This window comes from Burkholderia sp. MSMB1498, from assembly GCF_001526245.1.
Lineage (GTDB): Bacteria > Pseudomonadota > Gammaproteobacteria > Burkholderiales > Burkholderiaceae > Burkholderia > Burkholderia savannae.
In genome coordinates, this window is the sequence record NZ_LOYJ01000071.1 from 1 (window position 1) to 49,855 (window position 49,855).

The 49,855-nt window shown below is 70.3% G+C and carries 43 protein-coding genes and 2 pseudogenes; 23 read left to right on the plus strand and 22 right to left on the minus strand.

Translation table 11 applies throughout. From position 1 onward, the window contains the following. A pseudogene (locus tag WS91_RS15705) lies at window positions 1-183 on the plus strand (multidrug transporter); the annotation flags it as partial. Between the two features lie 513 nt (window positions 184-696). Here WS91_RS15705 and WS91_RS15715 read toward each other — a convergent pair. Then, window positions 697-2,070, minus strand: a complete 1,374-nt coding sequence (locus WS91_RS15715; protein WP_059670571.1) for a nucleobase:cation symporter-2 family protein — start codon at window positions 2,068-2,070, stop codon at window positions 697-699. Between the two features lie 409 nt (window positions 2,071-2,479). On the opposite strand from WS91_RS15715, the gene WS91_RS15720 reads away from it, so the two are divergent. Further along, window positions 2,480-3,904, plus strand: coding sequence for a xylulokinase (locus tag WS91_RS15720; RefSeq protein ID WP_059670572.1), 1,425 nt, complete (start codon window positions 2,480-2,482; stop codon window positions 3,902-3,904). A gap of 429 nt (window positions 3,905-4,333) precedes the next feature. Here WS91_RS15720 and WS91_RS15725 read toward each other — a convergent pair whose 3' ends face one another. Further along, window positions 4,334-5,377 (minus strand): GlxA family transcriptional regulator, encoded by a 1,044-nt coding sequence (locus WS91_RS15725; protein WP_038750863.1) that lies wholly within the window; start codon window positions 5,375-5,377, stop codon window positions 4,334-4,336. A gap of 582 nt (window positions 5,378-5,959) precedes the next feature. On the opposite strand from WS91_RS15725, the gene WS91_RS15730 reads away from it, so the two are divergent. Both WS91_RS15730 and fghA read left to right on the plus strand, forming a co-directional pair. Beyond that, window positions 5,960-7,066: an S-(hydroxymethyl)glutathione dehydrogenase/class III alcohol dehydrogenase gene (locus WS91_RS15730; protein ID WP_038750861.1), complete on the plus strand. Its 1,107-nt coding sequence runs from the start codon at window positions 5,960-5,962 to the stop codon at window positions 7,064-7,066. A gap of 284 nt (window positions 7,067-7,350) precedes the next feature. Then, complete coding sequence (fghA, locus tag WS91_RS15735) at window positions 7,351-8,199, plus strand: S-formylglutathione hydrolase (protein WP_059670573.1); 849 nt, start codon at window positions 7,351-7,353, stop codon at window positions 8,197-8,199. Window positions 8,200-8,395: 196 nt separating this feature from the next. Here fghA and WS91_RS15740 read toward each other — a convergent pair whose 3' ends face one another. The 4 genes from WS91_RS15740 to WS91_RS15755 all read right to left on the minus strand — a co-directional run bounded on the left by WS91_RS15740 (window position 8,396) and on the right by WS91_RS15755 (window position 11,619). Continuing rightward, window positions 8,396-9,187, minus strand: coding sequence for a metal ABC transporter permease (locus WS91_RS15740; RefSeq protein ID WP_038750884.1), 792 nt, complete (start codon window positions 9,185-9,187; stop codon window positions 8,396-8,398). Beyond that, window positions 9,180-10,076, minus strand: coding sequence for an ABC transporter ATP-binding protein (locus tag WS91_RS15745; protein WP_038750858.1), 897 nt, complete (start codon window positions 10,074-10,076; stop codon window positions 9,180-9,182). Before WS91_RS15745 ends, WS91_RS15740 begins: the two co-directional genes overlap by 8 nt. 24 nt (window positions 10,077-10,100) lie before the next feature. Continuing rightward, on the minus strand, window positions 10,101-11,072 hold the full coding sequence (locus WS91_RS15750) for a metal ABC transporter solute-binding protein, Zn/Mn family (protein WP_038750856.1): 972 nt from the start codon (window positions 11,070-11,072) through the stop codon (window positions 10,101-10,103). A gap of 82 nt (window positions 11,073-11,154) precedes the next feature. After that, window positions 11,155-11,619 (minus strand): Fur family transcriptional regulator, encoded by a 465-nt coding sequence (locus WS91_RS15755; protein WP_038750855.1) that lies wholly within the window; start codon window positions 11,617-11,619, stop codon window positions 11,155-11,157. 286 nt (window positions 11,620-11,905) lie between these two features. On the opposite strand from WS91_RS15755, the gene WS91_RS15760 reads away from it, so the two are divergent. The 8 genes from WS91_RS15760 to WS91_RS15795 all read left to right on the plus strand — a co-directional run bounded on the left by WS91_RS15760 (window position 11,906) and on the right by WS91_RS15795 (window position 20,234). After that, entirely contained in the window at window positions 11,906-12,682 is a 777-nt protein-coding gene (locus WS91_RS15760) for an L-iditol 2-dehydrogenase (RefSeq protein ID WP_059670574.1), read from the plus strand. 4 nt (window positions 12,683-12,686) lie between these two features. Continuing rightward, complete coding sequence (locus WS91_RS15765) at window positions 12,687-13,643, plus strand: sugar kinase (RefSeq protein ID WP_038750851.1); 957 nt, start codon at window positions 12,687-12,689, stop codon at window positions 13,641-13,643. Further along, the gene (locus tag WS91_RS15770) at window positions 13,631-15,055 is read left to right on the plus strand and encodes a D-tagatose-bisphosphate aldolase, class II, non-catalytic subunit (RefSeq protein WP_059670575.1); all 1,425 of its coding nucleotides are present in this window, start codon (window positions 13,631-13,633) and stop codon (window positions 15,053-15,055) included. The genes WS91_RS15765 and WS91_RS15770 overlap by 13 nt, the downstream gene beginning before the upstream one ends. 50 nt (window positions 15,056-15,105) lie before the next feature. After that, window positions 15,106-16,434 (plus strand): ABC transporter substrate-binding protein, encoded by a 1,329-nt coding sequence (locus tag WS91_RS15775; protein WP_059581344.1) that lies wholly within the window; start codon window positions 15,106-15,108, stop codon window positions 16,432-16,434. Between the two features lie 112 nt (window positions 16,435-16,546). Beyond that, window positions 16,547-17,491: a carbohydrate ABC transporter permease gene (locus WS91_RS15780; protein ID WP_038750846.1), complete on the plus strand. Its 945-nt coding sequence runs from the start codon at window positions 16,547-16,549 to the stop codon at window positions 17,489-17,491. After that, window positions 17,488-18,366: a carbohydrate ABC transporter permease gene (locus WS91_RS15785; protein ID WP_059581348.1), complete on the plus strand. Its 879-nt coding sequence runs from the start codon at window positions 17,488-17,490 to the stop codon at window positions 18,364-18,366. Before WS91_RS15780 ends, WS91_RS15785 begins: the two co-directional genes overlap by 4 nt. Next, window positions 18,363-19,061, plus strand: a complete 699-nt coding sequence (locus WS91_RS15790; protein WP_038750842.1) for an HAD family hydrolase — start codon at window positions 18,363-18,365, stop codon at window positions 19,059-19,061. Before WS91_RS15785 ends, WS91_RS15790 begins: the two co-directional genes overlap by 4 nt. 60 nt (window positions 19,062-19,121) lie before the next feature. Continuing rightward, the gene (locus WS91_RS15795) at window positions 19,122-20,234 is read left to right on the plus strand and encodes an ABC transporter ATP-binding protein (RefSeq protein ID WP_038750840.1); all 1,113 of its coding nucleotides are present in this window, start codon (window positions 19,122-19,124) and stop codon (window positions 20,232-20,234) included. 173 nt (window positions 20,235-20,407) lie between these two features. Here the strand turns inward: WS91_RS15795 and WS91_RS15800 are convergent, their stop codons facing one another. Then, complete coding sequence (locus WS91_RS15800; protein WP_059581356.1) at window positions 20,408-21,700, minus strand: haloacid dehalogenase-like hydrolase; 1,293 nt, start codon at window positions 21,698-21,700, stop codon at window positions 20,408-20,410. Between the two features lie 204 nt (window positions 21,701-21,904). On the opposite strand from WS91_RS15800, the gene WS91_RS36865 reads away from it, so the two are divergent. Beyond that, a complete protein-coding gene (locus WS91_RS36865; protein ID WP_059670576.1) occupies window positions 21,905-22,234 on the plus strand; it encodes a hypothetical protein in 330 nt (109 codons plus the stop codon). On the opposite strand, the gene WS91_RS15810 is transcribed toward WS91_RS36865, so the two are convergent. Beyond that, window positions 22,209-23,093 (minus strand): LysR family transcriptional regulator, encoded by an 885-nt coding sequence (locus tag WS91_RS15810; protein ID WP_038750831.1) that lies wholly within the window; start codon window positions 23,091-23,093, stop codon window positions 22,209-22,211. The genes WS91_RS36865 and WS91_RS15810 overlap by 26 nt on opposite strands. 116 nt (window positions 23,094-23,209) lie before the next feature. Between WS91_RS15810 and WS91_RS15815 the strand changes: the two genes are divergently transcribed. Together WS91_RS15815 and WS91_RS15820 are read left to right on the plus strand one after the other, a co-directional pair. Continuing rightward, complete coding sequence (locus WS91_RS15815) at window positions 23,210-24,421, plus strand: serine hydrolase domain-containing protein (RefSeq protein WP_059581366.1); 1,212 nt, start codon at window positions 23,210-23,212, stop codon at window positions 24,419-24,421. After that, entirely contained in the window at window positions 24,418-25,629 is a 1,212-nt protein-coding gene (locus WS91_RS15820; protein WP_059670582.1) for an MFS transporter, read from the plus strand. Before WS91_RS15815 ends, WS91_RS15820 begins: the two co-directional genes overlap by 4 nt. Before the next feature lie 40 nt (window positions 25,630-25,669). Here WS91_RS15820 and WS91_RS15825 read toward each other — a convergent pair whose 3' ends face one another. The 4 genes from WS91_RS15825 to WS91_RS15840 all read right to left on the minus strand — a co-directional run bounded on the left by WS91_RS15825 (window position 25,670) and on the right by WS91_RS15840 (window position 30,774). Further along, on the minus strand, window positions 25,670-26,617 hold the full coding sequence (locus WS91_RS15825) for a sugar-binding transcriptional regulator (protein ID WP_059670577.1): 948 nt from the start codon (window positions 26,615-26,617) through the stop codon (window positions 25,670-25,672). An 87-nt stretch (window positions 26,618-26,704) separates the two neighbouring features. After that, entirely contained in the window at window positions 26,705-28,186 is a 1,482-nt protein-coding gene (gene xylB / locus WS91_RS15830; protein WP_059581368.1) for a xylulokinase, read from the minus strand. A gap of 95 nt (window positions 28,187-28,281) precedes the next feature. Beyond that, complete coding sequence (gene dalD / locus WS91_RS15835; RefSeq protein WP_082758213.1) at window positions 28,282-29,724, minus strand: D-arabinitol 4-dehydrogenase; 1,443 nt, start codon at window positions 29,722-29,724, stop codon at window positions 28,282-28,284. Between the two features lie 138 nt (window positions 29,725-29,862). After that, complete coding sequence (locus WS91_RS15840) at window positions 29,863-30,774, minus strand: LysR family transcriptional regulator (RefSeq protein WP_059670579.1); 912 nt, start codon at window positions 30,772-30,774, stop codon at window positions 29,863-29,865. A 103-nt stretch (window positions 30,775-30,877) separates the two neighbouring features. On the opposite strand from WS91_RS15840, the gene mdlC reads away from it, so the two are divergent. The 3 genes from mdlC to WS91_RS15855 all read left to right on the plus strand — a co-directional run bounded on the left by mdlC (window position 30,878) and on the right by WS91_RS15855 (window position 34,970). Then, window positions 30,878-32,497 carry a benzoylformate decarboxylase gene (gene mdlC, locus WS91_RS15845; RefSeq protein ID WP_059670583.1) on the plus strand — a complete coding sequence of 540 codons (1,620 nt, stop codon included), beginning with the start codon at window positions 30,878-30,880 and terminating at the stop codon, window positions 32,495-32,497. Between the two features lie 76 nt (window positions 32,498-32,573). Continuing rightward, window positions 32,574-34,025, plus strand: a complete 1,452-nt coding sequence (locus WS91_RS15850; RefSeq protein WP_038750879.1) for an aldehyde dehydrogenase — start codon at window positions 32,574-32,576, stop codon at window positions 34,023-34,025. A gap of 12 nt (window positions 34,026-34,037) precedes the next feature. Further along, window positions 34,038-34,970 carry a ketopantoate reductase family protein gene (locus WS91_RS15855; protein WP_038750877.1) on the plus strand — a complete coding sequence of 311 codons (933 nt, stop codon included), beginning with the start codon at window positions 34,038-34,040 and terminating at the stop codon, window positions 34,968-34,970. Window positions 34,971-35,363: 393 nt separating this feature from the next. On the opposite strand, the pseudogene WS91_RS37945 reads toward WS91_RS15855, so the two are convergent. After that, window positions 35,364-35,545: pseudogene (locus WS91_RS37945) on the minus strand (hypothetical protein). A gap of 9 nt (window positions 35,546-35,554) precedes the next feature. Between WS91_RS37945 and WS91_RS15860 the strand changes: the two are divergent. Then, window positions 35,555-37,009: an MFS transporter gene (locus WS91_RS15860; protein WP_059643503.1), complete on the plus strand. Its 1,455-nt coding sequence runs from the start codon at window positions 35,555-35,557 to the stop codon at window positions 37,007-37,009. 29 nt (window positions 37,010-37,038) lie between these two features. Here the strand turns inward: WS91_RS15860 and kynA are convergent, their stop codons facing one another. The 3 genes from kynA to kynB all read right to left on the minus strand — a co-directional run bounded on the left by kynA (window position 37,039) and on the right by kynB (window position 39,979). Continuing rightward, a complete protein-coding gene (gene kynA, locus WS91_RS15865) occupies window positions 37,039-37,959 on the minus strand; it encodes a tryptophan 2,3-dioxygenase (RefSeq protein ID WP_059643506.1) in 921 nt (306 codons plus the stop codon). A gap of 87 nt (window positions 37,960-38,046) precedes the next feature. Further along, on the minus strand, window positions 38,047-39,297 hold the full coding sequence (gene kynU, locus WS91_RS15870; RefSeq protein ID WP_059581380.1) for a kynureninase: 1,251 nt from the start codon (window positions 39,295-39,297) through the stop codon (window positions 38,047-38,049). A gap of 40 nt (window positions 39,298-39,337) precedes the next feature. Beyond that, window positions 39,338-39,979, minus strand: a complete 642-nt coding sequence (gene kynB, locus WS91_RS15875; RefSeq protein ID WP_059581385.1) for an arylformamidase — start codon at window positions 39,977-39,979, stop codon at window positions 39,338-39,340. A gap of 128 nt (window positions 39,980-40,107) precedes the next feature. On the opposite strand from kynB, the gene WS91_RS15880 reads away from it, so the two are divergent. Next, complete coding sequence (locus WS91_RS15880; RefSeq protein WP_038750805.1) at window positions 40,108-40,608, plus strand: Lrp/AsnC family transcriptional regulator; 501 nt, start codon at window positions 40,108-40,110, stop codon at window positions 40,606-40,608. Here WS91_RS15880 and WS91_RS15885 read toward each other — a convergent pair. Continuing rightward, window positions 40,595-41,110: a flavin reductase family protein gene (locus WS91_RS15885; protein WP_038750802.1), complete on the minus strand. Its 516-nt coding sequence runs from the start codon at window positions 41,108-41,110 to the stop codon at window positions 40,595-40,597. The two genes, WS91_RS15880 and WS91_RS15885, sit on opposite strands and share 14 nt — an antisense overlap. A 363-nt stretch (window positions 41,111-41,473) precedes the next feature. On the opposite strand from WS91_RS15885, the gene msrA reads away from it, so the two are divergent. After that, a complete protein-coding gene (gene msrA, locus WS91_RS15890) occupies window positions 41,474-42,031 on the plus strand; it encodes a peptide-methionine (S)-S-oxide reductase MsrA (RefSeq protein WP_059581389.1) in 558 nt (185 codons plus the stop codon). A 24-nt stretch (window positions 42,032-42,055) separates the two neighbouring features. On the opposite strand, the gene WS91_RS15895 is transcribed toward msrA, so the two are convergent. The 3 genes from WS91_RS15895 to pdxH form a co-directional block, all read right to left on the minus strand. Beyond that, window positions 42,056-43,444, minus strand: a complete 1,389-nt coding sequence (locus WS91_RS15895; protein WP_059670580.1) for a DUF72 domain-containing protein — start codon at window positions 43,442-43,444, stop codon at window positions 42,056-42,058. Window positions 43,445-43,471: 27 nt separating this feature from the next. Continuing rightward, window positions 43,472-44,692 carry an SAM-dependent methyltransferase gene (locus WS91_RS15900; protein ID WP_038750794.1) on the minus strand — a complete coding sequence of 407 codons (1,221 nt, stop codon included), beginning with the start codon at window positions 44,690-44,692 and terminating at the stop codon, window positions 43,472-43,474. Between the two features lie 133 nt (window positions 44,693-44,825). Beyond that, window positions 44,826-45,470, minus strand: a complete 645-nt coding sequence (gene pdxH, locus WS91_RS15905) for a pyridoxamine 5'-phosphate oxidase (protein WP_038750791.1) — start codon at window positions 45,468-45,470, stop codon at window positions 44,826-44,828. Between the two features lie 133 nt (window positions 45,471-45,603). On the opposite strand from pdxH, the gene tcdA reads away from it, so the two are divergent. Further along, entirely contained in the window at window positions 45,604-46,479 is an 876-nt protein-coding gene (gene tcdA / locus WS91_RS15910; RefSeq protein WP_059670581.1) for a tRNA cyclic N6-threonylcarbamoyladenosine(37) synthase TcdA, read from the plus strand. Between the two features lie 303 nt (window positions 46,480-46,782). On the opposite strand, the gene trxA is transcribed toward tcdA, so the two are convergent. Together trxA and WS91_RS15920 are read right to left on the minus strand one after the other, a co-directional pair. Beyond that, window positions 46,783-47,631, minus strand: coding sequence for a thioredoxin (trxA, locus tag WS91_RS15915; RefSeq protein WP_038750786.1), 849 nt, complete (start codon window positions 47,629-47,631; stop codon window positions 46,783-46,785). Window positions 47,632-47,683: 52 nt separating this feature from the next. Then, window positions 47,684-48,565, minus strand: coding sequence for a pirin family protein (locus tag WS91_RS15920; RefSeq protein WP_038750783.1), 882 nt, complete (start codon window positions 48,563-48,565; stop codon window positions 47,684-47,686). 194 nt (window positions 48,566-48,759) lie between these two features. On the opposite strand from WS91_RS15920, the gene WS91_RS15925 reads away from it, so the two are divergent. After that, entirely contained in the window at window positions 48,760-49,644 is an 885-nt protein-coding gene (locus tag WS91_RS15925; RefSeq protein WP_059670584.1) for an EamA family transporter, read from the plus strand. The last annotated feature ends 211 nt before the right edge of the window (window positions 49,645-49,855 follow it).

Here is a 49,855-nt window from a genome sequence, read left to right on the forward strand (position 1 = left end):
GCGCGGCTCGCGCGCTGGACGAACCTCGTCGATCTGTACCGCGCGCTGGGCGGCGGCTGGATCGAGCGCGCGGGCGACACGCCGCGCCCAGCGGATGCGCCCGTCGACTACGGACGTGCGGCGGCGCCCGCGGCGGCGTCGGCCGTGCCCGCCGCGTCCGCCGGCGCGACGACGGCCGGCTAAGCGGTCGCCCGCGCCGCTCGGCGAGCGAACGCGGTTGGTTCGCCCGTCGCGCGGTGCGTGAGCGGCGACGGATGCGTCGCCGCGTGAATGAAAAAACCCCGCGTTCTTCGGAACGCGGGGTTTTTGTTTGGCGGTCGCGATCCGATTCCCGCCGCCGTCGCGCCGCGTCGTCGATGCAACGTCGGCGCGGCCGCTGCGCGCGCAAGCGGCACGCCCGTATGTTCGGTCGGCGCTTCGACTGCCGCATGGGGCGAAAACGAGAAACGCCGCGAAACGAGCCGCGCCATGAAGACCGGATTGCTCGCGGGCTTTTCGCCGCGCGCTTCACGAAGCAGGGTAGTCGTTCGATTCGCGGCGCGCGGCGCCGTACGCCGTGCAATCGCCACGCGATGATCGGATCGAGGCCCGACTTCGGCGAGGCGATTCAACGCGCGGCGTTCGTGTTCGATTGCCTGCACGGCGGCACGGCGGCACGGCGGCACGGCGGCACGCCGCGCGCCGCGCGCCGTCGATTCAATGCAGATCGGCGGGCCTTCCGTCGAAGTCGCGGCCTGCGCGGCGGATGTCGCAGCGCGCGTCCTGTTCGCCCTTCATCCCGTTGAACACGAGATTGAGCACGACGGCCGACACCGACGCGAGCAGGATTCCGCTGTGAAGGATCGGCGCGAGCGCGGCGGGCAGCTTCGAGAAGAAGTTCGGCGACACGACGGGCACGAGGCCGAGGCCGATGCTCACCGCGACGATGAACAGATTGTGATGGTTGCGCACGAAATCGACTTTCGACAGCACCTTCACGCCGTTCGCGGCCACCATCCCGAACATCACGATGCCCGCGCCGCCGAGCACGAAGGGCGGCACCGACGCGACGAGCTGCGCCATCTTCGGAAAGAGGCCGAGCAGCACGAGGATCATGCCGCCCGTCGCGCAGACGAAGCGGCTCTTCACGCCGGTCACGCCGATCAGCCCGACGTTCTGCGAGAACGACGTGTGCGGAAACGAATTGAAGATGCCGCCGATCAGCGTGCCGAGCCCGTCGACGCGCAGGCCGCGCACGAGCGTGTCCTGATCGACGGGCCGCTCGACCATGTCGCCGACCGCGAGGAACATCCCGGTCGATTCGATGAACGTGACGAACATCACGATCACCATCGTCGCGATCGCCAACGGATCGAAATGCGGGAGTCCGAAATGGAACGGCGCGACGAAGCCGACCCACGGCGCCGCCGCGACGCCGTCGGTGTTCACGCGGCCCGCGGCGAACGCGATCGCGAAGCCGGCGACCATGCCGAGCAGCACCGAGATGTTCGCGACGAAGCCCCGGCCGAACTTGTTGATGAGGAGAATCAGCGCGAGCACGAGGAGCGACAGGCCGAGGTAGACGGGGTCGCCGTAGTTCGGATTGCCGACGCCGCCCGCCGCCCAGTTGATCCCGACTTCCATCAGCGACAGCCCGATCACCGAAATCACGGTGCCGACGACGACGGGCGGGAAGAATCGCAACAGCTTGCCGATCATCGGCGCGAGCACGATGCCGATCGCGCCCGCGGCGATCGTCGAGCCGAAGATGTCGAGGATGCCGAGGCCGGGGTTCGTGCCGATCGCGATCATCGGGCCGACGGCCGCGAACGTGCAGCCCATGATGACGGGCAGGCGGATGCCGAAGATACACACGCCGAGCGTCTGGATCAGCGTCGCGATCCCGCACGCGAACAGGTCCGCGCTGATCAGGAATGCGATCTGGTCTTTCGGCAGCTTGAGCGCGCCGCCGACGATGAGCGGCACCGCGACGGCGCCCGCGTACATGACGAGAACGTGCTGTAGCCCGAGCGTCAGCAGCTTGCCGGAAGGCAGCAGCTCATCGCACGGATGGACCGTGTTCGATTGCATCTGTCTCACTCCATGATCTTGTTTTGAAGATGGTTCAACGTTATGCGCATTGACGAATCGCAACAAGAGCGCTGGTTTCTATTCCGTGCTTTGCTGCGTCGATATGCGCGCCGTGCGTCGGACAGCGGTGCGTTCATCACGGGGGCCTGCGGCTGGAGTGGGTGTCCCGGTTTTATCGCCGTTCAATATTGATCGGTCGACGTCGCCAAATATCGTCTGGTTTATGGTCTGTATCGGCTGGCCGGCATAGTGGCCGCGCGCGATGCGCGAAAGCCGCACTGGGTTAACCCGCGACGAGCCGCTTCCAGCCGGCTTGAACGCGCATCCGGGCCGCGGATGCCGATCGTGCGGGCGCGGCCGGGCAGGGCGGTTATCATCGGCGTCGGCTCATTCGAATCCATGTTCCGTTATGCGATTTCTCGGCATCGATCTGGGGACCGGTTCTCTCAAGCTCGCGATCGTCGACGGCGACGGCCGCGTGCGCGCGTCGTCGGGCGCCGCGTATGCGGTCGCGACGCCGCAGCCCGGCTGGGCGGAGATCGACGTCGCCGCGTGGTGGCGCGCGCTCGTCGACGCGGCCAGGCGGCTGCCCGAGCACGAGCGCGCGCAGGTGCGGGCGATCGGCTTGTCGGGGCAGATGCACGGCGTCGTGCTGGCCGACGCGTGCGGCCGCGCGCTGCGGCCCGCGATGCTGTGGCCGGACGCGCGCGCGACCGCGCTCGTCGCGCGCTGGCCCGCGTCGCCGAATCCCGTGTCGCCGGGCATGGCGGGGCCGCTTCTCGCGTGGCTCGCCGCGCACGAGCCGGATGTGCCGCGCGCCGCGCGCTGGGCGCTGCAGCCGAAGGACTGGCTGCGCGTCGCGCTGGGCGGCGACGTCGCGAGCGATCCGTCCGACGCGTGCGCGACCGCGCTCGCCGGCCCGGACGGAGACTGGGACGATGCGCTGATCGCATCGCTCGGCCTGCCGCGCGCGCTGTTCGCCGCGCCGCGTGCATCGGATGCGCGGTGCGGCGCGTTGTCGGCCGACGCGGCGCGCGCGCTCGGGCTGCCGGCAGACGTCGCGCTCGCGACGGGCGCGGGCGATACGCCGTGCGCGGCGCTCGGCAGCGGCCTCGCGCGCGACGGCGACGCGCTGCTGACGACCGGCACGGGCGGCCAGATTGTCGTGCTGACCGCGCAGGGCGCCGCGCCGCGCGCGGGCCTGCACCGTTATCGTGCGGCGGGCGGCGCGCGCTATTACACGATGGCCGCGATGCAGAACGTCGGGATCGCGCTCGAATCGGCGCGCGGCTGGCTCGTCTATCCGGATTGGCGCGCCGCGTACGACGATGCGTTCGGCGCTCACGCGGCCGCGCAGATCAGCTTCCTGCCGTACCTGACGGGCGAACGCTCGCCGTGGATGAATCCCGCCGCGCGCGGCGGCTGGCTCGGCCTGTCGCTCGGCGATTCGCGCGGCGCTTTGATGCGCGCTGCGTTCGAGGGCGTCGCGTTCGCGCTGCGCGCGGGGCTCGATGCGATCCGCGCGGACGGCTCGCCCGTGCGCGCGCTGCGGCTTGCGGGCGGCGGCTCGGTCGATCCGCGCTGGCGGCAACTGCTGGCCGACGCGCTCGACGTCGAACTGCACGCAGTCGACGGCGCGGACGCCGCCGCGCGCGGTGCGGCGCTGCTCGGCGGCGTCGCCGCGGAACACTGGCGCGCGACGGAGCTCGTCGCGCTCGGGCCGGGCGCGACATGCGTCGCCAAGCCCGGGCACGATGCCGCGCTCGCCGCACGCCATGCGCGCTTCGTCGATCTGTATCGGCGGACCGAAGCGTGGTTCGACACGGGCATTTGAATATGGCCGCCGCTGCGGCGGGCGGCGATGCCGATTCGGCCCGTGCGATGTGATCATTGTCGTGAACGCGATGCGTGCGCCGCGTGCGCCGCGTCGACGCGGTGCCGCGGGGAAGGCCGGGGTACCGCGGCGGCGCAGGCGTTTTTGCCGGCAGCATGCTCGGAGATCGGTGGTTCGGCACGGGCGCGCAAGCGTTGCCGGGGTGTTGCCGGTGCGTTGCGGTTGCGTTGCGGTTGCGTTGGCGGGGCGGCGACGGTGATGCCGGTCGGCGCGACACGCGCGTCGTCGTCGAATCGACGTATGCGCCGCGCGAATTGCATCGCCGCCGCGCCGCCGGCAAGACCGGACGGCGGCGGCGCGGGGCGCGCCGCCGGGAGCGGTCCGTCCGGGATTCCGGGAACCGTCGCCGCGCTCGCCGCGGCCCGCGCTTCAGTCCGTGAAGTCCGCGCCTTCGCTCGCGGCCGCGTCGCGTACGCCGGTGCCCGAGAAACGTTCGCGGTAAGCGCCGGGCGTCACGCCGAGGCGGCGCACGAACACGCGCCGCAGTTGATCGTCGGAATGGAACCCGCTGCGCACGGCGACCGTCTTGAGCGGCAGTTCCTCCTGCTCGAGCATGCGGCGCGCCTTTTCGAGCCGTGCGATTTCGATGAATTCGGCCGGGCGATAGCCGGTTTCCCGCACGAAGACGCGGATGAAGTTGCGCTCGCTCATCGCGGCGCGCTTCGCGAGCTGCGCGACGCTCAGACGCTCGCCGAGCGAATTCAGAATCCAGTCCTGAACGTCGCGGATCGACGAATGCGCGGTCATCTGGCTCGCCAGATACACGCTGAACTGCGATTGTCCGCCGGGCCGCTTCAGATAGATCACGAGATCGCGCGCGACGGCGAGCGCGATGTCGCGGCCGAGATCCTCCTCGACCATCGCGAGCGCGAGATCGAGGCCGGCCGTCACGCCCGCCGACGTCCACACGTTGCCTTCCCGCACGAAAATGGCGTCGGGTTCCACCTTCACGGCCGGATAGCGCGCCTGCAGCGTGTGGGCGACGCTCCAGTGCGTCGTCGCGCGGCGGCCGTCGAGCATCCCGGACTCGGCGAGAAAGAAGCAGCCCGAGCACAGCCCCACCATCCGGCCGATCCTGCCCGACACGTCGCGGCACCATCCGACGAGCATCGACGTGTCGCGCAGCGCGCGCTCGATATCCCGCGCGCCGACGACGATCGCCGTGTCCGGCACGGCGAGGGTGTCGATCGCCTTGGTCGCTTCGAGCACGATGAGGGTGTCGGACTTGACCGCGCCCTTCGCGGGCGCGGCGATCTGCAGATCGTAGACGGGCGGGAGCCCGGCGGCCGCGAGCCGCGCGTTCGCGTAATCGAACACGTTGATGACGCCGACGGCCTCGATCGCCTTGAATCCCGGATAGATCACGACATCGACGGTCGTCGTGCGATGTCGGAGGGGAATTTCCGCTGCCATGCTGCTTCACCATCGACTTGCCGAGACCGCGCCGATCTTAACCCACTTCATCGGTCGGGACGATCGCTTGCCGCGCCACGCCACGCCACGCCACGCCGCGTAGCGTAGCGGCGCACGGTTGCCTCGCTCGCGATTGCCGTCGCTCGCGAGCATGTCCGGCCGGCGGGCGCGGCCGGGGCCGGCGTTGGGCGCGATGCGCGCTTCGTCCGGCGAGCATCGCCCCTTGATCGCCGGCGCGCATGCGCGGGCTGCTCGCGCGCCTTCGCCGTCTGCGGCGCTCGTCCGCGTTCATTTCGTTCGCCCGTCTTTGCGCCGTTCAGCCGTGTTGTGCCGATCACGCCGCTGACGGCCGGCCGCGCATTCGCGAGTTGGGGTGCAATCACGGGCCGCGCATTCGGCCGGCGCACGCGCGCGCTCGGCCGCACGCAGGGCGGCGCGAGCGGAACGGCCGCCGCGACGGCCGCCGGGCCCTGACAACTTTCCGCCGATTCCTGCCAATTTCCCACCCGCTGCCGCCGGGCCGGCCGCGCATGCGGATACACTTTGGGACACTCAACCCAGTTATTTCTCCGGAGAACACGCATGAAAACGAAAGCCGCGATCGCCTGGAAGGCGGGCGAACCGCTGACGATCGAAGAAGTCGATCTCGACGGTCCGCGCGCGGGCGAGGTGCTGATCGAAGTGAAGGCGACGGGCATCTGCCACACCGACTACTACACGCTGTCCGGCGCGGACCCGGAAGGCATCTTCCCGGCGATCCTCGGGCACGAGGGCGCGGGCGTCGTCGTCGACGTCGGGCCGGGCGTCGGTACAGTGAAGAAGGGCGATCACGTGATTCCGCTCTACACGCCCGAATGCCGCGAGTGCAAGTTCTGCCTGTCGCGCAAGACGAACCTGTGCCAGAAGATCCGCGCGACGCAAGGGCGCGGCCTGATGCCGGACGCGACGTCGCGCTTCTCGATCGGCGGCAAGCCGATCTTCCACTACATGGGCACGTCGACGTTCTCGAACTACATCGTCGTCCCCGAGATCGCGGTCGCGAAGGTGCGCGAGGACGCGCCGTTCGACAAGATCTGCTACATCGGCTGCGGCGTGACGACGGGCGTGGGCGCGGTGGTGTACTCGGCGAAGGTCGAGGCGGGCGCGAACGTCGTGGTGTTCGGCCTCGGCGGGATAGGCCTCAATGTGATCCAGGGCGCGAGGATGGTGGGCGCGGACAAGATCATCGGCGTCGACATCAACCCGAAGCGCGTCGAGCTCGCGAAGAAGTTCGGGATGACGCACTTCGTCAATCCGAACGAGGTCGAGAACGTGGTCGATCACATCGTGCAGCTCACGGACGGCGGCGCGGACTATTCGTTCGAATGCATCGGCAACGTGAAGGTGATGCGCCAGGCGCTCGAGTGCACGCACAAGGGCTGGGGCCAGTCTTTCATCATCGGCGTCGCGGCGGCGGGCGAGGAGATCAGCACGCGGCCGTTCCAGCTCGTGACGGGCCGCGAATGGAAGGGCTCGGCGTTCGGCGGCGCGCGCGGCCGCACCGACGTGCCGAAGATCGTCGACTGGTACATGGAAGGCAAGCTCAACATCGACGATCTGATCACGCACACGCTGCCGCTCGAGAAGATCAACGACGGCTTCGACCTGATGAAGACGGGCGAATCGATTCGCTCGGTGGTGCTGTATTGATCGCGGGCTTCGGATGGGAGCGGGCGCGGCGCACAAGTCAGCGCAGCGTCCGTTCGGCATCCGAGCGACGGCTTCGGATGGGAGCGGCGCGCGAAGCGCTGGGCTGGGGCCGACGCCGACGCGCTCCCGGCTTTGCAGGGGCCGGACCCGGCGCTCGGTCGCTCGCTTCGGCCGACGTCCGGCCGATATCCGGCCGATATCCGGCTGACATGCGCGCTGCGGCGCCAACCGCTCTGAACGGGATCGGACTCGGCGCTCGGGCGCCGGGTCGACAGGAGAGAACGATGCTTGAACTCGTTTCGTCGCATGCATGTCATGGCGGCGAGCAGCGCTTCTATCGGCACGAATCGAAGACGATCGGACTGCCGATGAAGTTCTCCGCGTACCTGCCGCCGCAGGCGGTGCACGGCCGCGTGCCGGCGCTGTTCTACCTCGCGGGGCTCACGTGCACGGAAGAGACGTTCGCGATCAAGGCGGGCGCGCAGCGTTTCGCCGCGCAGCACGGGATCGCGCTCGTTGCGCCCGACACGAGCCCGCGCGGCGCGGGCGTGCCGGGCGAGGCCGACGCGTGGGACTTCGGCGTCGGCGCGGGCTTCTACGTGAATGCGACCGAGGCGCCGTGGGCCGCGCACTGGCGGATGGATTCGTACGTCGTCGACGAGCTGCGCGAGATCGCGACGGCCGAGCTGCCGATCGACGGCGCGCGGCTCGGCATCTTCGGCCACTCGATGGGCGGCCACGGCGCGCTCGTGCTCGCGCTGCGCAATCCGCACGTGTATCGGTCGGTGTCGGCGTTCGCGCCGATCGCCGCGCCGTCGCGCTGCCCGTGGGGCGAGAAGGCGTTGTCCGGCTATCTGGGCGCCGATCGCGCAGCGTGGAAGCAGTACGACGCGAGCGAACTCGTCGCGCGCGCGGGCGCGAAGCGTTTCGACGAAGGCATCCTGATCGATCAGGGGCTCGCCGACCAGTTCCTGCCGACGCAACTGAACCCGGACGTGTTCGAAGCCGCGTGCCGCGCGGCGGGACAGCCGCTCACGCTGCGCCGCCACGAAGGCTACGACCACGGTTATTACTTCATCTCGACGTTCATCGCCGATCACATCGCGCATCACGCGCGCGTGCTGGGGCGATGAACCGATGAGCGCGCGATAAGCTCAATAAGCCCAGCCCGATCGCGCGCCGCGATGCGGCAACGAAAAGCCCGCACGGCTCGAAGGAGCGGTGCGGGCTTTTTTCATCGGCCGGGCGCGGCGCGCGACGGCACGGCAGGACACCACGCGTGACGGCACGGCGCGCGCTGCCGCGCGCGTCATCGCGCGCCGTCGCGCGTCACGCGTGACGCCGTCTTCCGACGAGGCTCGCGCCGTACACGGCCGCCGACAGCGCGGTGATCCAGAAGCTCGTCGGCCAGTCGGTGTAGTACGCGAGCGTGATGCCGAGCCATGCCTGGCCGAGCGCGAACGCGGCCGCGAGCCAGACGCCCGTCGACAGGCGCGCCGCGAGGTTTTGCGCGGCAGCGGCCGGCCCGACGAGCAGCGTGAACACGAGCAGCACGCCGACGATCTGCGTGCATGCGGCGACGGCGAGCGCGCAGATCGACAGGAACAGGATCGACACGAGCCGCAGCGACACGCCTTTCGCCTCCGCGAGCTCCGGCTGCAGCGACGCGAAGAGGAGCGGGCGCGCGATCGCCGCGAGCGCGGCGAGGCTCACGGCGCCGATCGCGGCGAGCACGACGAGCGTCGCGTGGCTCACGCCGAGCACGTTGCCGAACAGGAGCGCCGTGACCTGCGTCGCATAGCTCGTGTAGAAATGCAGGAACAGCAAGCCGCACCCGAGCGCGACGGACAGGGTCACGCCGATCGCGACGTCGCGGCCCGCGAGCCGCTCGCCGAGCGCGCCCATGCTGATGCCCGCGGCGAGCGTGAAGCCGATCATCCCCCAGATCGGCGACAGGCCGAAGAGCGCCGCGCCCGTCGCGCCGGTGAAGCCGACGTGCGACAGCGCGTGGCCCGCGAACGTCTGCCCGCGCAGCACGAGGAAATAGCCGACGACGCCCGCGAGCACGGCGACGATCCCCGCCGCCGCGAACGCGTTGATCATGAATTCGTATTCAAACATCGTGTGTGCGCCTGCCGCCGTGTGAACGCGCATGCCCGCGGCCGTGCGCGTGATCGTGGCCGTGGCCATGATCGTGGTCGTGCTCGTCCTCGTGCCCGTGATCGTGCTTCTCGACTTCGACGTCGCCCGACATCACGAAGATGCGGCCGTTCACGCGCATCACGTCGATCGGCGAGCCGTACAGGCGCGACAGCACGGGCTTCGTGATCACCTCGTCGACGGTGCCGAGCGCCGCGACGCCGTTGCCGAGATACAGCACGCGGTCGAGCGCGTTCAAGAGCGGATTGAGCTCGTGCGCGGAGAACAGCACGGTGATGCCGAGCTCGCGCTGCACGCGCCGCACGAGCTCGACGACGCCGCGCTGATGGTTCGGATCGAGGCTGATGAGCGGCTCGTCGAGCAGCAGGAGCTTCGGCGCGCCGAGCAGGCATTGCGCGAGCAGCAGGCGCTGGCGCTCGCCGCCCGACAGCTCGGACAGCGGCCGCTTCGCGAGCGCCGTCGCGCCGACGAGCTCGAGCACGCGGTCGACGTCGGCGGCGATCGCGGCGCTCGCGTGGGGCAGCCCCCAGCGATGGCCGTCCGCCGCCGTCGCGACGAAATCGCGGCCGCGCACGCGGCGTCCGGCGAGCGCGCTGCGAACCTGCGGCATGTAGCCGATCGCCGGATTGCCGCGCGCGACGGGCTCGCCCGCGACGCGAATCGAGCCGGATTGCGCGGGCACGAGGCCGAGCAGCGCGCGCATCAGCGTCGTCTTGCCCGCGCCGTTCGGCCCGAGCACGCCGACGAATTCGCCCGGCTCGACGGCGAAGCTCGCGTCGCGCAGGATCGTGCGGCCGCCGAGCGCGAGCGTCACGTGATCGAGTTCGAGCGCATGCCTGGGGTGGGTCATGTCGTGGCCGTTGCTAGACGTTCGTTACGGGCGCTGGCCGAGCGCCGCCGCGAGCGCGTCGAGCTGGGCGAGCATCCATTGCTGGAAGGTCTTGCCGGCGGGCTGCGTCTCGGTGACGCTCACGCTCGGCACGCGCGCGTCCTGCGCGAGCTTCAACATCCGCTTCGTCATCGGCTCGACCGCCTGGCTGTTGTAGATCAGCACGCGCACCTGGCGCTTCTTCAGATCGTTCTCGAACGCGGCGACGTCGGCGGGGCTCGCCTCGGTATTGTTCATCGTCGCGAGCTGGAAGCGCTGGTTGCGCATGTCGAGCCCGATCGCGTCGGCCATGTAGCCGAACACGGGCTCCGTCGCGGTCACGGGCGCGCCCTTGTAGCGTGCGCGCAGCTCGGCGACCTTCGCGTCGACCGGCTTCATCGACGCGACGAACTTCGCCAGATTCGCGTCGTACTCGGCCTTGTGCGCGGGGTCCGCCGAGCCGAGCGCCGCGGCGAGCGCGCGCGCGGCGGCGGGCATCGTCGCCGGGTCGTACCACAGGTGCGGGTTGTCGCCCGCCTTCCTGCCGACGAGCTCGGCGACGACGACGATCGTGCGCTTCGCGTTCTTCGACGCGGCGAGGAGCTTCGCCATCCACGGATCGTAGTCGGCGCCGTTGTAGATCACGAGGTCCGCGCGCTGCAGCTCGCGCGCGACCTTCGGGCTCGCTTCGAACAGATGCGGGTCCTGATCCGGATTGCTGAGGACGCTCGACACCGCGACGTGCGCGCCGCCGATCTGCTTCGCGACGTCGCCGTAGAAATTCTCGGCGGCGACGATCTTGACGGCCGCGTTCTGCGCGAACGCGGCGCCCGCGAACGCGAGCGCGGCGGCCCCGGCGGCGAGCGCGCGCGCCGCGCGCAGCAGCGGCGACGAGCGAAGCGTGAGCGGCGAGCGCGCCGGGCGCGACGAAGGGGCAAGCGCGCGCAGCGGCGCGCGCGACGTGGCGGCAAGGGTCATGCGGTCGATCCTCGATTCGGTTGACGAGATGAAAAGCCGGAAAAACAGCCGGAAAGCGCGGCGCAAGGACGCAACGGACGGCTCAGCCGTGGGGCGCGTGCTTCGTCTTGCACTGCCCGCACAGGCCGGTGAGCTCGACGACCTGCCGGTGCACCTCGAAGCCGTGCGCGGGCGGGCTCGCCGACAGCTGCTTGGCGAGATCGCCGCCCGGAATCTCGACGGTCTCGCCGCATTCCTCGCAGATCAGGAACTGCCCTTCGTGCGGCTTGCTGATCTCGCAGCAGGCGATGAACGCGTTCTTCGATTCGATCCGGTGGATGAAGCCGTGCTCGACGAGAAACTCGAGCGCGCGGTAGACGGTCGTCGGCGGCACGCGGCCGCGCTGCGGCTCGAGCTCGGCGAGCAGATCGTATGCGCCGATCGGCCGGCCGGCGGCGAGCACGTGCTCGTAGACCTGCCGGCGCAGCGGCGTCCACGCGAGCCCGTGCTCGGCGGCGAACGCGTCGGCGCGGGAAAGGCGGGCGGCGAGGGAGTGGGTCGAGGCCATCGTGCGAACCGGTCGGGCGGGAGATGCGTGATGATATAACGTATCCGGGCGCGCTGCATCCCCGCGCCGCACATCCCGCCGCAACCCCTGCAAGCCTTGTCCCGTCTGGGCCGCCCGCCTCCGCGATGCGGCGGCGCATCATCGAAAGACCGATTTTCCGTCTTGACAGTGCCGGCTTCGTGGCCGATCATTCGTTCGCAATCAGAGCAAATGATCGGTTAGTGAGCGAACGCTCGGTTTCGCGGCCGGCGGCGCGACGTATAACGAATCCGAATCGGAGACACCAGTGAGACTGCAGCGGAAAGTCGCGATCCTGACGGGCGCGGCAAGCGGTATCGGCGAAGCGGTGGCGCGACGCTATCTGGCAGAGGGCGCGCATTGCGTGCTCGTCGATCTGAAACCGGCCGACGGCTCCCTCGCGCGGCTCGTCGACGCGCATCCCGGCCGCGCGGTCGCCGTGCCGGCGGACGTCACGCGCCGCGACGACATCGCGCGCATCGTCGCCACGGCCGTCGAGCGCTTCGGCGGCGTCGACATTCTCTTCAACAACGCGGCGCTGTTCGACATGCGCCCGCTCCTCGACGATTCGTGGGACGTGTTCGATCGCCTGTTCGCGGTCAACGTGAAGGGCATGTTCTTCCTGATGCAGGCGGTTGCGCAGCGCATGGTCGAGCAGGGGCGCGGCGGCAAGATCATCAACATGTCGTCGCAGGCGGGACGCCGCGGCGAGGCGCTCGTGTCGCACTACTGCGCGACGAAGGCCGCGGTGCTGAGCTACACGCAGTCGGCCGCGCTCGCGCTCGCCAAGCACCGGATCAACGTGAACGGGATCGCGCCCGGCGTGGTCGACACGCCGATGTGGGAGCAGGTCGACGCGCTCTTCGCGCGCTACGAGAACCGTCCGCTCGGCGAGAAGAAGCGGCTCGTCGGCGAAGCGGTGCCGCTCGGCCGGATGGGCGTGCCCGATGATCTCGCCGGCGCGGCGCTCTTTCTCGCCTCGGCGGACGCCGACTACATCACCGCCCAGACGCTGAACGTCGACGGCGGCAACTGGATGAGCTGACATCATGGCCGCGATCGTCGTCGCGGGCGAACTGCTCGCCGAATTCGTCGCCGCGAAGCGCGGCCAGGGCTTCGACGCGCCGGGCGAGTTCGCCGGCCCGTTCCCGAGCGGCGCGCCCGCGATCTTCGCCGATCAGGCGGCGCGCATGGGCGCGTCGGTCGCGTATGCGGGCTGCGTCGGCCGCGATGCGTTCGGCGACGCGATCGTCGCGCGGCTCGCGGGCCACGGCGTCGACGTCGCGCGCATTCGCCGCGCCGCGCGGCCGACCGGCATCGCGTGCGTCGCGTATCGCGCGGACGGCGGCCGGCAATTCGTATTCAGCATCGAAGGCAGCGCGAGCGCGCTGCTCGAGCCGGCCGACGTCGATGCGTCGATGTTCGCCGGCTGCCGCTATTTCCACGTGATGGGCTCGTCGCTCACGAGCGAGAACGCGATCGCCGCGGTGAAGCGCGGCGTGATCGAGGCGGCGCGCGTCGGCGCGAAGATCTCGTTCGATCCGAACGTGCGCGCCGAGATGCTCGCTTTCGAGCCGATGCGCGCGGCGCTTCACGAGCTGCTCGACGCGTGCCACCTGTTCCTGCCGAGCGAAGTCGATCTGCCGTACTTTTGCGGGCCGCAGCCCGCCGAGCGCGCGATCGCGGGGCTGCTCGCGACGCATCCGCTGCTCGAGCGCGTCGTGCTCAAGCGCGGCGCGGCGGGCAGCGCCGCGTTCGACCGCACGGGCAGCGTCGCCGCGCCCGCGTACGCGACCGCCGAAGTCGATCCGACCGGCGCGGGCGACTGTTTCGGCGGCACGTTCGTCGCCGGCGCGATCGCGGGGCTGCCGGTGGCGACCGCCCTCATGCGCGCGAACGCGGCGGGCGCGCTCGCGGTGTCGCGCATCGGGCCGATGGAGGGCAACAGCATGCCGGACGACATCGACCGTTTTCTCGCCGAGCGGGGTGTGCGATGCGCGGCGTGAACGCGATCGCGCAACGTCCGCGCGCGAGCGGCCACGTGCAGCTCTTGCGCGAGATCTTCGACGCGAACCGCGCAGGCCGCGCGAGCGGCATCTATTCGGTGTGCAGCGCGCATCGCCTCGTGCTCGAAGCGGCGCTCGAGGCGGCGCGCGCCGACGAATCGCCGCTGCTCGTCGAGGCCACCTGCAATCAGGTCAATCACCGCGGCGGCTATACCGGGATGACGCCCGCGGATTTTCGCCGCGACGTCGACTCGCTCGCGCGTGAAGCGGGCTTTCCGGCGCAGGCGCTGATTCTCGGCGGCGATCATCTCGGCCCGAATCCGTGGCGGCACCTGGCCGCGCGCGACGCGATGCGCGAGGCGCGGGCGATGGTCGCCGCGTATGTGGCCGCCGGCTTCACGAAGATTCATCTCGACGCGAGCATGGCGTGCGCGGACGACGCCGCGCCGCTGCCCGACGCGACGATCGCCGAGCGCGCCGCGCAACTGTGCGCGGCCGCCGAAGAAGCGGCGGCCGGCGCCGGCGTGTCGCCCGTCTACGTGGTCGGTACCGAAGTGCCGACGCCGGGGGGCGAGGTGAGCGCGGCGCAGACGGAAACGGCAAACGATCCGGATGACGAAGCAAATCCGCCTGCGCGCCATGCGCGCGGCGGCGCGGCGGCCGACGACGGCGCGTTCGCGCGGATCGACGTCACGCGCGCGGCGAGCGTGAGCGCCACGCTCGCCGCGCACCGCGACGCGTTCGCGCGACATGGCTTGCTGGACGCGTGGTCGCGCGTGATCGCGATCGTCGCGCAGCCGGGCGTCGACTTCGACGATCGCCGCGTGCTCGACTACGATCCGGTGCGCGCGGCCGAGCTCGGCGCGAGCGTGCTGCGCGCGCCGGGCCTCGTGTTCGAGGCGCATTCGACCGACTATCAGACGGAAGGCGCGCTCGCCGCGCTCGTGCGCGATCACTTCGCGATCCTGAAGGTTGGCCCGGCGCTGACCTTCGCGCTGCGCGAGGCGTTGTTCGCGCTCACTTACATCGAGGATGCGCTCTTCGACGACGCGTCAGAGCGCTCGCAGCTGCGCGACGTGATCGACGCGGCGATGCGCGAGCGCCCCGAATACTGGGCGCCTTACTACCGCGGCGACGCGCTCGCGCAGCGGCTCGCGCGCCAGTTCAGCTACAGTGACCGGATTCGCTATTACTGGCTGCAGCCCGCCGTCGCGGCGGCGCTCGATCGCCTGCTCGACAACCTCGCGCGCCGCGCGCCGCCCGAGACGCTCGTCGCGCAATGGCTGCCCGACGCGTACGCGGCATGCCGGCGCGGCGAGCTCGCGCGCGAGCCGGTCGCATGGGTGCGCCATCGCATCCGGGACGTGATCTCGCGCTACGCGCGCGCGTGCGCAATGCAGCAAGGCGCTTGAAGCAGCCTGCCCGACAGGCGGCAACACGAAATCAAAACAGGAGACATGCCATGCAACGAAAGCCGTTCATCGCCGCCGCCGCACGCGTTGCCGCCGGCGCCGCGCTCGCGTCGTCGGCGCTCGCCGCGCACGCGGCGACGCTGACGATCGCGACGCTCAATAACCCGGACATGATCGAGCTGAAGAAGCTCTCGTCCGCGTTCGAGAAGGCGAACCCGGACATCCGGCTCAACTGGGTGATCCTCGAGGAGAACGTGCTGCGCCAGCGCGCGACGACGGACATCACGACGGGCAGCGGCCAGTTCGACGTGATGGCGATCGGCACGTACGAAGCGCCGCAGTGGGGCAAGCGCGGCTGGCTCGCGCCGATGACGAACCTCTCCGCCGATTACGATCTGAACGACGTGATCAAGACGGCGCGCGACTCGCTGTCGTACAACGGCCAACTGTATGCGTTGCCGTTCTACGTCGAGAGCTCGATGACGTTCTACCGCAAGGACCTGTTCGCGGCGAAGGGCCTGAAGATGCCCGAGCAGCCGACCTACGACCAGATCGCCGAATTCGCCGACAAGCTCACCGACCGCGCGAGCGGCACGTACGGAATCTGCCTGCGCGGCAAGGCGGGCTGGGGCGAGAACATGGCGTACGTGTCGACGGTCGTCAACACGTTCGGCGGCCGCTGGTTCGACGAGAACTGGAACGCGCAGCTCACGTCGCCCGAGTGGAAGAAGGCGATCAACTTCTACGTGAATCTGCTGAAGAAGAACGGGCCGCCCGGCGCGAGCTCGAACGGCTTCAACGAGAACCTGACGCTCACCGCGTCGGGCAAGTGCGCGATGTGGATCGACGCGACGGTCGCGGCGGGCATGCTGTACAACAGGCAGCAATCGCAGGTGGCGGACAAGATCGGCTTCGCGGCGGCGCCCGTGGCCGTCACGCCGAAGGGCTCGCACTGGCTGTGGGCGTGGGCGCTCGCGATCCCGAAGACATCGAAGCAGCAGGACGCGGCGAAGAAGTTCATCGCGTGGGCGACGTCGAAGCAATACGTCGAAATGGCCGGCAAGGACGAGGGCTGGGCGTCGGTGCCGCCCGGCACGCGCCAGTCGACGTATCAGCGCGCCGAGTACAAGGCCGCCGCGCCGTTCTCCGACTTCGTGCTGAAGGCGATCCAGACCGCCGATCCGAACGATCCGTCGCTGAAGAAGGTGCCGTACACGGGCGTGCAGTATGTCGGGATTCCTGAATTCCAGTCGTTCGGCACCGTCGTCGGCCAGGCGATCGCGGGCGCGGTGGCGGGGCAGATGAGCGTCGACCAGGCGCTCGCGGCGGGACAAGCCGCGGCGGATCGCGCGGTGCGCCAGGCCGGCTATCGGAAGTGAAGCGCCGCGCGCGCGGCGTGGCGCTCCTCGCGGGCGCGGCGCGCACGGCATCGCAGCAACGCGGGCGCGCGGCGGTGCGCTCGCCCGCGCATCGAAAGAGGTGGTTCCGATCATGCGTCACTTACGTCTTCCTCTCGCTCACTCGGCGCCGCTCGGCGATGCGGGGCCCGCCGCCGACGAGCGCGCGCGCGGCAAGCCGGCGCGCTGGCTCGTGACGCCGTCCGTCGCCGTGCTGTTCCTGTGGATGGCGATTCCGCTCGCGATGACGATCTGGTTCTCGCTCACGCGCTACAACCTGCTGAATCCCGACGTCAAGGGTTTCGCCGGCCTCGACAACTACCGCTTCCTCGCAACCGATCCGTCGTTCTTGCCGGCGATCTGGCACACGCTCGCGCTGATCGGCTCGGTGCTCGCGATCACGGTCGCGGGCGGCGTGCTGATGGCGGTGCTGTTCGATCGCAAGTTTTACGGGCAGGGCGTCGCGCGCCTGTTCGCGATCGCGCCGTTCTTCGTGATGCCGACGGTGTCGGCGCTCATCTGGAAGAACATGATCCTGCATCCGGTGTACGGGCTCGTCGCGCGCGCGATGCGCGCGCTCGGCATGCAGCCGATCGACTGGTTCGCGCAGTATCCGCTCGCGTCGATCGTGATGATCGTCGCGTGGCAGTGGCTGCCGTTCGCGTTCCTGATTCTGTTCACCGCGATCCAGTCGCTCGACCAGGAGCAGAAGGAGGCCGCGCGGATCGACGGCGCGGGCCCGATCGCGATGTTCTTCTACATCACGCTGCCGCACCTGAAGCGCGCGATCGCGGTCGTCGTGATGATGGAGACGATCTTCCTGCTGTCGATCTTCGCGGAAATCTACACGACGACGGGCGGCGGCCCGGGCGACGCGACGACGAACCTGTCGTACCTGATCTACGCGCTCGGCCTGCAGCAGTTCGACGTCGGGCTCGCGTCGGCGGGCGGCATTCTCGCCGTCGTGCTCGCGAACGTCGTGTCGTTCTTCCTCGTGAGAATGCTCGCGCGGAATCTGAAAGGGGAGTACGAAGCATGAGCGATCTGACCGCATCGACCACACACGGCGCGTCGCGCGGCGCGGGCGGCGGGCTGCCCGCCGCGCTCGGCGCCGCGAAGCGCGCGCTGCCGGGCGTGCTCGCATGGCTCGTCGCGCTCGCGCTGTTCTTTCCGATCTTCTGGATGGCGATCACCGCGTTCAAGACCGAGCAGCAGGCGTATTCGTCCGCGCTCTTCTTCGTGCCGACGCTCGACAGCTTCCGCGAGGTATTCGCGCGCAGCAACTATTTCGCGTTCGCGTGGAACTCGGTGCTGATCTCGGCGGGCGTCACGGTGATCTGCCTGCTGCTCGCCGTGCCCGCCGCGTACGCGATGGCGTTCTTTCCGGCCAAGCGCACGCAGAAAGTGCTGCTGTGGATGCTGTCGACGAAGATGATGCCGTCCGTCGGCGTGCTCGTGCCGATCTATCTGATGTGGAAGAACGCGGGCCTGCTCGACACCGTGTCCGGGCTCGTGATCGTCTACACGCTGATCAATCTGCCGATCGCGGTGTGGATGACGTTCACGTATTTCAACGAGATCCCGAAGGACATCCTCGAGGCGGGGCGCATCGACGGCGCGTCGACGTGGCAGGAAATCGTCTATCTGCTGATGCCGATGGCGCTGCCCGGCCTCGCGTCGACCGCGCTGCTGCTCGTGATCCTGTCGTGGAACGAAGCATTCTGGAGCATCAACCTGTCGAGCTCGAACGCCGCGCCGCTCACGGTGTTCATCGCGTCGTACTCGAGCCCCGAAGGGCTCTTCTGGGCGAAGCTGTCGGCGGCGTCGCTGCTCGCCGTCGCGCCGATTCTCGTCGTCGGCTGGCTGTCGCAGAAGCAGCTCGTGCGCGGCCTCACGTTCGGGGCGGTCAAATGACGGCGCATGCGAGCGGCGCGCGCGCGCTCGTCTGCGATTGCGACGGCGTGCTGATCGACAGCGAGGCGATCGCGGCCGACGTGCTCGTGCGCGAGCTCGAGGCGCGCTGGCCGGGCGTCGCGGTGCGGCCGATCGTGATGCCGCTCCTCGGCCTGCGCACGGAGCGCGTGCTCGACAGCGCGAGCGCGCGCGCGGGCCGCGCGCTCGCCGATTCGGATGTCGAAGCGATTCGGCGCAGCGTCGAGGCGGCGGCCGTCGAGGCGCCCGTCGTCGACGGCATCGACGCGGCGCTCGCGCGAATCGATCTGACGATCGCGTGCGCGAGCAACAGCCGCCGGCATTACGTCGACGCCGCGCTGCGACGCACGGGCCTCAAGCGTTTCTTCGGCGAACGAATCTTCTGCGCGGACGGCGTCGCGCGGCCGAAGCCCGCGCCCGACGTTTATCTGGCCGCCGCGCACACGCTCGGCGTCGCGCCGTCGCGATGCCTCGTCGTCGAGGACAGCGCGACGGGCGTGACGGCCGCATCGGCGGCCGGCATGACGGTGCTCGGCTTCGTCGGCGGCGGCCACGCGTCGCCGTCGCATGTGTGCGCGCTGCGCGGCATCGGCGCGCGGCGCGTGTTCGACGACATGCGCGAGCTGCCCGGACTCGTCGCGCAGTGGGTCGAGACGGGCGCGGTCGAGCCGCATTGAACGATCGTGCCGCGCGCGCATGGCGCGCCGCGCGGCCGCACAACTGAACGGAGACAAATCATGGCAAGCGTGCTCCTGCGCAACATCGGCAAGCGCTACGACGACAACGAAGTGCTGCGCAACGTGAACCTCGACATCGCGGACGGCGAGTTCGTCGTGTTCGTCGGGCCGAGCGGCTGCGGAAAATCCACGCTGATGCGGATGATCGCCGGGCTCGAGGACATCACGAGCGGCGATCTGCTGATCGACGGCGCGAAGGTCAACGACGCGCCGAGCGCGAAGCGCGGCATCGCGATGGTGTTCCAGTCGTACGCGCTCTATCCGCACATGACGCTCTACGACAACATGGCGTTCGGCCTGAAGCTCGCGGGCGCGAAGAAGCAGGAGATCGACGACGCGGTGAAGCAGGCCGCGAAGATCCTGCACATCGATCATCTGCTCGACAGGAAGCCCAAGCAGCTCTCGGGCGGGCAGCGGCAGCGCGTCGCGATCGGCCGCGCGATCACGAGAAAGCCGAAGGTGTTCCTGTTCGACGAGCCGCTGTCGAACCTCGACGCGGCGCTGCGCGTGAAGATGCGGCTCGAGTTCGCGCGGCTGCACGACGAGCTGAAGACGACGATGATCTACGTGACGCATGATCAGGTCGAGGCGATGACGCTCGCCGACAAGATCGTCGTGCTGTCGGCGGGCAGCGTGCAGCAGGTCGGCACGCCGAACGCGCTGTATCACGCGCCGGCGAACCAGTTCGTCGCCGGCTTCATCGGCTCGCCGAAGATGAACTTTCTCGCGGGCGCGATCGAATCGGCATCGGCCGACGGCGCGCTCGTGCGCTTCGCGACGGGCGAGACGCAGCGCGTCGGCGTCGATGCGGCGAGGCTGCGCGCTGGCGAGCGCGTGACGGTCGGCATTCGGCCCGAGCATCTGCAGGTCGGCGTCGCGGGCGGCGACGGCATCGTCGCTCGGACGATGGCCGTCGAATCGCTCGGCGACGCCGCGTATCTGTACGCGGAGTCGGCGGTTGCGCCGGACGGGTTGATCGCGCGCATTCCGCCGCTCGACACGCATCGCGCGGGCGAGATGCTGCGCGTCGGCGCACAGCCCGAGCATTGCCATCTGTTCGACGCAGACGGGCGCGCGCTCGAGCGCAAGCCGAAGCGCGCGCTGGCGGCTTGACGCGACGGCGAAGGCGCACATGCTGGTTCGTGACGTGACGTGACGTGACGTGACGTGACGTGATGCGATGCGTCGGGCTCGGCGCCGCCTTTCACGCCGGCCGAAGCGCACGCGAGCGAGCCAGGCCGCGTGCGCGATGCGCGCGACGCGACGCCGCCCGCGCGCCGTCGCGATCACGCGAGCAGCTTGGGATCGCGTTTGCCGTACTTGATCGAGCGCTCGTCGGCGACCATCAGCCCGGTGTTCTCGTCGCGCCCTTGCAGCACGAGCCGCGCGTTCTTCGCGCCGATCTGCTCGGCCGCCTTGCGGCTGTCGAGGCCGATCTCGCCTTTCTTCATCCGGTTGACGATCACGCCGACGGCGGTATCGTCGAAGTCGCGCAGCATCCATGCGTCGCCGTCGCTGTCGCCGAACACGAGAAGCGGCCCGTAGCCCTTCTTCGCCTGCAGTTCGCGGCGAATGCCGACCGTCTTGCCCGGCCCGTAGTTGAAATGCCAGTCCGGCAGGTATTCGTTCACGTACTTGCCGTCGGCCGTCACGAGCCGCATGCCGATCACGTTCTCGGCGGGCACGCCGTAGCCGAACGCCGGGTGGCCCGCGAACACGCGCACGACGTCGTCGAGCGACGCGGTGCTGACGTACACGTCGATGCCGTTCGAGCGCAGCGTGTCCATCACCGCGCGAATTTCCTCGTGGATGCGGATGCCGTGGAAGTGCGTCGCGGCGATGACGCCCGCTCGGCCCGGCAGCACGCGCGAGCTCTCGTACGTGACTTTGCGCAGCGCGTCGCCGAGATTCGCGACGTTGCTGTCGAACGCCATCGTCTGCAGTTCGTCGCGCGTCATGCCCGCGTACCAGTACATGATCCACTTGTAGCCGATCTCGACGGGATACGTGTCGCAGATCGCGTCGTACATGAAGTACAGCTTCGCGCGGAAATCCTTGAACTGCTCGCTGCGGCGGATCTCGTCGAGCGGCTTGTCGCCGGCGAGGCCCCGGTAGTTCGCGTGCAGCCAGCGATAGTCGGCGTCGACGTCGGCGGCGATGTCCTCCATGCGCACCGGCTTGCCGTCGACCGTCGTGTAGCCGAGCTTCGCATCGAACGGGCCGTCGGGCACGCCCTGGCGCAGGATCGCGGAGAACTGCTCGGGCGTGAGCCGGTAATGCAGCCCGTCGATCTGGTGCATCAGCAACGCCTCTTCGCAGTCGTTCATGATGCTCGTGTTGTCCCAGTCGAACACCGCGTACGGGCGGCGGTCGGCGCGGTAGCGCGCGCCCGTCGAGCCGTGCTCGGCGAGCACCGCGCGCAGCCGCGCGACGTTGTTCGGCGACCAGCGGCCCGGTGTGAGCGAGAGCGGGGCCGCGGGCGCGTCGGATGCGGCGCGCGCGGGGGACCATGCGGCGGCCGCGAGCGCGGCCGAGGCGCTCGCGACCGAGCGCACGAAGTGTCGACGTCCTGTTTTCATCGAGTTCTCCGAAGGGGATTCGCACGCCGAAGCCGGGCGGGTTGCGCGGCCGCCCGCTGAGCCGCCGGAACAGGCGGGTGCCGCTCAGCATCGTTGCCCATAAAACGAATCGCCCGACAAAATCGGACATCCATGTGTCGAAATGCGACCGGGGCGGCGGCGCGCGCGGCTTCGCGCGGCCGGTTCGGGGAAATCCGTGGATATGTGTCGACGTGCGGGCGGTATCGGCACCGGCATTGGCCCGGCATCGGCACCAGCGCTAGCATCGGCATCGGCATCCGCATCCGCATCCGCATCCGCATCGGCATCGGCATCGGCATCGGCATCGGCATCGGCATCGGCATCGGCCGCGCCGAGTACGAGCACGAGCACGGGCGCGAGCCATCCGATCGCGCGCGGCCGGCGCGTCTCCATTCGCTCGCGGCCGGCGGCCGGCCGCGCCGCGGGAAATCCGTTGCTCGTCCCGTGCGGGCCGATCGACGACGTGCGGACAACGCGCGCGCCTGGCCTACGCGAACATGCGCCCGGCGATGAAATCGACGAACGCGCGCAGCTTCGGCGAAGCGTGCCGCCCCGACGGCCATAGCACGTAGAACGACTGCGAGCGCTCGACGTATGCGTCGAGCGCCGTGCGCAGCCGGCCGCTCGCGAGCTCGTCGCGCACGGCGAATTCCGGCACGCATGCAATGCCGCGCCCGCGCAACGCGAAGCACACGCGCGTCTCGACGTTGTTGCAGATCATCGACGTCGGCAGCTCGACGTCGGCGTCGCCGGGCGCGGGCCGCAGCGGCCAGCGCTCCAGCTTGCCGCTGCTCGGAAAGCGATAGTGGAGGCATGCGTGGCGCGCGAGATCGGCGGGCGTGTCCGGCGCGCCGTGACGCGCGAAATAATCGGGCGAGCCGACGATGACCTGCTTGTACGTGCCGAGCAGCCGCGACGACAGCCGCGAATCGCGCGGCTCGCCGCCGCGCACGACCGCGTCGAAGCCTTCGTCGATCACGTCGACGAGCCGATCGGTGAAATCGAGGTCGAGCAGGATGTCCGGGTAGGCCGCCATGAAGTCGGCGAGCACGGGCAGCACGGGCGCGCTGATCGCGGGCAGGCTCACGCGCAGCCGGCCGCTCGGCGCGTGCGCGCTGCGCGACAGCTCCTGCTCGGCTTGCTCGATTTCCGCGAGCACGCGCCGGCACCGCTCGAGAAAGCGCGCGCCCTCGGCCGTCAGCGCGATGCTGCGCGTGCTGCGATGAAAGAGCCGCACGTTCAGCCGCGCTTCGAGCCGCGCGATCCGCTTGCCGACGGCCGATGCGGATACGCCCAGCGCGCGGGCCGCCGCGACGAAGCTGCGAGTCTCCGCGACCTGCACGAACACGACGAACCCGCTCAGACTCTCCATTCGATCGCTCCCGATTGCGGACATCGATGTCCGCAGTGTCAGGAACTCTATCCTAGTTTTTCTTCATTCGCCGGCTGCCTACCATGAGCGCTTCATCCACTGCATGAGGAAGCGCCATGTCCCTTTCATCGTTGTCCGGGCTCGGCGGGCGGCTCGACGCGGCCATCGACGCCGCACTGACCGAGCGGCGCGTCGTCGGCGCCGTCGTGCTCGTCGCGCGGCGCGGCGAGCTCGCGTATCGGCGCGCGGCGGGATTGGCCGATCGCGAGGCCGGCGCGCCGATGCGCGAAGACGCGCTGTTCCGGCTCGCGTCGGTTTCGAAGCCGATCGTGTCGGCGGCGGCGATGCGCGCCGTCGCGGCGGGCAAGCTCGATCTCGACGCGAGCGTCACGCGCTGGCTGCCCGGGTTCACGCCGCCGCTGGCGGACGGGCGCCCGGCGCGCATCACGGCGCGACATCTGCTGTCGCATACGGCGGGCCTCGGCTACCGTTTTCTCGAAGCGCACGCGCACGGCCCGTATGCGCGCGCCGGCGTGTCGGACGGCATGGATCTCGCCGGCATTTCGCTCGCCGAGAATCTGCGCCGCATCGCGAGCGTGCCGCTGCAGTTCGAGCCGGGCGCGTCATGGGCGTATTCGGTCGCGACCGACGTGCTCGGCGCGCTCGTCGAAGCCGCGTGCGACATGCCGCTCGAGGACGCGGTGGCGGCGCTCGTGACGACCCCGCTCGGCATGGTCGACACGCGCTTTTACGCGCACGACGCGGCGCGGCTTGCAACGCCGTATGTCGACGCGTCGGGCGTCGCTGCGTCGGGCGTCGCTACGCCCGGCGAGCCCCGGCGCATGGCGTCGCTCGAAATCGCGCCGCCGTTTCCCGACACCGTCGGCATCCGCTTCGCGCCCGCCCGCGCGCTCGATCCGCATGCGTTCGCATCGGGCGGCGGCGGGATGGTCGGCACGGCGTCCGATGTCCTCGCGCTGCTCGAGGCGTTGCGCACCGGCGGCGACGGCTGGCTGCCCGCCGCGCGGATCGACGACATGGCGCGCATCCAGCCGGGCGCGGCCGATCTGCCGACGGCGCCCGGCTTCGGCTTCGGGCTCGGATTTTCGGTGCTGCGCGACCCGGTCGCCGCGCAATCGCCGGAATCCGCCGGCACGTGGCGCTGGGGCGGCGCGTATGGTCACGCGTGGTTCGTCGACCGCGCGGCCGGCTTGAGCGTCGTGGCGCTCACCAATACCGCCTACGAGGGCATGTCGGGACGCTTCGTCGCCGATGTGCGCGACGCGGTGTACGGCGCGGTTTGCGCCGCGCGGGAGCGTGCGGCATGAGCGACTGCACGACGCAATCCGTCGCGTTCGCGCGGCCGTCGCGCGCGGCGGCGCGCCTGCCGCTCGCCGGCCTGCTCGCGCTCGCGACGGCGGGCTTCATCACGATCGTGACCGAGGCGCTGCCCGCCGGGCTGCTGCCGCTGATGGGCCGCGACCTGCGCGTGTCGGAGGCGCTCGTCGGCCAGCTCGTCACCGTCTACGCGATCGGCTCGATCGTCGCGGCGATTCCGCTCGTCGCGATCACACGCGGCATGCGCAGGCGGCCGCTCCTGCTCATCGCGCTCGCGGGCTTCGTCGTCGCGAACACGGCGACGGCGGCGTCGCCGCATTACGCGTTCGTGCTCGTCGCGCGCTTCGTCGCCGGCGTCGCGGCGGGGCTCCTGTGGGCGCTGCTCGCGGGCTACGCGAGCCGGATGGTGGACGAGCGGCTGCGCGGCCGCGCGATCGCGATCGCGATGCTCGGCGCGCCCATTGCGATGTCGATCGGGATTCCGCTCGGCACGACGCTCGGCGCGGCGCTCGGCTGGCGCGCGACGTTCGCCGGCGTGACGGCGCTCACGCTCGCGCTGATCGCGTGGGTGTGCGCGAGCCTGCCCGATGCGCCGGGGCAGCCGTCGGGCGGGCGGCTGCCGGTCGGCCGCGTGCTGGCGGTGCCGGGCGTGCTGCCCGTGTTGTCGGTGATGTTCGCGTATGTGCTCGCGCACAACATTCTCTACACGTACATCGCGCCGTTTCTCGCGAGCGCGCGGATGGGCGCGCGGATCGATGCGGCGTTGTTCGTGTTCGGCGCGGCGTCGTTCGTCGGAATCGGCCTGACCGGCGTGTGGATCGGCAACGGGCTGCGGCGGCTCGCGCTCGCGAGCATCGCGCTGTTCGCGCTCGCGTCGGCGCTGCTCGGCGCGGCGAGCGAATCGCCCGCCGTCGTCTATGCGGGCGTCGCCGCGTGGGGGCTCACGTTCGGCGGCGCGGCGACGATCTTCCAGACCGCGTCGGCGAACGCGGCGGGCGACGCGGCCGACGTCGCCCAATCGATGATCGTCACGGTCTGGAATCTCGCGATCGCGGGCGGAGGCGTCGCGGGCGGCGTGCTGCTCGAGCGGTTCGGCGCGCGCGCGATGCCGTGGGCGCTCGTCGCGCTACTCGTGCCCGCGTGGGTCGGCGCGTGGCGTGCGCGCCGGCACGGTTTTCCGGCGGCCCGCGCGTCGTGACGGGCGGAATGCGCGCGCGGCGCGAGCCCGGCCGGCGCGGTTATTCCGCGAGCGCGGCCCGCGCGCAAGTCTCGTCGGTCACGAGCCCCGACAGCCAGCCGCCGCGCAGCGCGGCGAGCACCGCGGCGCGCTTGCGCGGCCCGCCCGCGAAGCCGATCGTCGGCCGCTTCGGCGGCGCGTCGAGCGCAACGCTCGTCACGCGCGTGCTCGTCGACGCGACGGTCGGCCGGCCCTGCGCGTCGATCGGCAGGCCGAGCATCTCGGCCACCGCGCCGAGCTCGACCATCTCGTTGAGCTCTTGCTCGGTGATGAAGCCGTCCTCGTACAGCGGGCAGTGCGCGCCGATGTTGCCGACGCCGACGAACGCGACGTCCGCCTCCGCCGAGAGCTTCTCGACGATCCGGTACAGCCGGTGATTGCACCACTGCGCGCGCTCGGCCTCGCTGTCGGCGAAGAGCGGCGCGGGCAACAGGAAGTGCTTGCCGCCCGTCTTCTCGGAGATGTGCTGAGCGACGTCGTACGGGTTCGACGAGCCGTCCTGCGCGATCGCGCCCACCATCGACACGAGCCGGTGCTGCGGCCGCTCGAGCTGCGCGATCTGCGCGACCGCGGCCTTCAGCGTGCGGCCGCTGCTCACCGCGATCACCATCGGCTTGTCTTCGTTCAGATAGCGCTCCATCACCTGCGCGCCCGCGACGGCGAGCTTGCGGTCGATCGCGTCGGGCGCGTCGCCGTCGATCGGCACGACTTCGCACATCGCGAGGCCGTAGCGCTTCGACAGCTGCGCGGCGAGATCGAGGCAATCGGCGACGCGGTGGTCGACGCGCACGCGAATCAGGTTTTTCTCGACCGCGAACGCGACGAGGCGCTGCGCGACGGGGCGCGACACCTGCAGCTTCTCGGCGATTTCGTTCTGCGTGTCGCCCGCGACGTAGTAGAGCCAGGCGGCGCGCGTCGCGAGATCGAGTTTTTCGGAGGACTTGGACACGGTAGGGCAATCTCAGGTCGGGCGCGCGCGACGGGCGCGAGGCGGGCTGTCGGGCGCCGGGAAAATTCGCACTTTAGCGCACCGCGCTCAAGCGAGCCGCTCGCGCGACGGCTCGAACAGCGGCCGCACGTGGCGATACAGCGCGCGGAACGCGTCGAGCCGCTCGCGCAGCGCCGCGTGGCGGGCCGGGTGCGGCGCGAACTCGTCGTGCAGCGGCGGCTTCGTCAGCACGTCGCGCGCGTCGCCGCCGACCGCGAGCCAGCCGAGCCGCGCCGCGCCGAGCGCCGCGCCCGTCTCGCCGCCGCCGTGCCGGCGCGTGCGCACGCCGAGCGCGTCGGCGATCAGCTGCGCCCAGTACGCGCTTCTCGCGCCGCCGCCGATCAGCGACAGCGCGTCGGTCTGCGTGCCGCCCGCGATCAGCGCGTCGAAGCCGTCGGCGAGCGCGAGCGTCACGCCTTCGAGCACGGCATGGCCGAGCAGCGCGCGATCGGTGCCGTGCGTCATCCCGAAGAACACGCCTTGCGCGTACGGATCGTTGTGCGGCGTGCGCTCGCCGGACAGATAGGGCAGGAAGATCGGCGCGTTCTCGCACGCGGCGGGCGCGAGCGCGGCGATTTCGGCGAGGAGCGCCGGCTCGTCGGTCGACGTGAGCTTGCAGACCCAGCGCAGGCAGCTCGCCGCCGACAGCACGACGCTCATCTGCTGCCAGCGGTCCGGAATCGCGTGGCAGAACGCGTGGACGGCCGAGGCGGGGTTCGGCCGGAAGCGGTCGCCGACGACGCTCAGCACGCCCGACGTGCCGAGCGACACGAAGCCGTCGCCCGGCTGAGTCGCGCCGATGCCGAGCGCGCTCGTCGCGTTGTCGCCGCCGCCGCCCGCGACGACGACCGTTGCGGCGAGCCCGAGCTCGCGCGCGACGTCCGCGCGCAGCGTGCCGGACGGCGCGTTGCCTTCGACGATCCTCGGCATCTGCGCGCGCGCCATGCCGCCCGCGGCGAGGAGCGCGTCGGACCAGTCGCGCTTGGCGGCGTCGAGCCATAGCGTGCCCGCCGCGTCGGACGGGTCGGACACCTTCGCGCCCGTGAGCTTCAGGCGCAGATAATCCTTCGGCATCAGCACGCACGCGATCTCGCGGAATACGTCGGGCTCGTGCCGCGCGACCCACAGCAGCTTCGGCGCGGTGAAGCCCGGCATCGCGAGGTTGCCGGCGATCGCGTGAAGATCGGGCGCGCGCGCGTCGAGCTGCGCGCATTCGTCTGCGCTGCGCATGTCGTTCCACAGGATCGCGGGGCGCAGCACGCGGTCGTCGCGATCGAGCAGCACCGCGCCGTGCATCTGGCCGGACAGGCCGATCCCGCGCACGTCGGCGAACGCGCGCGGATGCTGCGCGCGCAATGCGGCGAGCGCGGCGAGCGTGCCCGTCCACCAGTCGTCCGGATGCTGCTCGGCCCAGCGCGGATGCGCGCGCTCGACGGTAAACGGCGTGCCCGCGGTGCCGATGACGACGCCGTCGGGCGAAAGCAGCAGCACCTTCACTTCGGAAGTGCCGAGATCGATACCGAGATACATGGGCGAAAACGGTGCGTCGACAGGAAGCCGCTACTTTAGCCGCGCGCTCGCCGCCGTGCCAATGGCGATTTGACCCGAGTGACGCGCGCGGCCGATCAGCGGCTCGCGAGCCACGCGTCGACGCGCGCGAGGCCCGCGCGCAGCGCGCGCTCGAGCGCGGGCGCGCCGGCGAGCGTTCCCCACAGCGCGCGTTGCGCGGCGAGCGCGGCGACGGGGTCCTCCGCGCCCGCGATCGCGCGCGCGACCTCGGCGTCCATCACGCTGTCCTGATACGCGAACGGCAGCGCGCCTTGCGCCCAGCGCTGCAGAAAGCGCAGGAAGAGGGCGGGCAGCACCGCGGTCGACACCGGCTCGACGCCGCGCGCGATCGATTCGGCGAGCGTCGGCGCGATGAAGCCGGGGATCTTCGAGAAGCCGTCGGCGGCGACGCGCTGGTTCGTGTCGCGCACGTGCGGATTGCCGAAGCGTTCGAGCACGACGTCGCGGTAGCGCGCGAGATCGAGCGGGCTCGGCGCGAGGCGCGGGATCACGTCGTTGGTCACGTACGCGTGCGCGAAGCGGCGGATGCCGGCGTCGTGCGTGCCTTCGTGGATGTAGGCGTAGCCCGCGAGCGTGCCCGCCCACGCGATGCAGCTGTGCGTCGCGTTCAGGATGCGAATCTTCGCTTCCTCGTACGGATGGACGTCGCCGACGAGCTCCGCGCCCGCTTTCTCCCACGCCGGGCGGCCGGCCGCGAAGCGGTCTTCGATCACCCACTGGATGAACGCCTCGCCCATCACCGGGCACGCGTCGTCGACGCCCGTGGCCGCGAGCACGCGCTCGCGCACGTCGGGCGTCGGGCGCGGCGTGATGCGGTCGACCATCGAGCTCGGGCACGCGGCGTTCGCGTCGAACCACGCGAGCAGATCGGCGAGCCCGCGCCGCGACAGGAATTCGCGCATGCCCGCGGCAAAGCGCGCGCCGTTGCTGCGCAGGTTGTCGCAGCTCAGCAGCGTGACGGGGCCCGCGCCGCGCGCGACGCGCTCGGCGAGGAGCGCCGCGAGCGCGCCGTAGATCGTGAGCCGCGCGCCTTGCAGGTCGGCCGCGAGATCGGGGTTCGACGCGTCGAGCCGGTCGTGCTCGTCGAGGTAGTAGCCGCCTTCCGTCACCGTGAACGACACGATCCTGCAGGCCGGATCGGCGCCCGCGTCGACGAGCGCCGCGAGATCGATCGACCACGGCAGCACGCGCGCGATCGAGCGGATCGTCTCGTACGCGCGCTCGCCCTGCGGCGTGACCGTTTCGAGCGTGTAGACGCCGTGCTGCGCGGCGAGCGCCTCGCGGGTCGCGCGCATGTCGTCGCGGATGTCGCCGACGACGAGCGGCCACCGTTCGTGCGCCGGCGACGCTTCGTTGACGCGATGCAGATACCACGCCTGATGCGCGCGGTGAAACGAGCCGACGCCGATATGCAAGATCGCCGGCGCGGCGTTGGACGGACTGCTCATCCCGTGTCTCCTGACGGCCGGCTGGCGCCCGCCGAATCGCATATAGATCATTTGCTCTTAATGTGAGCGAATGATCGTATCGAGATGGGCGAAAGTCAAGGCGATCGAGCGGGGTTTCGATGCTGCGGCGCGCCAATCCGCGCACGACGCGCTCGACGCGCGCGGCGGCGACGCGCCGGCGCGACAGTGTCAGAACGGCTGGCGGGTCAGCAGCGCGAGCTGCTCGAGCAGCTTCGCGGCCGGGCCGGGCAGGATGCCGTGGCGGCGGCGGAACGCGGTCAGCGTGCGGGTCGCGGCGACGCCTTCGACGGCGAGCGTGTCGATCGTGTGCGCGCGGCGCTCCGCGCGGTACATCGGCTCGGCCATCCAGCTCAGGAAGCCCGCGTGCGCGACGAGGCTCTTGAGCGCGGTCACCGAGCGGGTCTCGACCGCGATGTCGGGCGGCGCGAGCCCCTGCGCGTCGAACGCCGCGCGCATCTGCTCGTACGGCGCGGTGCCGCGCGGCGGGATCGCCCAGCGCGCGGCGCGCGTGTCGGCGAGCGTGAGCGGCGCGGGCGCGGCGCGCAGCGGATGGTCGGGCGCGGCGACGACGTGGCTCACGTCGTCCCATCGGCATTCGGGGATACCGACGATGTCGTCGGTGTCCGGCACGCGCGTGCTCAACGCGACGTCGATCTCGTGCTTGAGGAGCGCGTCGACGAGCCGGTCCCACACGCCCTCGACGATCTCGACGCGCAGGTTCGGCCAGCGGTCGAGCACGCGCCCGATCGCCACGGGCAGCACGAGGCTCGCGATGCTGCCGACCGCGCCCACCTTGATCGTGCCCTTCGCGAGCCCGCGCAGCGCGTCGATTTCCTCGCGCGCGTGCCGCGCCTCGTGCTGCAGCAGCGTCGCGTGCGGCAGCAGCGCCTCGCCGATCGCGGTGAGCTGCACGCCCTTCGAGTGACGCTCGAAGAGCGGCGCGCCGATCTGGTCCTCGAGCCGCTTCAGGATGCGGCTCAACGCGGGCTGCGTGACGTGCAGCGCGTCGGCCGCGCGGCCGAGGCTGCCGCTCGCGGCGATCGTCGTGAAGGCGCGCAGTTGGCGCAGGTCGAAAGTCATGCTCTCGCGTAATGGCTTATTGCAGAAAATACAGTATCGAGGAATGTGCGTGCCGCCGATACTGTGGAAACCGATGATGACGACGATGAGGAGACACGCCCGCATGACGCCCCCCGATCTTCGCGCCGACGCGCCGGCGCACGCGCGGTACACGGTTCGCGACGCCGTAATCGATCTGCTGCGCCGGTTCGGCATCCGCAAGGTGTTCGGCAACCCCGGCTCCACCGAGCTGCCGATGTTCCGCAATTTTCCCGACGATTTCGAATACGTGCTCGGCCTGCACGAGGCGGTCGCGGTCGGGATGGCCGACGGCTACGCGCAGGCGAGCGGCAACGCGGCCGTCGTCAATCTGCATTCGGCGGCGGGCGTGGGCAACGCGATGGGCGTGCTCTTCACCGCGTACAAGAACAAGACGCCGCTCGTCGTCACGGCCGGCCAGCAGGCGCGCTCGATCCTGCCGTTCGATCCGTTTCTCGCATCCGTGCAGGCGGCCGAGCTGCCGAAGCCGTACGTCAAATGGAGCATCGAGCCCGCGCGCGCCGAGGACGTGCCCGCCGCGATCGCGCGCGCGTATCACGTCGCGATGCAGGAGCCGCGCGGGCCCGTGTTCGTGTCGATTCCGGCCGACGATTGGGACCGCGCCGCCGAGCCCGTGCCCGCGCGCGCGGTGAGCAGCGAAGTGCGGCCCGCGCCCGACGCGCTCGCGCGCTTGGCCGACGCGCTCGACGCGAGCGAGCGCCCGGCGTTCGTGATCGGCGCGGCGGTTGCGCGCGCGGGTGCATGGGACGACGCGGTGCGGCTCGCCGAGCGGCATCGCGCGCGCGTGTACGTCGCGCCGATGTCGGGGCGCTGCAGCTTTCCCGAGGATCATTCGCTCTTTGCGGGCTTCCTGCCGCCGATTCGCGAGCGGATCGTCGAGCGGCTCGCGGGCCACGATTTCATTCTCGCGTTCGGCGCGCCCGCGTTCACGTACCACATCGAAGGCTTTGGTCCGCACGTGCCCGAAGGCGCGACGCTTCATCAGCTCGTCGACGATCCGTCGGTGGCCGCGTGGACGCCCGTCGGCGACGCGGTCGTCGGCAATCTGCGGCTCGCCGCGCGCGATCTGCTCGCGCGTCCCGCGCCGCGCGCGCGGCCGATGCCCGCGCCGCTGGCGCCGCGCGAGCGCGTCGGCCCGGGCGTGCCGGGCGAGCGGATGTCCGCCGCGTTCGCGCTGCAAACGCTCGCCGACGTGCGCGACGCCGGCGACGTCGTCGTCGAGGAAGCGCCGAGCGCGCGCACGGCGATGCAGCGGCATCTGCCGTTCACGCGCCGCGACACGTTCTACACGATGGACAGCGGCGGCCTCGGCTACGGCATGCCGGCCGCGGTCGGCGTCGCGCTCGGCTCGCCGGGGCGGCGCGTGATCGCGCTGATCGGCGACGGATCGAGCCTCTATTCGATCCAGGCGCTCTGGAGCGCCGCGCATCTGAAGCTGCCGGTCACGTTCGTGATCCTGAACAACGCGCGCTATGCGGCATTGCAGGATTTCGCGCCCGTGTTCGGCTTTCGCGACGGCGAGCCGGTGCAGGGCACGGCGCTGCCCGATCTCGATTTCGTGGCGCTCGCGCAGGGCATGGGCTGCGACGGCGTGCGCGTGCGCGACGCCGCGCGCCTGCGCGACGTGCTCGAACGCGCGCTCGCGTCGCCCGCGCCCGTCGTCGTCGACGTCGAGATCGCGTGACGCGCGCGGTTTGTCGCGCGGCCGCATTCCCGAGCATCACGAAGCATCCGAACGCATTCAGAAGGAGAACACACGCATGCAGGACATCTCGATGCTGATCGGCGGCGAGCGCCGCTCGGCCACGGGCGGCGCGACGTTCGAGCGCCGCAATCCGCTCGACGGCGAAATCGCGACGCGCGCGAGCGCCGCGACCGTCGACGATGCGCGCGCGGCCGTCGACGCCGCGTCGGCCGCATTCGCGCCGTGGGCCGCGCTCGGCCCGACCGAGCGCCGCGCGCTGCTCCTGAAGGCGGCCGCCGCGCTCGAAGCGAAGCGCGACGCGTTCGTCGCCGCGATGGCGGCCGAGACGGGCGCGTCGGCGATCTGGGCGCAGTTCAACGTGCAGCTCGCCGCGAACGGCCTGATCGAAGCGGCCGCGCTCACGACGCAGATCGGCGGCGAGCTGATTCCATCCGACGTGCCGGGCTCGCTCGCGATGGGCATGCGTCAGCCGGCGGGCGTCGTGCTCGGCATCGCGCCGTGGAACGCGCCCGTGATCCTCGGCGTGCGCGCGATCGCGCTGCCGCTCGCGTGCGGCAACACCGTCGTGCTGAAGGGCTCGGAGCTGTGTCCGGCCACGCACGGGCTCATCGTCGATGCGCTGCAGGAAGCGGGGCTGCCGCGCGGCGTCGTGAACTTCGTGACGAACGCGCCCGCCGACGCCGGCGCGATCGTCGACGCGATGATCGCGCACCCGGCCGTGCGGCGCGTGAACTTCACGGGCTCGACGCGCGTGGGCCGAATCATCGCCGAGCGCTGCGCGCAGTATCTGAAACCCGCCGTGCTCGAGCTCGGCGGCAAGGCGCCGTTCGTCGTGCTCGACGACGCCGATCTCGACGCGGCCGTCGCGGCGGCCGCGTTCGGCGCGTTCGCGAATTCCGGGCAGATCTGCATGTCGACCGAGCGGATCATCGTCGACGAGCGGATCGCCGACGCGTTCGTCGCGAAGCTCGCCGACAAGGCCGCGTCGCTGCCGTTGGGCGACCCGCGCAACGGGCCCGTCGTGCTCGGCTCGGTCATCGACATGCGCACCGTCGAGCGCTGCAACGCGCTCATCGACGACGCGCTCGCGAAAGGCGCGGTGCTGCTCTGCGGCGGCAAGGCGGCGAGCACGCTGATGCCCGCGACGCTCGTCGACCGCGTGAGCCCGGCGATGCGGATCTATGAAGACGAATCGTTCGGCCCGGTGAAGGGCATCGTGCGCGTGGCGGGTGAGGAAGCGGCGATCGCGTGCGCGAACGACAACGCGTTCGGCCTGTCGTCGGCGGTGTTCAGCCGCGACGTCGCGCGCGCGATGCGCGTCGCCGCGCGCATCGAATCGGGCATCTGCCACGTGAACGGGCCGACCGTCCACGACGAAGCGCAGATGCCGTTCGGCGGCGTGAAGGAAAGCGGCTTCGGCCATTTCGGCGGCAAGGCGGGCATCGCCGAATTCACCGATCTGCGCTGGATCACCGTGCAGACGGCGCCGCGCCGCTATCCGTTCTGAGCGATGACGACGATGAAGATCGCGATTCTCGGCGCGGGCGCGATGGGCTCGCTGTTCGGCGGCCTGCTCGCGCAAGGCGGGCACGACGTGACGCTCGTCGACGTGAATGCCGCGCACGTCGACGCGATCGCGCGCGACGGGCTGCGGCTCGACACCGATCGCGGCGAGCGGCGCGTCGCGCGGCTCGCCGCGCTGCGGCCGGACGACGTGCAGGCGGGCGCCGACGCGCCGCCCGAGCTGCTGATCGTGTTCACGAAGACGCTGCACACGCGCGCGGCGCTCGCGGGTGTGCGCGCGCTGCTCGGCCCGCAAACGTTCTTGCTGACGCTGCAGAACGGGCTCGGCAACGTCGAGGCGCTCGCCGAATGCGTGCCGCTCGACCGAATTCTCGTCGGCGTGACGACGTGGCCGGCCGATCTCGTCGGGCCCGCGCACGTGCGCTCGCATGGCGCCGGCTGGACCCGGCTGATGAGCGCGGACGGCGCGATGCGCCCGATCGTGCAGGCGTGCGCCGACGCGCTCGAACGCGCCGGACTGAACTGCGCGGTCGATGCCGGCGTGTGGACGACGATCTGGGAGAAGGTCGGCTTCAACGCGGCGCTCAACACGCTGTGCGCGCTCACGCGCTGCACGGTCGACGAGCTCGGCGCACGCGAGGACGGGCCGGCGCTCGCGCTCGCGATCGTCGCGGAGGTGGCGGCGGTCGCTCGCGCGAAGGGCATCGGCGTCGACGAGCGCAGGATGCGCGAGAACGTGCTGCATGCGATCCGCGAACATTCGGGGCACCGGCCGTCGATGCTGCAGGACGTGCTCGCGGGGCGGCGCACCGAGATCGAATCGATCAACGGCGCGGTGGTCGCGGCCGCGCGCGAGCTAGGCGTCGCGACGCCGCATGCGCAGACGCTGCTGCGGCTCGTCAGGCTGATCGACGCGCGGATCGGATGACGCGGCGGGCGACGGAGCGGGCGTGACGGCGCGGACGCGAGGAGACGGAACGGAGATCGCGCGTCGGCGGTGACATGGCGAGGGCGTGACGACGATGCGGCGATGCACGCGCGGAATGCGCGTGCCTGCGGCGTCACGACGGGCCGCGCGGGCCGCGCGGCCCGCGGCATCGATCGATCGCGCGGCCGAGGCGACGCTTCCCGCACGCGTCGTCCGCCCGAGCCTGCATCGCGCGCATTCGTCTGGCGGATCGATGCGCGCCGCTGCGATGCGCTTGCCGTTCGACGTTCGACGGCCGCGCCGCGGCGGCATGCCAGCCGCGCTAGGGGTTTCCAATAATTCAACTAATCGAAATTAGTTTTACCATGCGTAAATTCGTGACCTTGCGCTAGATCAAAGTTTCATCGCGCGGACATCGCCGTCCGGCGTCGAGCGACGATCGCGCAGGGCCGATGAAGCCCTTGCGCCGCAGGGTTTGCCCGCGACATCGCGAACGGTTTCGAAGAAAGCCGGGCGAGGCGGGGCCGCGCGACGCGCCGATCCAGAGGACATTCAGGAGACGACATGAAGCACACCCCGACCCCGTGTATCGCCGCGGCGCGCCGCCGCATCGTCGGCTCGGCCGCCGCGCGCCGGAGGCTCGCATGAGCGCCCGCCAAGGCCGCGCGCCGCTTTCGGTCGACATCGGCGCGACGCTCGACCATGGGCCGTTCACCGCGATGCAGCGCGTCGCGGTGCTGCTCGCCGCGTTCGCGATCGTGCTCGACGGCTTTGACAGCCAGCTGATCGGCTTTGCAATTCCGGTGCTGATCAAGGAGTGGGGGATCACGCGCGCCGCGTTCGCGCCCGCCGTCGCGGCGGGCCTGTTCGGAATGGGCGTCGGCAGCGCGTGTGCCGGACTGTTCGCGGATCGCTTCGGCCGGCGCTGGGCGATCATCGGCAGCGTGTTCGTGTTCGGCGCGGCGACTTGCGCGATCGGCTTCGCGCCGAACGTCGCGGCGGTCGCCGCGCTGCGCTTCGTCGCGGGCCTCGGGATCGGCGGCGCGCTGCCGACCGCGACGACGATGACCGCCGAGTACACGCCCGCGCGCCGCCGCACGGTGATGGTGACGGCGACGATCGTCTGCGTGCCGGCGGGCGGGATGCTCGCCGGCCTGTTCGCGCACGAGGTGCTGCCCGCGTACGGCTGGCGCGGCCTTTTCTGGATCGGCGGCGCGCTGCCGCTCGCGCTCGGGCTGCTGCTCGTGCGCGCGCTGCCCGAATCGCCGCGTTATCTCGCGCGCGATCCGGCGCGCTGGCGCGAGCTCGGCGCGCTGCTCGCGCGGATGGGCCGGCCCGTCGCCGACGGCACCGCGTTCACCGATCTCGCCGAAGCACGCACGCACGAAGCGCAGCGGCGCGGCGTGCGCGCGCTGTTCTCGGCGGGCTACGCGCGCGACACGATCGCGCTGTGGTGCGCGTTCGGCATGTGCCTGCTCGCCGTCTACAGCGCGTTCAGCTGGCTGCCGACGATGCTGACGTCGCAGGGGCTGAGCGTGTCGGTCGCGGGCTCGGGGCTGACCGCGTACAACCTCGGCGGCGTGTTGGGCGCGCTCGGCTGCGCGCTCGCGATCGGACGCTTCGGCTCGCGCTGGCCGCTCGCGCTGTGCTGCGTGGGCGGCGCGGCGAGCGCCGCGTGGCTGCTCGGCGTCGATGCGGCGAGCCACACCGGCTGGCTGATCGTCGGCCTCGCCGCGCACGGCTTCTTCGTGAACGCGGTGCAATCGACGATGTACGCGCTCTGCACGTTCATCTATCCAACGCCCGTGCGCGCGACGGGCACCGCGGGCGCCGTCGCGTTCGGCCGCACCGGCGCGATCCTGAGCGCGTTCGCGGGCGCGTACGTGATCTCGGCGGGCGGCGCGAACGCGTATCTGACGATGCTCGCCGCCGCGATGACGGTCGTGCTCGTCGCATTGCTCGCGCTGCGCCGGCACATTCCACGGCTGCGTCGCGGCGGGCTGCCGGCCGGCGACGAACTCGCGCGCACCACGCCCTGAAGCGCGGCCGCGCGTGCGGGCGGCGCGCGTTACAGCGTCGTGCGCACGTGCCAGAGCTCGGGGAACAGCACGACGTCGAGCATCTTGCGCAGATACGGCGCGCCGCTCGTGCCGCCCGTGCCCTGCTTGAAGCCGATGATCCGCTCGACCGTCGTCACGTGGCGGAAGCGCCACTGGCGGAACGCGTCTTCGAGATCGACGAGCTCCTCGGCCATCTCGTACAGCTCCCAATGCGCGTTCGGCTCGCGGTACACGGCGAGCCACGCGGCTTCGACCGTCGGATCGTGGCGCGTCGGCTGCGTCCAGTCCGCGTCGAGGCGTTCGGGCGCGATCGGAAAGCCGCGGCGCGCGAGCAGGCGAATCACCTCGTCGTACAGCGACGGCGCCTTCATCGACGCCTCGAGATGCGCGTGGATCGCCGGCCGATGCGCGTGCGGACGCAGCATCTGCTCGTTCTTGTTGCCGAGCATGAACTCGAGCTCGCGATACTGATACGACTGGAAGCCCGACGACGCGCCGAGATACGGGCGCATCGCCGAATACTCGGACGGCGTCATCGTCGCGAGCACGTTCCACGCCTGCACGAGCTGCTCGAGCACGCGCGACACGCGCGCGAGCATCTTGAACGCGGGCGGCAGCGCGTCGCTGCGGATCGACGCGAGCGCGGCGCGCAGCTCGTAGAGCGCGAGCTTCATCCACAGCTCGCTCGTCTGATGCTGGATGATGAACAGCATCTCGTTGTGATCGGGCGAGCGCGGATGCTGCGCGTTGAGGATCGGGTCGAGCGACAGGTAGTCGCCGTAGCTCATCGACTGCGAGAAGTCGAGCTGGGCACGGTGCCAGCCGCCGGGCGCGTCGTCGCCCTCGGCGACGGGCACGTGCGGCGCTTCGTGCGCATGGACACCGGCGAAAGGGCAGCGCGGCGCGTTGTCGTCGCCGGGCGGCTGCATGTGGCCTGAATTCACAATTGTCTCCGTTGAAAGTGCGTGGCGGTGCGAGCGGTCGGGCGTCGCGCGGATCGCGCGATGCGCGCCGGATCAGGTCACCGCGGCGCGCGTCGCGAATTCCGGCGCGCGCCAGGCTTCGGTTTCGAGAATGTCGCGCAGCGCCTCGACCGCGTCCCACACGTCGACGAAGCGCGTGTAGAGCGGCGTGAAGCCGAAGCGCAGGATGTGCGGCTCGCGATAGTCGCCGATCACGCCGCGCGCGATCAGCGCCTGCATCACTTCGTAGCCGTGCGGATGCTCGAAGCTCGCCTGCGAGCCGCGCTGATGATGCGCGCGCGGCGTGACGAGCTTGAGCGGCTGGCCCGCGCAGCGCGATTCGACGAGCGCGATGAACGCATCGGTCAGCGCGAGCGACTTGCGGCGAATCGCGTGCATGTCGGTTTGCGCGAATACGTCGAGCCCACATTCGACCATCGCCATCGACACGATCGGCTGCGTGCCGCACAGAAAGCGCGCGATGCCCGGATCGGGCTCGAACGCGGGCTGCATCGCGAACGGCGCGCGATGGCCCCACCAGCCGGACAGCGGCTGCTCGAACGCTTGCTGATGGCGCTTCGGCACCCAGACGAACGCGGGCGAGCCGGGGCCGCCGTTCAGATACTTGTACGTGCAGCCGACAGCGCCGTCCGCGAGCGCGCCGTTCAGATCGACGGGCACGGCGCCCGCCGAGTGCGCGAGATCCCACAGCATCAGCGCGCCGGCCTGGCGGACCGTCTGCGTGACGGACGGCATGTCGTGCATGTAGCCCGTCCGGTAGTTCACGTGCGTGATCATCGCGACCGCGGTTTCGTCGTCGAGCGCGTCGGGCAGGTCGGCGGGATCGTCGATCAGGCGCAGCTCGTAATCGCGATCGAGCTGCGCGATCAGGCCCTGCGCGATGTACAGATCGGTCGGGAAGTTCGAGCGCTCCGACACGATCACGCGCCGCTTCGGCGCATGCCGCGCCTGGTGGCGCAGCATCGCGGACAGCAGCTTGAACAGGTTGATCGAGATCGTGTCGGTAATCGCGATTTCGCCTTGCGCCGCGCCGATGAGCGGCGCGAGCCTGTCGCCCAAGCGGCGCGGCAGCGCGAACCAGCCGGCCGTGTTCCAACTGCGGATGAGGCCTTCGCCCCATTCGGCGCCGATCACCTGCTGCGCGCGGGCGGCCGCCGCGCGCGGCTGCGCGCCGAGCGAATTGCCGTCGAGGTAGAGCACGCCGCCGGGCAGCGCGAATTGGTCGCGCAGCGACGCGAGCGGGTCGTCGCGGTCGAGCGCGAGCGCTTCTTCACGTGTTTTCATGATGTCGAACCTGGTTGGGGAAAGGGGCCATGCGAGCGCGTCAGCGCGGCGCGCCGGGCAGCGCGCGCAGCACCGCGCGCACGGGGCTCGCGTCGAGCGTCGCGAACTTCAGCGGCAGCGCGATCAGCTCGTAGTCGCCGGGGGCGACGTCGTCGAGCACGAGGCCTTCGAGAATCGCCATCCGATGCGCGCGAATGCGGTGGTGCGCGTCCATCGTCTTCGATTCCTGCGGGTCGAGCGACGGCGTGTCGATGCCGACAAGGCGCACGCCGTGCGCGGCGAGCAGATCGATCGTTTCCGGCGCGACCGCGCAGAACGCGCTGTCCCACGCGCGCTGCGGCGCGTTCCGGTACGTGCGCAGCAGCACGCGCGGCGGCGCGCCGGCGAGCGCCGCGCGTACGTCGTCGGGCGCGACGACTGGGCTCGCGCCGATGCAATGGATCACGCGGCAGCGCCCGAGATACGCGTCGAGCGGCACCGCGCCGATCGGCGCGCCGTTCGCGTCGTAGTGCAGCGGCGCGTCCGCGTGCGCGCCCGTGTGCGGCGACAGCGTGACGCGCGCGACGTTGACGGGCGAGCCCGCCTCCATGCGCCACACGCGCTCGACGCCGACGGGCGTGTCGCCCGGCCAGACGGGCGTCGCGGGGGCGATTGACGGGGAGATGTCCCAGATCGTGTCCATGCGTTGTCGAAGAGCCTCGAATGCTTCGCATGATAGGCAAACACGCGAAGCAAGTGCTTGCGAAATAAGCATGGACAATCCACCAATATGGCAGATAATTCGAATTAGATCTAAAACGGAGACCAAAAATGCATGCGATCACGCTGGACGCAACCGATTGCCGTATTCTCGCGGTCCTTCAGCAGGAAGGACGGATCAGCAACCTCGATCTGGCCGAGCGCATTGCGCTGTCGCCGTCCGCCTGCCTGCGGCGGATGCGGCTGCTCGAAGAGCAGGGGGTGATCGAACGCTATCGCGCGTGCCTGAGCCGCGAGAAGCTCGGGTTCGAGCTGGAGGCGTTCGTGCAGGTGTCGATGCGCAACGACCAGACGCAATGGCACGAGCGCTTCGCGGAGGCGGTGCGCGAGTGGCCGGAGGTGGTCGGCGCGTTCGTCGTGACGGGTGAGACGCACTACCTGCTGCGCGTGCTCGCGCACAACCTGAAGCACTACTCCGATTTCGTGCTGAACCAGTTGTACAAGGCGCCCGGCGTGCTCGACATCCGCTCGAACATCGTGCTGCAGACGCTGAAGGACGAGGCGGGGCCGCCCGTCGCGCTCGCGCGCACGGGCGCCGTCAAAGCTTTGTGAGGCGGTGGAAGACGCCGTTCTGGAACACGAGCGGCGCGAGCGCCGCGGCGTCGGGGTGCACGCCGCAGCGCTCGACCTCGCCGACGAAGATCACGTGGTCGCCTTCGTCGTAGCGGCTGCGGTTGTGGCATTCGAACCACGCGAGCGCGCCGTCGAGCACGGGCATGCCGGTGTCGCCCGCCGCGTGCGACACGCCTTCGAAGCGGTTGCCCTTGAGCGTCGCGAAGCGCATGCACAGATCGTGCTGCGACGCGGAGAGCACGTTGACGACATAATGGCTGTTCGTGCGGAACACCGGCATCGACGCCGACTTGTGCGCGAGGCTCCACAGCACGAGCGGCGGATCGAGCGACACCGAGTTGAACGAACTCGCGGTGATGCCGATCAACTGGCCGGACGGCGCGCGCGTCGTGACGACGGTCACGCCGGTCGCGAACTGGCTGAGGGCTTGGCGGAACGCGGCGGCGTCGAAGTTCGGCGGGCTGGCCTGTGCGTGTTTCATCGTGTGACGGCCTCGAGCGACGAAGGCGTGGTGCGGTGAGCGGAACGGGCGGCGGCGCCGAATGCGCAATGGCGGGAAGTGAGCAGGACGGTCATCGGAATATTCGTCTGGTTGGGACCGATTTTAGCGGAATCGCGCGGCGCTGCGACGGGCCGTCGCGCCCGGCGAGTGGTCGATGCCACATTTTTCGCGGAATGCGGCGCGCGTCGATGTGCGAACGGCGCGTGCCGGCGCGGCGCGAACGCGCGTGCGGCCGCCGCAACGATGCGGCGCGCGGCGATGCTTGGCGCATGCGCTTCGAGCGCGTCCGCGCGCGGCGTGCGAAACGCACGTAACGAACATAACGAACGAAAGGAAACCGATATGAGCGAAGCAACGAACGAAGTCGCGACGCTGGGCGGCGGCTGTTTCTGGTGCCAGGAAGCGGTGTTTCTCGACATCGACGGCGTGACGGCCGTGGAATCGGGCTATGCGGGCGGCCACACGCGCAACCCCGGCTATCACGATGTGTGCGACGGCGACACGGGCCACGCGGAAGTCGTCAACGTCACGTTCGATCCGAGCCGGATCGGCTATCGCGACATCCTCGAAATCTTCTTTGCGACCCACGATCCGACGCAGTTGAACCGCCAGGGCAACGACGTCGGCACGCAGTACCGCTCGGCGATCTTCACGCACTCGGACGCGCAGCGTGACACCGCGCTCGACGTGATCCGCACGCTCGAGCGCGACAAGCTGTACGACGATCCGATCGTCACGCAAGTCGGGCCGCTGAACGGCAATTACTGGCCCGCGGAGGCGTATCACCAGAACTACTACGCGCAACATCCGGGGCAGGGCTACTGCGCGGTCGTGATCGGGCCGAAGCTCGCGAAGTTTCGGCAGAAGTTCGCGCATCGGCTAAAGTCGCGCGGCGCGTGACGGCGCGGGCGGCGGCGCCGCGCGCTACGCCGCCTCGCTGCGCCAGCGCGCGCACGCGGCCGCGATTTCCTTCGCGAGCGCGATGCACGACAGCGGCGCCGACCCTTCCGCCTTGTTGTTCACGGTGATGAGCACCGGCTGCCCCGCGAGCACGTAGCGCGCCGCGAGTTCGGCGAGCGCCGAGCGCGTGTGCGGGTCCTCGTCGACGAGCCGGTCGAACGGCTCGTACTTGGCTTTCGCCTGTTCGTACTTGAAGCCGCCGTGCAGGCTCCAGCGCACGATGAGCGGGCCCGACGGATCGCCGTCGAGGAGCGCGAGCGCCGCCGCCTGGCGCAGCGGGTCCGGCATCTTCGCGTGCAGCCCGACGCAGTAGCGCACGCCCGCCGCCGCGAGCGCGCGGATGAAGCGCGGCGTCAAAAGGCTCGCGTCGCGGATCTCGACCGCGTAGCGCGGGCCGTCCGGATCGTCCGGCAGCGGCGGCAGCGCGCCGAGGAACGCGCTCAGGCGATCGACGAGCGCGGCCGGATCGGCGAACAGCGTGTCGGGCAGCGGCGGGAACTGGAACACGAGCGCGCCCGCCTTGTTGCCGAGGCCTTCGAGGCACGGGCGCACGAATTCGTCGGCGGCGAGCCGCGCGTTCAGGAACGCCGGATTCGGGCCGGTCGGCTCGCCGCGCGCGCCGCGCAGCACGGCGTCGGTGACGAGCGCCGGCGCCTTGACGACGAAGCGGAAATCGTCCGGCACCTGCTGCGCATAGCGCAGATAGTCGGCCACCGTGAGCGGCGCGTAGAACGAGCGGTCGAGACTCACGCTCTTCAAAAGCGGATGCGCGGCGTACGCTTCGAGGCCTTCACGCGACAGCTTCGACTGCGCGTAGTCGTCGCCGTAGACGATGTCCTTCCAGCCGGGGAAATACCACGACGACGTGCCGAGCCGCACGCGCGGCGGCAGCTCGCGCGCGGCGGCGGCGACGTCGTCCGAGATCGCGGCGGGCGCGACGCCGCGCCGGCGTGCGCGCTTTTTCGGCGGGGCGGGACGCGGCGTGTCGAAGCCGGGGAGCGTGGGCGTCGCGTCGGCGCGGTCGGCTTCCGTTCCGGGTTGGGGATCAGCGCCGGCGTCGGCATCGCGGCCGCCGTTCGCACCGTCGCCCGCGTCTGTACCGGCGTCGGCCGCGGGCCCGGCAGTCCGCGCGGCGGCCGGCGGCGTATCGCTTGACGCCGCGTCGCGCTTCGCGTCGCGCGGCTTGCCGCCCGGTGCGCGCTTGCGCTTCGCGCCTGACGCGGAATCTGACGAGGACGAGGACGGCGAAGCAGGCGGCAGCGGCTGCGCCCCGAACAGGTCGAACTGATCGCCTTGCGCGTCTTCTTGTCGTGTCGGCGGCGCAGGTTTGCGCCGCGTGCTGCCGTCACCCATCCGTCATCGCTGAAAGGCGCCGCCCTTCTAGCGCGGCAGCGCGTGTTGGTACATGTAGCGCCGCGACCACGGCAGCGTCTTCGCGCTCTGCCCGGCCTTGCGGCACACGATCTGGAAGATCGACACGTCGTCGTGCTCGAACGCATACGCGCAGCCGGCCAGGTACACGCGCCAGATGCGGAATTTTTCGTCGTCGACGAGCTTTCTGGCTTCCTCGGCCTTCGCCTCGAAGTTCTCGGTCCAGATGTCGAGCGTGCGCGCATAGTGCCGCCGCAGGCTCTCGACGTCAATCGCCTCGAGCCCGCCGCGCTGCGCCGCTTCGAGCGCGAGGCTGATGTGCGGCAGCTCGCCGTCCGGGAACACGTAGCGGTCGATGAACTCGCCGCCGCCGAGCGCCGTCTCGCCGCTTTCCGCGTCCGTCGACGTGATGCCGTGGTTCATCGCGACGCCGTCGTCGGCGAGCAGCTCGCGGATGCGCGAGAAGTAGAGCGGCAGGTTCTTGCGGCCGACGTGCTCGAACATCCCGACGCTCGTGATCCGGTCGAACTGGCCTTCGACGTCGCGATAGTCCTGCAGCCGGATCTCGATCTTGTCTTCGAGGCCCGCCCGCTTCACGCGCTCGGTCGCGAGATCGAACTGGTTCTGCGAAAGCGTGACGCCGACGCAGCGCGCGCCGAACTTGCCCGCCGCACGCAGCACGAGCGCGCCCCAGCCGCAGCCGATGTCGAGCAGGCGCTGGCCCGGCTGCACGTGGATCTTCGTGAGGATGTGGTCGATCTTCTTGATCTGCGCGGTGCCGAGGTCTTCGTCGCCGTTCTCGAAATACGCGCACGAGTAGACCATGTTCTCGTCGAGCCACAGCTTGTAGAACGCGTTCGACACGTCGTAGTGATACTGGATCGCCTTCTTGTCGGAATTCTTCGAGTGGTTGAAGTAGCGCCGCACGCGCGCGAGCTTGCTCGCGTTCGTCACCGTGCTGCGCGCGAGCGAATAGCCGATGTTGATGATGTCGGCGAGCTTGCCTTCGATGTCGATCTTGCCCTTCACGTACGCCTCGCCGAGATTGTCGAGGCTCGGCTCGAGCAGCAGTGGCAGCGCCGACGCGTTGTTGACCTTCAGCGTCACCTGCGGCGCGGCGAACGTGCCGAAATCGAGTTGCTGTCCGTTCCAGAGGACGAGGCGCGCCGGAATGTTCGACGTCTCCCGTACTTCGTCCGCCCACTGTGCCAGTTTCTTTTCCCAGAACATTTGGAATCCCCTTTTGTTCGTTGAAACGAAATACAGCCAAGTTGTCGGGCGGGCGGCCGGCGTGCGAAAACGCCGGCCGCCCGCGAGCAAAACGAAATGCACGGCAGGGCGGACGCGGGCGCGCCGCGGCGAGTTACGGCGCGAGGCGCGAGATTTTCCAGCCGCTCGCCGACGCGCCATCGCGCGCGTACAGCAGGCGGTCGTGGAGCCGCGACGGGCGGCCCTGCCAGAATTCGATCGAGCTCGGCACGAGACGGTAGCCGCCCCAGTGCGGCGGGCGCGGCGGATTTTCGCCGAAGCGCGTGCTGATTTCCTTCTCGCGCGCTTCGAGCGACGCACGGTTCTCGATCACCGCGCTCTGGTCGGACGCCCACGCGCCGATGCGCGAGCCGAGCGGCCGCGATGCGAAATAACGGTCGCTTTCTTCTTCGCTCGTCTTCTCGATGCGTCCTTCGACGCGCACCTGCCGCTCGAGCTCGATCCAGTAGAAGAGGAGCGCCGCGTGCGGGTTGCGCGCGAGTTCGCGCCCCTTGCGGCTCTCGTAGTTCGTGAAGAACACGAAGCCGCGCTCGTCGACGCCCTTGATGAGGACGATCCGCGCGGACGGCCGGCCGGATTCGTCGACGGTCGCGAGCGTCATCGTGTTGGGCTCGGGCAGTTGCGCGCTGAGCGCTTCCTTGAACCAGACGTCGAACTGGACGAACGGATTCGGGTTCACGTCCGCGACGTCGAGCGACGCGCGGGAGTAGTTGGTGCGGAGATCGGCAAGTGTCGTCATTGGTGTGCGAACGCTCAATCGGGGCCAGTATAGCGAAGGTGGAAAAATCCTGCGTTGCAGTGGTTCGGCGTGTGTTCGCCGCCGGCCGATCAGGCAAAATAGCGGGCTGTCCCTCGCCTTTCGTTCAGCTTGTATGTCACGTACCGACGCCATTGCGACGCCTCACGATCTTACTCCGCAGCCATCCGGGCAGCTTGACGCCGATCGGGCGCGGCGCTTCGGCGGCGTCGCGCGGCTCTACGGCGCCGGCGCGCTCGCCGCGTTCGAGCGCGCGCGCGTCGCCGTGATCGGCATCGGCGGCGTCGGCTCGTGGGCGGCCGAGGCGCTCGCGCGCAGCGCTATCGGGGAACTGACCCTGATCGACCTCGACAATGTCGCCGAAAGCAACACGAACCGGCAGGTCCACGCGCTCGACGGCAACTACGGCAAGCCGAAGGTCGACGCGATGGCCGAGCGGATCGCGCTCATCGATCCGGCTTGCCGGGTCGTGAGGATCGAGGATTTCGTCGAGCCGGATAATCTCGACGCGCTGCTCGGCGGCGGCTTCGATTACATCGTCGACGCGATCGACAGCGTGCGCACGAAGGTGGCGCTGATCGCGTGGTGCGTCGCGCGCGGGCAGCCGCTCGTCACGGTCGGCGGCGCGGGCGGGCAGCTCGATCCGACCCGCATCCGGATCGACGATCTCGCGCAGACGATCCAGGACCCGCTGCTGTCGAAGGTGCGCGCGCAGTTGCGCAAGCAGCACGGCTTCCCGCGCGGGCCGAAAGCGAAATTCAAGGTGAGCGCCGTCTATTCGGACGAGCCGCTCATCTATCCGGAGGCGGCCGTGTGCGACGTCGACGACGTCGCGCAGCACACGGCGACGCACGCGCACGCGCCCGGGCCGACGGGGCTCAATTGCGCGGGCTTCGGTTCGAGCGTGTGCGTGACCGCGAGCTTCGGATTCGCGGCGGCGGCGCACGCGCTGCGGGCGCTCGCGGCGCGGGCGGGGCAGGCGGGGCGGTAACGCCCGCGGTGGCGGCTGGCGCCGCCGGATTTGCCTTCGTCGTTCGTTGAAATGGCGTTGGCGGCGCGCACGCACGACGCGCGGCGCGCACCGTCGGCCTCACGCCGGCGTGCGCGCCTTCGCCGCACATGCAGCGCCGGGCGGCGCAACCTTCGCGCAATTCTGCTGCGCAACGACTGAGCGACGGCCGAGCAACGACCGAGCGACCGCCGCGCAATCCCGCCGAAAGAAAAAAGCGGCGGACGCGCAACGCGCGCGCCGCCGCATGGCCGCTCCGGCCTTAGCTTGTCGTTACCCGTTTGGTCAGTTCAGCGCCGCGCTCAGCCTGCGCCGCCACGCCGATACGAGCGCGGGCTCGTCCGCCGCGAGCTCGAACACCGAAATCATCGTCTTGCGGCCGACGTCGTCGCCGAACGTCCGGTCGCGCCGGACGATTTCCAGCAACTGCTCGAGCGCGCCTTCGTACGCGCGCCGCGCGATCAGGCTCTGCGCGAGGTCGAAGCGCGCTTCGAGATCGCCGGGGTTGCTCGCGATCCGCGCTTCGAGCGCGTCGGTCGGGGGCAGATCGGCCGTCGCGTCGAGCGCGTCGAAGCGCGTCTTGATCGCCTGGTAGCGCGCGTCGGCGCCGCCCGTCGCTTGCGGCGACAGGCGCGCGGCTTCCGCGCGCGCGTCGTCGATCCGGTTCAGCGCGAGCAGCAGCTCGACGAAATCGAGGCGCGCTTCGTCATAGCCGGGATTCAGCGCGAGCGCGTTCTCGAGGTGCGAAATCGCGTCGTCGATCCGCTCCTCGGCGAGCGCGACCTGCGCCGCGCGGCGCTCGGCCTCGTCGGGCGCGGGCACGAGGCGGTCGAGGAACGCGCGCAGCTGCCCTTCGGGCAGCACGCCGACGAACTGGTCGACGGGACGCCCGTCCGCGAACGCGATCACGTGCGGAATGCTGCGCGTCTGGAAGTGCGCGGCGAGCTCCTGGTTCTCGTCGACGTTCACCTTGACGAGCTTCCAGCGGCCTTCGTACTCGCGCTCGAGCTTTTCGAGCAGCGGGCCGAGCGTCTTGCACGGGCCGCACCAGGGAGCCCAGAAATCGACCAGCACGGGGGCGGCAAGCGATGCTTCGATGACGTCTCGTTCGAAAGTGGCGAGCGTGGTGTCCATGGCGTCCTCGTTAGGGTAGGTGGATGCACAGTGAGGGTGCACGGCCGTTTTTTCAATGCGCGCGACGCTCGGGCAGCGCGATCCAGTCGGCTTCGCCGGGTACGGTCCCCATCTCCTGCGCCGTCCACGCGCGCTTTGCGCGCTCGATCAGCTCGCGCGAGCTCGCGACGAAATTCCATTCGATGAAGCGCTCGCCGTCGAGCTTGTCGCCGCCGAGCAGCATCGCGCGCGCGCCGCCCGCGCTCGCGAGCGCAATCCGTGCGCCCGGCGCGAGCACGGCCATCTGCGCGGCCTCGAGCGGCGCGCCGTCGACCGTCAGGTCGCCGTCGACGAGATACACCGCGCGCTCTTCGTGATCGGCGTCGAGCGCGAGCGAGGCGCCCGGCGCGAACGCGGCCGCGACGTACAGCGTGCGCGAGAACGTCGTGACGGGCGAGCGTGCGCCGAACGCGTCGCCCGCGATCACCGTCAGCGCGACGCCGTCGCGCTCGAGCTTCGGCAGCGTCGCGGCCGCGTGATGCTCGAACGACGGCTCGCGGGCTTCGTGCTCGAGCGGCAGCGCGACCCAGGTCTGGATGCCGTGCACCGTTTGCCCGCGCGCGCGCTCGTCGTCGGGCGTGCGTTCCGAGTGGACGATGCCGCGCCCGGCCGTCATCCAGTTGACGTCGCCCGGCACGATCTTCTGCACGGAGCCTAGGCTGTCGCGGTGCATGATCGCGCCGTCGAACAGGTAGGTGACGGTCGCGAGGCCGATGTGCGGATGCGGGCGCACGTCGAGGCCCGCGCCCGGCGGCTGCGCGGCGGGGCCCATGTGGTCGAAGAAGATGAACGGGCCGACGGTGCGCGCGGCGAGCGCGGGCAGCGTGCGGCGCACGGTCAGGTTGCCGATGTCGCGGACGTGCGGCTTCAGGAGGGCTTTGATCGAGTCGGTCATGGCGGGAGGCGTTCGAAGCGTTCGGGGCGTTTTGAGTGTTCGTGCGGCGGATGGGGGATGCGGTCCATTGTAACGGCGTCCCGGCCGATGCGGCGGCGCGCACGCACGCGCGCGCGCCGCCGCCGCCGTCTGCAAGCTTGGCGAAACGCCGGTAAACTCGGCGATTCGCGCAAAAAAGACGCATGGAGACGACGATGGCCCCGAAAGACCTGTTGCTGGCGCTGGTGGTGATCCTGGCGTGGGGCGTGAACTTCGTCGTGATCAAGGTGGGGCTGCACGGCGTGCCGCCGATGCTGCTCGGCGGGCTGCGCTTCCTGCTCGCGTCGGTGCCCGCGGTGTTTTTCGTGCGCCGGCCGCAAATTCCGTGGCGGCTCCTCGCGCTGTACGGATCGACGATCCTGCTCGGCCAGTTCGTGTTCCTGTTTTCCGCGATGTACGTCGGGATGCCGGCCGGGCTCGCGTCGCTCGTGCTGCAGGCGCAGGCGTTCTTCACGCTGTTCTTCGCGATGCTCGTGCTCGGCGAGCGGCTGCGCGCGCAGAATCTCGCGGGCCTCGCGATCGCCGCGATCGGCCTCGTCGCGATCGCCGTGCAGGGCGGCCGCGGCATGACGCTCGCGGGTTTCCTGCTGACGATCGGCGCGGCGGCGCTGTGGGCGCTCGGCAATGTCGTGACGAAGAGGATCGGCAAGGTGGATCTCGTGTCGCTCGTCGTCTGGGCGAGCCTCGTGCCGCCCGTGCCGTTCTTCGTCTTGTCGTACTGGTTCGAGGGGCCGCAGCGGATCGAGGCCGCGCTGACGTCGCTGTCGGGCGCGTCGATTTTCGCGGTCGTCTATTTCGCATTCGTCGCGACGCTGCTCGGCTACGGGCTGTGGAGCCGCCTGCTGTCGCGTTATCCGGCCGGGCAGGTCGCGCCGTTCTCGCTGCTCGTGCCGGTCGTCGGCCTCGCGTCGTCGGCGCTGCTGCTCGGCGAGCAGCTCACGCACGCGCAGCTCGCGGGCGCCGCGCTCGTGATGGCCGGGCTCGCGGTCAATGTGTTCGGCGATCGCGTCGTGCGGCGGTTCTTCGCGGCGGCGTCTTGAGCGCGGCGCGGGTTTCGGCTGCGATGGGCGAGTAAGCAGGCAGGGCAAAGGTGGGGTGCGGCTCGGCGACGTGCGGCGGGCGCGCCGGTTCGGCAATCGCGGCGGGATCGGCCGATCAGCGCATCGGCCGATCTCGGCTCGGCATTGGCTCGGCATCGGCATCGGCATCGGCATCGGCATCGGCATCGGCATCGGCATCGGCATCGGCATT

Coding starts and splice junctions, on each gene's coding strand:
- WS91_RS15715 (WP_059670571.1), bottom strand. CDS start 2,070: ATGCAATCGAACACGGTCCATCCGTGCGATGAGCTGCTGCCTTCCGGC.
- WS91_RS15720 (WP_059670572.1), top strand. CDS start 2,480: ATGCGATTTCTCGGCATCGATCTGGGGACCGGTTCTCTCAAGCTCGCG.
- WS91_RS15725 (WP_038750863.1), bottom strand. CDS start 5,377: ATGGCAGCGGAAATTCCCCTCCGACATCGCACGACGACCGTCGATGTC.
- WS91_RS15730 (WP_038750861.1), top strand. CDS start 5,960: ATGAAAACGAAAGCCGCGATCGCCTGGAAGGCGGGCGAACCGCTGACG.
- fghA (WP_059670573.1), top strand. CDS start 7,351: ATGCTTGAACTCGTTTCGTCGCATGCATGTCATGGCGGCGAGCAGCGC.
- WS91_RS15740 (WP_038750884.1), bottom strand. CDS start 9,187: ATGTTTGAATACGAATTCATGATCAACGCGTTCGCGGCGGCGGGGATC.
- WS91_RS15745 (WP_038750858.1), bottom strand. CDS start 10,076: ATGACCCACCCCAGGCATGCGCTCGAACTCGATCACGTGACGCTCGCG.
- WS91_RS15750 (WP_038750856.1), bottom strand. CDS start 11,072: ATGACCCTTGCCGCCACGTCGCGCGCGCCGCTGCGCGCGCTTGCCCCT.
- WS91_RS15755 (WP_038750855.1), bottom strand. CDS start 11,619: ATGGCCTCGACCCACTCCCTCGCCGCCCGCCTTTCCCGCGCCGACGCG.
- WS91_RS15765 (WP_038750851.1), top strand. CDS start 12,687: ATGGCCGCGATCGTCGTCGCGGGCGAACTGCTCGCCGAATTCGTCGCC.
- WS91_RS15770 (WP_059670575.1), top strand. CDS start 13,631: ATGCGCGGCGTGAACGCGATCGCGCAACGTCCGCGCGCGAGCGGCCAC.
- WS91_RS15775 (WP_059581344.1), top strand. CDS start 15,106: ATGCAACGAAAGCCGTTCATCGCCGCCGCCGCACGCGTTGCCGCCGGC.
- WS91_RS15780 (WP_038750846.1), top strand. CDS start 16,547: ATGCGTCACTTACGTCTTCCTCTCGCTCACTCGGCGCCGCTCGGCGAT.
- WS91_RS15785 (WP_059581348.1), top strand. CDS start 17,488: ATGAGCGATCTGACCGCATCGACCACACACGGCGCGTCGCGCGGCGCG.
- WS91_RS15790 (WP_038750842.1), top strand. CDS start 18,363: ATGACGGCGCATGCGAGCGGCGCGCGCGCGCTCGTCTGCGATTGCGAC.
- WS91_RS15795 (WP_038750840.1), top strand. CDS start 19,122: ATGGCAAGCGTGCTCCTGCGCAACATCGGCAAGCGCTACGACGACAAC.
- WS91_RS15800 (WP_059581356.1), bottom strand. CDS start 21,700: ATGAAAACAGGACGTCGACACTTCGTGCGCTCGGTCGCGAGCGCCTCG.
- WS91_RS15810 (WP_038750831.1), bottom strand. CDS start 23,093: ATGGAGAGTCTGAGCGGGTTCGTCGTGTTCGTGCAGGTCGCGGAGACT.
- WS91_RS15815 (WP_059581366.1), top strand. CDS start 23,210: ATGTCCCTTTCATCGTTGTCCGGGCTCGGCGGGCGGCTCGACGCGGCC.
- WS91_RS15820 (WP_059670582.1), top strand. CDS start 24,418: ATGAGCGACTGCACGACGCAATCCGTCGCGTTCGCGCGGCCGTCGCGC.
- xylB (WP_059581368.1), bottom strand. CDS start 28,186: ATGTATCTCGGTATCGATCTCGGCACTTCCGAAGTGAAGGTGCTGCTG.
- dalD (WP_082758213.1), bottom strand. CDS start 29,724: ATGATCTATATGCGATTCGGCGGGCGCCAGCCGGCCGTCAGGAGACAC.
- WS91_RS15840 (WP_059670579.1), bottom strand. CDS start 30,774: ATGACTTTCGACCTGCGCCAACTGCGCGCCTTCACGACGATCGCCGCG.
- mdlC (WP_059670583.1), top strand. CDS start 30,878: ATGACGCCCCCCGATCTTCGCGCCGACGCGCCGGCGCACGCGCGGTAC.
- WS91_RS15850 (WP_038750879.1), top strand. CDS start 32,574: ATGCAGGACATCTCGATGCTGATCGGCGGCGAGCGCCGCTCGGCCACG.
- WS91_RS15855 (WP_038750877.1), top strand. CDS start 34,038: ATGAAGATCGCGATTCTCGGCGCGGGCGCGATGGGCTCGCTGTTCGGC.
- kynA (WP_059643506.1), bottom strand. CDS start 37,959: ATGCAGCCGCCCGGCGACGACAACGCGCCGCGCTGCCCTTTCGCCGGT.
- kynU (WP_059581380.1), bottom strand. CDS start 39,297: ATGAAAACACGTGAAGAAGCGCTCGCGCTCGACCGCGACGACCCGCTC.
- kynB (WP_059581385.1), bottom strand. CDS start 39,979: ATGGACACGATCTGGGACATCTCCCCGTCAATCGCCCCCGCGACGCCC.
- WS91_RS15880 (WP_038750805.1), top strand. CDS start 40,108: ATGCATGCGATCACGCTGGACGCAACCGATTGCCGTATTCTCGCGGTC.
- WS91_RS15885 (WP_038750802.1), bottom strand. CDS start 41,110: ATGAAACACGCACAGGCCAGCCCGCCGAACTTCGACGCCGCCGCGTTC.
- msrA (WP_059581389.1), top strand. CDS start 41,474: ATGAGCGAAGCAACGAACGAAGTCGCGACGCTGGGCGGCGGCTGTTTC.
- WS91_RS15895 (WP_059670580.1), bottom strand. CDS start 43,444: ATGGGTGACGGCAGCACGCGGCGCAAACCTGCGCCGCCGACACGACAA.
- WS91_RS15900 (WP_038750794.1), bottom strand. CDS start 44,692: ATGTTCTGGGAAAAGAAACTGGCACAGTGGGCGGACGAAGTACGGGAG.
- pdxH (WP_038750791.1), bottom strand. CDS start 45,470: ATGACGACACTTGCCGATCTCCGCACCAACTACTCCCGCGCGTCGCTC.
- tcdA (WP_059670581.1), top strand. CDS start 45,604: ATGTCACGTACCGACGCCATTGCGACGCCTCACGATCTTACTCCGCAG.
- trxA (WP_038750786.1), bottom strand. CDS start 47,631: ATGGACACCACGCTCGCCACTTTCGAACGAGACGTCATCGAAGCATCG.
- WS91_RS15920 (WP_038750783.1), bottom strand. CDS start 48,565: ATGACCGACTCGATCAAAGCCCTCCTGAAGCCGCACGTCCGCGACATC.
- WS91_RS15925 (WP_059670584.1), top strand. CDS start 48,760: ATGGCCCCGAAAGACCTGTTGCTGGCGCTGGTGGTGATCCTGGCGTGG.